This window comes from Actomonas aquatica (assembly GCF_019679435.2).
GTDB lineage: Bacteria > Verrucomicrobiota > Verrucomicrobiia > Opitutales > Opitutaceae > Actomonas > Actomonas aquatica.
In genome coordinates, this window is the sequence record NZ_CP139781.1 from 230,366 (window position 1) to 288,036 (window position 57,671).

Here is a 57,671-nt window from a genome sequence, read left to right on the forward strand (position 1 = left end):
ATTCAACCGACCGCGGCACACGTCGCCGAGATCGGTCAGCGTTACATCGACACAGTGGAGCCCACCGCGGCCGCCACACTTGCGACCCTCTGCGCCCGCGGTTGGACGCCCATCATTTTGAGCGGCGGCTTTCGTCCGGCTATCCGCCCGCTGGCCGACATGCTACAGATCGAGCGCGTCGAGGCAGTCGACCTGTATTTTGATGCCGACGGCAACTACGCCGGTTACGCCGAGAATTACCCGACGACCCGCTCCGGCGGAAAGCCCGAGATGATTCGCCAGTTGAAGGCCGAGCTCTCGCCTCAACAGATCGTCATGGTGGGCGACGGCGTGAGTGATCTCGAAACGCAGCATGACGTGGATCTGTTTGTGGGCTTTGGCCGATATGTGGCGCGCGAAAAGGTGAAGGCGGGTGCAGCGCATTTTGTCACGCAGTTCGCGGATTTAGCACCGATTTTGGGGTGAATTCGGTCTGAATCGCTTGCGCCGGACCGGTGGGCCCCTATCCGTCGGGGCAATGCCTGCACGGTCATCCCTTACCCGCCTGTTCCTCCTTGCACTTTTACTGACTGGTCTAGCTTCCGCTGCTTTCGCCGCTGGTGGTGGTGGCCATGGAGAGGAGGTCAACTTTCCGCTGCCGCTGGAGTCTTACGGCGACCATGGCAGTGGTAGCATTTTGGATACATTGAAGGGCCGCATTGCGGCGGAGCCCTTCAATCTGGTGGCGACGGTCATCTTCTTTTTGGCCATTGTGCACACCTTTCTCACCGCCAAGTTCCGTCACTGGGCGCATGAAGTGGAGCACGAACATGCGGAGAAATTGAAAGCCCGCCGTGCCAGCGAACCGGATACGGACTACGACGAAGACGGACGCCCCGATGAAGTCAGCTTCAAGGGGCAGATCCTGCACTTCCTCGGCGAAGTGGAGGCCGTGTTTGGTATCTGGGTGTTGGTCCTGGTGAGCGCGCTGGCCATCGACAAAGGCTGGGGCACGGTCGTCGACTACATCGACTACGGGGTGAATTACACCGAACCGATGTTTGTGGTCGTGATCATGGCCATGGCGTCGTCCCGCCCGGTGCTGCGCTTTGCGCGCATCTGTCTCTCCGCCATCGCATCCATCGGCAAACGTTCTATTGGCGCGTGGTGGCTTTCGATTCTCATTGTGGGACCGGTGCTCGGTTCCTTCATCACCGAGCCCGCGGCCATGACGATCGCGGCGCTGCTCCTCGCGCGTCAGTTCTACGACCTGAAGCCGTCGCCCAAGTTTGCCTACGCGACGATCGGCCTGCTCTTCGTGAACATCTCGGTGGGTGGCACCTTCACCCACTTTGCGGCTCCGCCCGTGCTGATGGTGGCCGGTCCTTGGGAGTGGAACATGCCTTACATGTTCACCCACTTTGGTTGGAAGGCCCTCATCGGCATCATCATAGCGACCGCCGTCTACTACGTGATCTTTAAGAAGGAATTTAAGATCATGGAAGAACGCGCCAAGCAGGAGCAATCGCAGTCCAGCAAGTCTCGCGATGGCGAGCCCGTGCCGGCGTGGATCACCTTCGTGCAGCTCATGTTCATGGCGTGGACTGTGTTTGTCGCTCACCATCCGGCGTTCTTCATTGGCGGCTTCCTCTTCTTCCTCGCCTTCGCCCAAGCGACCGCCCACCACCAGGCCAAGATCGACCTCAAGCCGCCGTTGTTGGTCGGCTTCTTCCTCGCGGGTCTGGTGACCCACGGTGGCCTGCAAGGCTGGTGGATTGAGCCGGTGCTTAAGAGTCTCGGTGAGGTGCCGCTCTTCACTGGCGCCACGGTGCTGACGGCCTTCAACGACAACGCCGCCATCACTTATCTTGCTACGCTCGTCCCCGGCTTCACCGAGGAATTGAAATATGCAGTGGTCGCCGGTGCCGTTACGGGCGGTGGTCTCACCGTGATCGCCAACGCGCCGAATCCGGCGGGCCAGTCCATCCTGCAGCGTTACTTCCCGAGCGGTGTCTCGCCGCTGGGTCTCTTGGCCGGTGCGCTTTTCCCGACCTTGGTGATGAGCGCCTGCTTCCTGCTTTTCGGCACCCTCTGATCGACCTGTTGGCGGGTAACACGACGCCTTCCATTCTAAAAAAATCCCGGCACCAGTAGAGGTGCCGGGATTTTTGTTTTGAGGCGGGAGCACCGCCGCAAGGGGTGCTGCTGGCTCAGGGGAAGAGGCCGCGGCCGGACTTAGCGTCAGCGACACGCTGGATACCCAGCGTTTGCGCGGCGAGGCGGCGACTGAAGCCGAAGGCGCGCTGCTGTTTGTCGACCGAGACCTTCGCCTTTTCGAGAATGCGGAACAGCTTGGTCATGACCTCATCGCGGTCCCAATAATAGTTCTGCTTGTTCTGCAGCCACTCGAAGTAGGAGACGATCACACCGCCGGCATTACAGAGCACGTCGGGGATGATTTCGATGTCGCCGCGCTTTTCGATGATGCGGTCGGCCTGGACGGTGGTGGGACCGTTAGCGGCTTCGGCGAGCATGCGGCACTGCAGCTTCGGGGCGTTCTTGGGCGTGATCACGCGGGGCAGGGCGGCAGGAATGAGCACGGTGCACTTGGTGGTGAGCAGCTCGTCGTTGGTGATCGGTTCACCTTCGTCGCAGTCCTTGAGCACGCGGGTGTATTGCACGTATTGGGCGGCCTTGCGGGTGTTGATGCCCTTGGCGTTGTAGATGCCGCCGGTGTAGTCGGAGATCGCGATGATCTTGGCGCCGTAGTCCTCAAGCGCGAAGGCCGCTTCGGAACCCACGTTGCCGAAGCCTTGGATGGCCACGGTCGCGTCCTTGATCGGGATGCGCATATCCTCGAGGTATTGTTTTACCAAATACGCCACGCCGGCGCCGGTGGCCTCGCGGCGGCCTTGGGAACCGCCGAGGGAGATCGGTTTTCCGGTCACGATGGACGGTTCGATATGGCCCACGTGATTGGAGTAAGTGTCCATCATCCAACCCATCATCTGTTCGGTCGTGCCCATGTCGGGCGCGGGCACGTCCACATCGGGACCGATGAAGGGGATGAGTTCCTGCATGTAGCGGCGCGCGAGCCGCTCCAATTCACGATCGGTAAGCTGGTCGGGGTTTACAATGACACCGCCCTTGGCACCGCCGTAGGGCAGACCGACGAGCGAACACTTCCAGCTCATCCACATGGCCAAGGCGGCGACTTCGCCGATCGTCACGTGTTGATGGAAGCGAATGCCGCCTTTGGACGGACCGGTGGAGAGGTTGTGCTGCACCCGGTAACCCTCGTAGACGGTCACCGTGCCGTCGTCGCGCCGAATGGGCAACGATACGGCAAAGGACCGGCGCGGATACTTGGTGCGGTCACGAATCTCCTCCGGGAGACTGATAGCGTCGGCGGCCTGGTCGAACTGACGGCACGCCATTTTAAATACGTCCGACTGATAGAGGGACGAGATGATGACTTTGGACATCGATTTTGAGGTTTTCATCAGTCTACGAAGCTTCCCGCGTGAATCAACCGGGATCAGAAGCAGACAAGCGCGATTGAAATTCGCCGGAAGAGTCGCCCACACTTCTTTTGATGTATGGTTTCCTCTATCGCCTGGGCACATGGTTGCTGCAAAAGGTCGGCGTCGCGGTGCTTATCGCGGTGATCGGGCTCGTGGGCGTGGGGCTATGGTTCTTTCTGCGGGACCAGGTGGACCTGGAGACGCGACGTCTGGAATACGTGGCGGAGCTTGAGGCGCGCCGGGTGGAGATCGTGAGCGCCAAAGCCGAGGCGCTGAAACTGGCGGAGGAAGTCAAAGCCTCCGCCAGGGTTCAGGAGGAGCGCATCGCGCAAGCCAATCGCATCATCGAGAGCCTGCGCGCCCTCGAGAGCTGGTGGGATCGCTGGTTTGGCGACGCGGAGCAAAAAGCCACCGACCAGGAACGCATTGAGCGGCTCACCAACCTGCGAGGTGAAGCCTCGCGCGAGCTCGATGGGCTGCGCGAGACCTTGAGCGACATCACCCTGCAGACCGAGACGTATGATTTTCAGCTCAACAGCATCGAAAAGGACCTGGAGGGCAGCGCGGCCTCCGAGAGTGCGGTCTCGCACTATGTGCGCGAGGCTTGGCAACACTCCAAGACCTATTTGGCGGTAGCTTTGTTGGTGTTTTTCTTCGGTCCGACGGTGGTGAAGCTGCTCGCCTACTACCTGCTCGCGCCGTGGTTATCGCGCGGCAAGGCCATCCGGTTTCAGGAGGAAGACGCGATCGCCGTGCCCCACGTGCGGCCGAGTGCGGTGTCCTGCGAGGTGGGGCTGTGGCCGGGCGAGGTGCTGCGGGTGAAGGAGAAGTTCCTGCAGACCAGCGACGATGACCTGCGGCGCAAAACCCGCTTCCTCTTCGACTGGTCGATCCCGTTTACCAGCTTGGCCTGCGGACTCAGCGAATTGGTGGAGCTGCGCAACGGCAAGGCGGGCGAACGCGCGGCGCTCACCCTGTCCAACAGCGACGATCCGCACGTGGAGCTTTCCGTCATTGAGGTGCCCGACGGTGCCTCGATCGTGCTGCGGCCGAGTTTTTTGGTGGGCGTTATCACGAAGGATGAGGAGCAGGTGGAGATCCGCCGCCGTTGGACGCTGTTGCGTTGGCAGGCTTGGATCACGCTGCAGTTCCGTTTCTTCGAATTTGTGGGCCCCTGCCGTTTGGTGGTGGCCGGTAGTCGCGGAGTGCGGGCGGAGGTGCTTAAACCGGATCCGCTCAAAGCCACCCGCACGGCGCGACGCACCAACCAGCGCGCCACCATCGGTTTTACGCCGACGCTCGATTATCTGCCGGTGCGGGCCGAGACTTTCTGGGGCTACTACCGCAACATGAACCCGCTCTTCGACGACCTCTTTGCCGGAGCCGGTATCTTTGTGATGCAGGAGACCGCGACGGAAGGTGAGCGCGCCAAGCCGCAACGCTTCTGGGAGGCGATCTGGAACAGCGTGCTTAAGGTGTTCGGCATCTAGGCCGCGCCGTTGGGCCGCTGGCGACCGTCCGTCGGCCATTTACCGTATTTTCATGACCATTACACCCGATCAATTGGGCATGCTGTTCGACTGGGACGGCGTTATCATCGATTCCTCCCGGCAGCACGAAGAGAGCTGGGAACGCCTCGCCGCCGAGGAAGGTAAGGCGCTGCCAGACGATCACTTCGTCAAAGGCTTCGGCAAGAAGAACGAGTTCATCATCCCCAACCTCCTGGGCTGGGCGACGGGCCCAGCTGAGGTGCACCGCCTGTCCCTGCGCAAAGAAGCGCTCTATCGCGAGATCGTGGTGGAGAAAGGACTCGAGGCGCTGCCCGGCGTGCACACCTTTCTCGACCGCCTGCGGGCCGCGGGCATCCCGACCTGTGTGGGCTCCTCCACCCACCGGCAAAACATCGACACGATCCTCGAAGTGATGGGCTTCACTGGCCTGTTCGACGACATCGTCACGGCCGAGGACGTGAGTGAGGGCAAACCGCACCCCGAGGTCTTCCTCAAAGCGGCGGGCAAAATCGATCGGCCGCCGGAGCGCTGTGTGGTCTTCGAAGACGCCTTTGCCGGCATCGACGCCGCCCGCGCCGGCGGCATCAAAGTCGTGGGCGTCGCCACCACGCACGACGCCGCGACGCTCGCGCCCCGCGTCGACCGTGTCGTGCATCAACTGGACGAGTTGTCGATTGAGAATCTTTGCGCATTGGTAACAGCTAGATGAGCCTCTTCCAACTTGCCGCCGATTATCAGCCGACTGGGGACCAGCCCCAAGCGATCGAAGCCTTGGTCAACTCGATCAATGCGGGTAACCAGGCGCAGACGCTGCTCGGCGTCACGGGCAGCGGCAAGACCTTCACGATGGCCAACGTCATTGCGCGCTGTGACCGGCCGACGCTCATCATTTCGCACAACAAGACCCTGGCGGCGCAGCTCTTCTCGGAGTTCAAAAACTTCTTCCCGAACAACGCGGTCGAATACTTCGTTTCCTACTACGACTACTACCAGCCCGAGGCCTACATCTCGTCGTCGGACACCTACATCGAGAAGGATTCGTCCATCAACGAGGAGATCGAGCGCCTGCGCATCGCCGCGACCAGTGCGCTGGTGTCGCGCCGCGATGTGATTGTGGTCGCGTCCGTCTCCTGCATCTACGGCCTCGGTTCGCCGGAGGATTTCACCACGCTGCGTGTCGAACTGCGACGCGGCGGACTCATGCCGCGACAGGAGTTGTTGGAACGACTCGTCGACAACCTTTACGAGCGGAACGACTACGACCTGAAACGCGGTCGTTTCCGCGTGCGGGGTGACGTCATCGACATCATGCCGGCCTACAGCGAACAGGGCCTGCGCGTGGAGCTGTGGGGCGACGAGGTCGAGGCGATCAGCGAGTTTGATCCGCTCACCGGAAACACCCTGCGCGAGCTGCAGCAGTTTGATCTGTATCCTGCGAATCAATACGTGACCACCAAGGGCAAGCTCGATGCCGCGGTCGGTGCAATCAAGACGGAGCTGGATCAGCGCGTGGCGCAGTTTGAAGCGGAGGGCAAATACCTCGAGGCACAGCGCATCCGCATGCGCACCAACTACGACCTCGAGATGCTGCAGGAGATGGGGTTCTGCAACGGCATCGAGAACTACTCGATGCACCTCTCAGCTCGTAAACCCGGGGAACGCCCCTTCTGCCTGATCGATTTCTTCCCCGAGGACTTCATGCTCTTCATCGACGAGAGCCATGCGACCGTGCCGCAGATCGGCGGCATGTTCAACGGCGACAAGGCGCGCAAAACGGTGCTGGTTGACCACGGGTTCCGTCTGCCGTCGGCTCTCGAAAATCGTCCGCAGTCCTTCGCGGAGTTCGAACAAATCACCGGACAAACCCTCTACGTCTCAGCCACCCCGGCCAAATACGAGATGGAGCGTTCGGCCGTGGTCGCGGAGCAGGTGATTCGACCGACGGGGCTGCTGGATCCGGAAATCGTGCTGCGGCCGACGAAGGGCCAGGTGGAAGACCTGATGGGCGAAATCCGCGCCGCCGTCGAAGCCGGTGAACGCGTGTTGGTCACGACGCTCACCAAACGCCTTTCCGAGGACCTCACCAGCTACCTGCGCGAAGCGGGTGTGCGGGTGGAATACCTGCACTCCGATATCGATGCGATCGAGCGCGTCGAGATCCTGCGCAATCTACGGCTGGGCAACTTCGATGTGCTGATCGGCATCAACCTGCTGCGCGAAGGTCTCGATCTGCCGGAAGTGGCGTTGGTGGCCATTCTCGACGCCGACAAAGAGGGTTTCCTGCGCAGCGCCACGTCGCTCATCCAGACGGCCGGCCGCGCCGCGCGTCACGAACGCGGTCGCGTGATCTTTTACGCCGACAATCAGACCGACTCCATCAAGCACACGCTCGCAGTGACGATGGACCGTCGCGAGAAGCAGATCGCCTACAACGAAGCGCACGGCATCACACCGCGCAGTGTGGTGCGCGCCGCGCAGGCGAGCTTGCACGTTTATGACGGTAGCGGTCGCGGCGTGGACGAAGAGGCGGCGGTCGCCGAGGGCAGCGACGAGGATGTGTCGGCGGTGATCGAGGAGCTCGAGGTCGAGATGACCGAAGCATCCGGTCGCTTGGAATTTGAGCGGGCGGCGCTGCTGCGCGATCAGATCGAGGCGCTCAAAACCGGCGACTACAAGAAGCTCGCCAAAGTGAGCGACCAAGCCGCCCGTGGGGGCCGCAAAAAAGGCAAAGGCAAGGGCGGCGTCTATCGTGGTGGCAAGTGGCGGAAGTAGCCGTCGGCTGCGGTGGTGTTCTTGCCATTGTCGCCGGGCAAACCTTCGCTCTGCGCCGTGACGCGTTGGTTTCGAATTTGCGGGCTGTGGTTGCTGGCGGGGCTGTTAACAGCTCACGCCCAACTGGAGGTCGCGCCGGACGATGCACAACGTCCGCCGACGGCGGAGTGGTTGGAAAACGTGCTTGGCGCGGGCGAGCAAATGACCTGGTCGCAGCTCTCTCGCGCGGCGAGTGATGCGGCTATCGTCGCCGCCGAAGCCAATCGCAGTGAGGCGATGGAGGGTTGGTTGGTGGTGGCGCGCTGGGCCCGCGTGATGGGCTCCAATCAACGCGACGTCAGCGATCGTTGGATTCTGGCCATGAACCAGGCCGGGCTCGGTCATCCCAACATGCCCAGCGAATACGACGTGCCCGACGCGATTGTGAGCGAGCGGCTCACCGAGGCGTTTGTCGTGCAGCTTTTCACCGATGTGGAGCTCTCGCGCAGCCTGTTCGATCTCGTCTCGCCCTACGACAACTTGCTGGTGGTGCTCGATCATCTGCAACGCCTGCAGCAGGTGGGGGGCGCAGACTTTACGCGTTATCGGCAACTGGCGCTGGCACTGGCCCTCGTGTTCGACACGCCGCCCCCGCCGACCTGGCCGCATGGTCAGGTGTCGTCGCGCCTGCTGCCTCGGGAACGGCCGGACATCGTCGAGGCGTTTGGCTTTTGGATCCAATCCGACCGTCGTCGGATGACGCTGCACCGGCTCGATCAACTGAGTGCGGCGGAACTGAAGTTTGTGGTCGATGCGGCGGCGCCGTTTGCGGAACTCGCCTGGGTGCAGCGTCAGCCGCGCTTTGATTTTGCCGGTCTGCCCCGGGCGTATGATGCGGTTGAATACGCGACGGCGCGCGCCGATCAGGGGATCTATCTGTGGCCTGGGTCGAGCTACGCCTTGCCGGCCATTCTGAGCGCGGGCGGCATTTGTATTGATCAGGCCTACTTCGCCAGCGAGGTGGGCAAGGCGCGCGGCGTGCCCACGCTGCTGTTTCGCGGAGCCGGGTTGGATGGTCGGCATGCGTGGTTCGGCTACCTCGATGCGCGCCGCCACTGGCAGTTTGATGTGGGGCGTTATGAGGAACAGCAGCTCGTGGCGGGGCTGGCGTTTGATCCGCAAACGTGGTCGGTCGTCAACGACCACGAACTGGCGTTTCTGGCGGAGGGTTTCCGGCGCCTGCCAGCGTATCACCAATCGCGAGCCTGGCAGTATCTGGCCGCCGAGCAGCTTGGGCGGGGCGATCCGGCTGCGGCGGTGGCAGCGGCCAAGCGCGCGACGGGTCACGAGACGCGCAACGTCGCGGCATGGGATATCCTAAGTCTGGCCGAGCGCGAAGCTGGCGTGAGTGCGCGCGAGCGGGAGGGCACCCTGCGGCGGGCGGCGTGGGCGCTGCAGCGCTATCCGGATCTGCATCTGCGCTTCATGCGCGAAGTGATCGCGTTGATGCGGGAGCACGGACAAGTCAGTGCCGCAGCGCAGGAGGAGCGTATGTTGGCGCGCAGGTTCACCGGGGAGCGCATCGATCTGGCCGTGGCGCAGGCGGCGGAGCGCATGAGTCGTTCGCTGTCGGAAGATCCGCCGGCCCTGCAGATGCGGGTGTTTGCGAGCGTGCTGCGGCAGTTTGGGCCGGGCGCGGGCATCAAGGCCTTTGATGTGTTGGTCGAGCCGCGCGTGATTGCTTTGCTCAGAGCCCGGCGGGTCGACGAAGCGAGGCAGGTGGTGGCGGTGGCGCGGCAGACCTTGGCACCGGAAGCGGGCAGTCAATTGGCCCGCGAGTTCGCCAATCTGGAGCCGATGTTGCGGTAGGTCCCGTCCGTCGCGTTACGACGGGCGCAGCATGTCCTGGGCGGTGACGGCGGCGGCGGCGCGGGTTTCGCAGCCGAGTTTGCGGAAGATGTTTTCCACGTGCTTGTGGATGGTGCGCACGCCGGCGCCGAGGATGGTGGCGATGTCGGGATTGCTCTTGCCCTGGGCGATCCACCAGAGGACCTCCGCCTCGCGGGCAGTGAGGCCGAGCTGCAGCAACGCGGAGGGGTTGGGCGAAGGGGCCTTTTCCTCGAGCACGAAGAAATGCAGGTCGTCGCGACCCGGCTCGGTGAAGCGGCGCAGGTGCAGGCCGCAGTCGGCGCGCGAGAGACTGGCGGGAAGTTTGCCCACGATGCCGTAATCGGCGCAGTGGCGGTGCAGAAGCGACTCGGCGAGGCGGGTGGTGAAGACGACCTCGTTGTCCATGTCGGTGATGACGACGGCGCGGTCGAGCGATTTGGCGAGTTGGTTCTCGGCGTCGATGCGCAGCGCGAGTTCGTCCTCGAGGTTGCGGCGCAGGGTGAGCAACTCGAGGTGGGTCTGCACGCGGGCGAGCACCTCCTGCTCGAAGAAGGGTTTTACGATGTAATCGACGGCGCCGGCGGTGAAGGCACGGACCTTCTGCTCGGGCTCGTCGACCGCCGTCATGAAGAGCACCGGAATGGTGCGCCATTTGGGGTGTCGCTTCAGGCGCGCGCAGGTCTCAAATCCGTCGAGACCGGGCATCATCACATCCAGTAAGATGAGGTCAGGCACGCTGTGCTCCAGCTGGGCGAGGGCACTCTGGCCACTCTCGGCGACCAAAACTTCATAGCCGGAGTCGCCGAGTGCCTCCAAGAGGACACCGATGTTGGCGGGGGTATCGTCGACGACGAGAACGCTGGCGGGGGCTGGCATGAGAGTGAGTCGAGAGAGAATTTGATGCCAGCCAATGGCGTCAGATCCGTCAACCCATGGCTGAGGACTAGCCCTCAGTTTCTGCGAGAACCTGTCGAATCCGGTCCATTTGGTAGGCTGCGATGAGCGGCCGCAGGGACTCGGCCAGCTGGCGGGTGGTCGGGTTGTGCGCGGGCAACTGCTCGACGAGTTGGCGGAGGCCACGAATGTCGCCGCGTTGCGCGCGTTGCCGGAGTTCGGCGAGGAGTTCGTCGGACGCGGGTTCGTCGCTGACATTCTCGGCGGGCTCCGCGATGGCCGGAATCTCGCGCTCCCATTCGAGTTTTAATGCGCGACCGAGTCGCTCGAGCAAATCGGACTCCCGGAAGGGTTTGGGAAGGAAGTCGTCGCATCCGGCGTCGAACGCGACCTGCGGGTCAAAGGCCAGGACCGACGCCGACATGAGAATGACTTTCGGACTGGTGCCGTGATCGCGACGAATGCGGCGGGTGAGTTCCAAGCCGTCGATGCCGGGCATGCGCAAATCGAGGATCAGACCATCGGGCAAGGGACCGCTCTGTAGGGATGCGAGCGCAGCCTCGCCGTCGGCGGCTTCTTCGACCGTGAAACCGAGCGGCTCCAGCAACTCGCGCAGCAGCGAGCGATTGACGGCGACATCATCGACGACGAGCAGGCGGCGAGCGGACCCCTTGTATCCGGTGATCGGAGACGCGGGGGCCGTGGCGTCTTCCTGCAGGGCCTCGACCTCCTGCAATTGCAGACGGAACTGGAAACGGCTGCCGCGACCGAGGGTGCTGTCGACGACGATGTGGCCGCCCATGAGTTCCACGAGGTGCTGACTGATCGAGAGGCCCAGACCGGTGCCGGGCTCGGGCGGACGCGAGTCGACGGCCTGGTGAAACGGTTGAAAGAGGCGTGCCTGATCGTCCGCGCTCAGGCCGACGCCCGTATCGCTCACAGTGATGTCAATCGTGCTGCTCGCGCCGGGCGCCGCGACGGCATCGAGGCGCACCTCGCCGGTGGCGGTGAATTTTACGGCATTACTCAACAGATTTTCGATGACTTGGCGGAGTTTCTGGGCGTCACCGATCACCTGGACCGGCAAGTCGTCGGCCATGGTGAGGCTGAAGCCCAGGCCCTTGTCGTGAGCGCGGGGCTCGAGGTTGGCGGCGATGTCGCGCAGGAGCGACGGCAGGTTGAAGGGCGCGGGACGCAGATCGATTTTGCCGGCCTCGATTTTGGAGAAGTCGAGCACCTCGTTGATCATGCGCAGCAGGTGTTCGCCAGAGTTGGCCACGACGCCAATGCGCTCGCGGTTGCGGGTGGTGAGTTCCTGATCCTTGAGCAGGATGTTGGCGTAGCCGATGACGCCGTTGAGAGGCGTGCGCAGCTCGTGGCTCATGTTGGCGAGGAAGGTGGACTTGGCGCGGTTGGCGGATTCGGCCTCTTCCTTGGCGACGGCGAGGGCGGCGGTGCGGTCTTCCACCAGCGCAGCGAGGCGGCGGTTTTCCCGTTCGTCGGCGGCGTGACGCCACCGCACGAAACCGGTGAGCAGGCCAAAGCCGACCAAACCGTAAGCGAGATAAGCAACGTGGCTACGATACCACGGCGGGGTGACACTGAAGGTGAATTGGTTGATCTCGCTTTGGTGGCCGGCCGAATCGGTGGCGCGAACTTGGAGCGTGAAGGGACCGCCCTCGAGATTGGTGAACGAAACCTGCGGGATGGCGCTCGGCGTCGACCAGCGATCGCTGTAACCGAGCAGCCGGGTGGAGAATTCGAGTTCGTCGCCGGCATCAAAGCGTGGACTGGCGAACTCAAACACCAACGGATCGCGCGAAAAGGGTAAGGTGAGTGCCGCCGACGATTCGTCGCGCTCGAGCAGCGGCACGGTGTGGTCGGCTTGGCGCAAGGTGCGCACAATCGGTTGCCAGCTCGCGGGCGTGCTCTGGAGCTCATCGAGCACGAAGCGCACGTGATTGTCGTAGCCGCGGGCCCAGAGCACGGGACGATCACCGGTGTCGTCGGAGTAAACCACAGCCACGCCGGCGAAGCCGATCTCGTTGAGCGCGTTGCCGGGCGCGGATTGCCATTCCGGCTCGCCAGCAGCGTTGGCCCGGAAACGGCCGAAGGGGTGCAGCGCGGTCATGGCACTCTCGCCGAAGACGGAGGCCCAGGTGGCACCGTCGGGCGTGACAATGGTGGGCGTCATCGCGTGATCGGTGGAGCCTGCAATGGGGTAGCGGTCATCCGGGAGAAACTGGCGGTTGGACGCGTCAAACTTGAGGCCGCCGGCGTCGGTGAAGAACACGGTGCCAAACGCACCTTCGGTCACGGTGCACCAGGTGGTGGCCTCGGGCACGCCGCGCTCGCGGAAGTAGTTTTCCAGCGGATACTCGTTCCAATCGGTGATGCGGTCGGCGGCCGGGATGCGCCAAAACCCGCTGCGGTAGCTCGCCACCCAGAAGTCGCCGTTGGCCTCTTCGACGCCGGTGAAGCAGGCCCCGATGTCGGTTTTTTCGGCGACGATTTTCCAGCCGGTGGCGTTGTCATGTTGTAGCACTGCGAAGCCGTCGTTGCCGGCGAGATAATAGCGACCCGGCACCAGGCGAGACGGGAAAAGCATCTTCGGGTGGCTGTGCGAGAGATCGAGCACGAGCTCGTGTTGATCGCCGGGGAGGAGCCGGTGCAGGCCAGCCGAGCTGGTGAAGTAGAGTTCACCGTCCTCGGCGGCAAAGGCGAAGCCGTTGGTGATGTCGTCGATGATGCGCTCGAAGCGGGCGGGGCGACCGGTGGTGAAATCGGGTGGACTGAGGCGGTAGAGGCCGTCGAAGGCGCCGGCGTAAACCTTGCCGTCATGGCGGAACCAGCCGTCGATCGTGCCGGGGGTGGGGCCGTTGGAGTTGTCGAACACCGTCACCGGACTGCGATAGTCGATGCGCACCAGGCCGGAGTTGAGGCCGGCCCAGAGTCCGCCGCGGTCGTCGAGTTTGAGGTTGAGCACGGCGTTGTCGGCCAGGCCGGTTTCGCGATCGAGACGGCGGATGCGTTGGCCGTCGGGAGAGGTGATGATCAGGCCACTCTGGCTGGTGGCGAGGGCGAGCGTGCCGTCGCCGAGGTTGACGAGGGCGTTGACGCGGTTGGTGCGGGCAACGTCGTCGAGTGGGCCCGGAATGCGCACGAGGGTTTGGGTGGCCTCATTGATCTCGAAGGCGCCGCGTTGGCCGATGACCCACAGGGGGGGCTGACCGTCGCGGGGGGCGGCGACGGGCGCGCGACCGCTGATGACCTCGGTGTCGTGGGCGACGACGGTGGCGGTGTCGCCCTCGATGCGGGAGAGATCGGTGTCACTGCTTTTCCAATACAGTTGGTCGCCTACCACGATGAGATCGCGCGCCTGGCCGGGCGTGACTGCGGGGTAGTAGTGCAAATCGTCGCCGCGTTTGCGGACGAGGGCGTTGGGGGTTGAGATGTAGAGGGCGTCACCCACCGCTTTCACGTCGGCGGCGCGGGCGACGTGGCGGAGCTCTTCGGGCAGCGAGGGCAGAAAGGACGTGTAGTGCAGCGCACCGGTGTCCGGGTCGGTCTCGTAGTAACCGACTTGATTGGCGCTGGCCGCCCAGATGCGCCCCTCGGGGTCGAGGGCGAGTCGGTAGGTGTAGGTGAGCGGGGCGCGGTGGTGCTGCCAGCGAATGCCGTCGTATTGGAGGATGCCTTGGACGTTGGCCAAGTAGATGAAACCGTCGGCGCCTTGGAGGATGTCGAAGACCTGCGGGTGACCGAGGTAGTCGGTGGGACGGAAATCGCGGAATGGTGGACGACCCGACTCAGGGTCGAGCAGGTTGGCGTGCAGCGGCGCGAGAGTGCCCGGGGCGAACGCAAACAGCGTGCCGAGCAGGAGGGCGGCGAGGCGGCGACGGAGGGGGCGGACCATGGACAAGGAGGGGAGTTGCAATCGGGTGGCGGGTCAATCGCGCGGCATCAGCTCAGCGATGCGCTGGCGCAGGCGATCCATTTGGAAGCGGTTGGCCAGGTCTTCGAGCTCGGCCGCGAGCGCGGAGTCGAATTTGGGGGATTCGCGGAGGTGGTGCAGAGCGGTGCGCAGGCGACGAATGTCGCCGCGGGCGGCGGCTTCACGGAGGTGTTGCCATGCTTCGCTGGCTGGCAAATCACCGTCGATGGCGGCGCTGTCGGCGAACGGCGGGGCGGAGTCGGTGTCACGTTCGCGGATCCACTGCAGGTTGAGGCGTTGGGCGAGGCGGCGCAGGAGGTCCTCTTCGTCGAAGGGTTTGGCGAGGAAGTCGTCACAGCCCGCGTCGAAAGCGACCTGAGGGTCAAAGGACATCACCGAGGCGCTGGTGAGAATGATCAGCGGGTGGCGCGAGTCGTCGGCGCGGATCTTGCGGGTGAGTTCGAGGCCGTCCATGTCGGGCATGCGCAAGTCGACAATGACGGCGTCGGCCGGTGCTTCGCGCAGGCGGGCGAGGGCGGCGGCGCCACTCATGGCGGTGTCGACGCGGAAACCGAGGGGCGTGAGCAGGTCGGCGAGCAGGCGGCGGTTGGTTTCAACGTCGTCGACGATGAGCACGCGACGGCGTGGACCTTCGTAACCGGCGAGGTTGGTATTGCTGCCAACCGGCGCGGAGAGCACCGGTGTCTCCAGGTTCTCAAGCGCGATGGCGAAGGCGAAATCACTGCCGCGACCGATCTCGCTCTCGATGGTGATTTCGCCGCCCATGAGGCCGACGAGGCGTTGGGCAATGGACAAGCCCAGGCCGGTGCCGGGTTCGGGGGGGCGACCGTCGGCCGCCTGTTGGAAAGGTTGAAAGAGCGTCGCCTGATCGCGTGAGGACAGGCCCACGCCGGTGTCGCGCACGAGGAATTGAAAGCGCGTGCGGTCGTCGGCGGCCGGGCGGCAGGACACCTCGAGGGAGACGCGACCGCGGGCGGTGAACTTGATCGCGTTGCTGAGTAGATTGTCGATGACCTGGCGCAGCTTCTGGGCGTCGCCCAGCACCTGCGGCGGCAGGCGATCGGTGGTGATGAGTTCGAAGTGCAGCCCCTTGCCATCGGCGCGCGGTTGGGCGGCGGCGGCGATGTCACGCAGGAGGGCGGACGGATCAAAGGGGCCGATGTGCAGGTTGAGAGCGCCGGCTTCGATTTTGGAGAAGTCGAGCACCTCATTGATCATGCGCAGGAGGTGCTCACCGGAGGAGGTGACGATGCGCGCCTGTTCGCGGCCGGCTTCGTCGAGGGTAGTATTGCGCTGGAGGATACGGGCGTAGCCGATCACGCCATTGAGGGGCGTGCGCAGTTCGTGGCTCATGTTGGCGAGGAAGGAGGACTTGGCGCGGTTGGCGGTCTCGGCCTGTTCCTTGGCGACCGCGAGTTCGGCGGTGCGCGAGGACACGAGGTCCTCCAGGCGTTGACGTTCGCGCTCGCCGCGGGCGAGGCGCCAGCGCACGAAGCCCATCACTGCGCCGCCGGCGGCGAGCAGGTAGAGCGCGATCATGGCGGGGGCGCGGAACCACGGGGGGCGGATGGTGAACCGGAACCGGGCCGGTTCGCCGGTGATGCCGCGGTGATCGACGGCGCGCACCTCGAACGTGAGGGGACCACCACTCAGGTTGGTAAAGGACACCTCGGCGCGGGCATCGGGCGCGGACCATTCGTCGTCGAAGCCGATGAGGCGGTGCTGAAAGCGCACCGTGCTGCCGTTGCGGTAACTCGTAGAGGAAAAGCGGATACGCAGGGCTTGGCGGGAGAAGGGACGCACGGTGCGGGTTTCGCGCGCGGCCAGCCAGGATTCGCCGCCGCGGCTCACCTCGCGGATGACCACGGTGGGAGGCGCGGAGGCTTCGATGCCGTCGTTGCGTTCCATGCGCACGATGCTGTCGGGTCCGCCAAACCAAAAGGTCTCGGCATTGGCGCGGGGGGCGGCGGAGACATCGATGGCGCCGTTGACACCAAGAATACTGGCGGCGGCGGCGGGCAGGCCGTGCCAGGCATAAGGCGCGTCCGGATCCTGCGCGGAACTGAACCAACCAAGCCGCGGCTGGTGGGGAGCGAGGGCAGTGAAGAACTGACCAAAGAGACGGCCGGTATCATCGGAGCCGATGGCGGTGGTGGAGATGATCTCCTGACCATCGATGCGGTATTCGGTCGGCTTGACGAAGCGGTCGGTGGCCGGGTCGTAGCGGTAGAGTTGATTCTGGGTGACCGTGAAGATCTCGCTGCCGACGTTCTCGACGATGGCGGATCCACCGTCCTGCGGCAGGCCATCGGCAACGCCGTAGAAGCGAGGCGTGGGCGCGGATTCGGCGGCGGGCGTGGCGAAGGTGAGGCGGACGACACCACGAGTGATGGTGCCCAACCACCAGACGCCGGGTTCGGTGGGTTTGAGCCAGACCACCGGCGTATGCAGATCCTGGTTACGGGCGAATTCGATCCACTCGCCGTTGACCTGATGGGCGAGGAAGTAGCCGAGGTCGTTGCCCACCATCAGCACGTTGCCTTGGCGGGCGATGCCGATGGCGGCGGGGCGGGTTTCGATGATGTTTTCCAGCTTGTTGTCGCGGAGCACGGCGAGGTGGCGGGAACGGCCGACGAAGAGGGTTTCGCCGTCGGAGTAGAGATTGCGCACTGTGTCGTTGTCGGTCGGCAGGCGCACCCAGCGGGCGGGTTCGTCGTCGGTGGCCGGTTCCACCCAGTAGAGCCCGTCCTCGCCGATGGCGTAGACGCGACCACGGTGGGAGATGAAGTTGGTGAGGGTCTCGGCGCCGAACCCGCTCTCCGGACCGAAGACGGTGACGTGGGGGTTGAGTTCGAGGCGGGAAGCCCCGCGATGATGGGAGAGCCAGACGCCGCCCTCGTGGTCGAGACTGGCGAAGTTGACCACGTCGCTGATGAGTCCGCGGTTTTCGCCGAGTTCGTGGAGCAGGGCACCGTGCTGATCGAGGATGAAGACGCCGCGGCCTTGGGTGGCGATGACCAAGTGACCGGTTGGAGTGCCGACGGCGGAGCGCACGACGCGACCGGCACCGCGTTGGGGCAGCGGGGTCGTCCAGGTGCTCTGGTTGCCCTGGGCGTCGAAGCGATGGACGGTGGCATCTTCCATGACCAGCACGAGTGGATAGCCGGGCAGGTGGGTGATGGCGCGCATGAGCGGATCGCGCAGTTCCGGGATGTCGGGGTAGGGTTCGGTCCAGCGGCCGTCGGAGTAACGCTCCAAACCGCGGCCGTTTTGGAAGATTTGGATCGAATCCTCGCGGCGCAGGAGCGTGGGGGCGTTGGGGCCGGGCCGATCCCAGATGCGTGTTTGGGTGGCATCGTTTTCCACCCAGCGCACGACGCGATTGGGCAGGGAGAACCAAACGGCGTCGTCCTCGACCAGGATGGTCCAGATCTGGGTGACCGGCAGCACGGTGGCGGGCAACTGTTCGATGAGGCTCTCGTAGCGCCAGGAGCCGTCGACTTGGCGGCGGATGCGGCCGAAGTCGCCCATGGGCGACACGTAGATGGTGCCGTCGGCGGCGGGCGCGACGGCGAGGATGGGGCGATCGGTGACGGGGATGCGTTCCCACGTGGTGCCGTCGTAGACGACCACGCTGCCGAAGTTGGCGAAGTAGAGCAGGCCGTCCGGACCTTGGCGCCCACCAAAGAGCAGCGGGCGGGATTCGTAGTCGCGGATGGGGAAGTTCTGAATGAGCGGCAGACCGCGTTCGTTTTGGGCGGGAAGTGTTGCGGGCGTGAACAGGCCACTCAGAACCAATACGAGAATGAGCAGACCCCGACTCAACCTGATGGCCGACGAAAGCGCGTGGGGGAGGGATGGCGATGAGGCGGGGGGCATAACCAAGGAGGAAGAGAAAATTAGCGGAGCACGGACCAAAGGCTGGCGAATTCATCGGTCCACGTGACACCTTCGAGTTCGGTGGGCGCGGCGAGGCCGGTCCAGGAGGTGATGGCGCGGTCGTCGAGGGCGGCGCGTTGGGGCGCGAGGGCGATCCACTCGCTGGAGAATGCCCACCAACGGTCGGCCTCGGGCCGATGAATCAGGTGAGCGAGGGTGAGGCCGAAGTGTTGAGCATGGGCCTCCAAAATGCGGCGCAGGTCGACGAGGCGGTTGGAGACATTGACGACCAGCACGCCGTCGGGCGCGAGGCGGCGCAGGTAGGTGGCAAAGGCTTCGCGGGTGAGCAGATGCACCGGCACGGCGTCGCTGCTGAACGCATCGAGCACGAGCACGTCGTAGCGCGGCGCGTTGGTGTCGGCGGCCTCTTGTTCGAGCAGGCGGCGACCGTCACCAAGTCGCACGTCGACCTCGGCGGCGGTGTCGGCGAGGTAGGTGAAACGGGTATGGGCCAAGTCGACCACGTTGGGATCGATTTCGAAAAAGGTCAGATGATCCTGCGCCATGCCGTAGGCGGCGAGGGTGCCGCTGCCGAGCCCGATCACGCCGATGTGGCGGCCGGGTTGTTGATTGGCGCGGGATAGCACCCGCCAGATGCCGCTGCCTTCGCTGTAGTAACTGGTCGGATACGAACGATAGTCGGGGTGGCGCAGCTGGATACCGTGGGTGGTGTTGCCATGGCCCATGAAGCGGCTGGCGGCCCGGGGATCGTCGCTGGGGTAGTCGGTCACCGTAACTTCCCCGAAAAATCCCCGACGGCTCTCGACCAAGCCGGGCGGAGGGCGCAGGGCGCTACCCACCGTGTGCCACGCGGAAAACGCCACCAAGAGGATGAGACCCACGGTGGTGCGCCGCGTCCATTGGCGAGCCCAGCCAGGAGGCAGACGAAAATCGATCGCGACCACAAGCACGGCAAGACAGGCCAAGGTGAGCGGGTGTTGTTGCGCCAGATCGAGCAGCAGGTGCAGGCGAGCGCCGAGGCCGGGTTCTTCCACGGGACGCAGGAGCGGAGCGAGGACCGACGCGGCCAGGAAGCCGGCGGCCAGAAGGCGGGCTAGACGCAGGTCGCGTTCGCGAGTGAGTTGCAGCACGAAACCCGCTAGCACCGCGGTCCAGAGAACGGGCAGATCGACGTCGAAGTTGAACCAGGCGGGCGAGGCAACGGCGACGAGCAAGGTGCCCAGCACGCCCCCGGCCGCGAAACTGAGATAGAATGCAGTGAGGTGAGTAGCGGCGGGACGGCTGCGGTAGACCTCGCCGTGACAAATCATGGTGGCCACCGCGAGGGCGGCGAGGTGGGTGATGAGCAACTGGCCGAGCGGGGCGGTGGAGGCGAAAACCCGTTGGTCGAGACTCACCAGCAAAGTCACCGGTAACAAGAACGCGAATACGCCACGGCGATACCAACGCGGGTGGTCAAAGGTGAGGATGAGGCTGCCGAGGTAGATGGTGAGCGGGCCGATCCAGAGAAAAGGCACCGCCGCGACATCGAGGGTGAGGGCGGACGTGGAGGCCGCCAGCAGGCCGGTGCCAAGGGCGCCCCAGCCGATCCAGCCCAGACGTTGTCGGAGCGAAGGCGCCGCTGGCGCATCCTCCTCCGCGGCGACGTCTGGGGTCTCACGGGCCGGTGAGGCGTGTCGCAATTTCCAGCCCGCCCAAACAATCGCGAACGCGAAACCGACGAATAACCACGACCAAGCGTAGGCTTGGTCGACCCGAGCGAGCCAAGGCTCAATGAGCACGGGGTAAAGCAGCAGCGCCAGCAACGAGCCGGCGTTGGACAACGCGTAGAGCCGGTAGGGCGAACGCTGCGGATGGCCCAGCGCGAACCAGCGTTGCAGGAGCGGGCTAGACGCGGCGAGCATGACGAAGGGCGGTCCGATGGTGGAGCTCAACATGGCCAGCACGGCCCAGACCGGAGACAGCGCGTCGGTGGCGTCGGCGACCGGGGCTACCGGCACCGGCGGCAACGCGATACAGGCGGCGACCAGCAGCGCGAGGTGGACGACCCACTGGCGCTTCGGAGGCAGGTGCTTGCTGAGCAAATGCGCGTAAAAGTAGCCCAGCAGCAGCGCGGTTTGAAAGAAGAGCAAACAGGCCGTCCAGACCGCGGGAGCGCCCCCCCACCACGGGAGAACAAAACGGCCCATCATGGGTTGGACGAGAAACAGCAGGAAGGCTCCGAGAAAGACCGCGGCGAAGAACGGAAACATGGCAAAGGTCGAGGGTATTCCCTTGCGACATGCCCGGAGGGACCGCGAGCGGAAACGGGCGGGGGACGCGGCAGATCGATGGCGGAGTTCGCGGGCTCACCCCTAAGACGTTCGGGGGCGAAAGGCGACCGGGTCAACCGGTCGTTGGTCCGCTTACGCACCTTTGCGTAGGCGGCGGAGGCGGAAGGACTTGGGTCAGGCGTTGCGCACCGCTTCGAGGAAGGCGGTGAGCGCCGGAGGATTGTCGGCCGTGTCGCGCCAGGCGAGCGTGAGATGGCTCTCAGGCGTCGGACCGGTGAGGCGGCGGAAGACCACATCCGGCGGCAGAATGCGGGCCTCGGATGAGCACATGAAGGTGATGCCGATCCCGGCGCGCACGAGACCGATGGCGTTGGCGCGGGGCCACACCTCCTCGGCGATGCGCGGGGTCACGCCGGCCGCGGTGAACGCCGCGAGCGTGCGATCGTAGAAACTGGAATTGAGGTGCCGCGGGAAGAGCACAAACGGCACGTCGACGAGGTCCTGCAGGCGCAGGGTTTTGCGTTTGGCGGCAGGGTGGTCGGCAGGCAGGACGACGCCGTTGCGCTCGCAGAGCAGTTGGCGGGTTTTGAAGCCCGGGGGCAGCATGTGGGGGTGCAGGAAACCACAGGCGATCTTGCCGGCGCGCAGGGCTTCCACCTGGGCGGAGGTGGGCGACTCGTTGAGTTCGACGCGAATCTTGGGGTGGGCTTTTTGAAACTGGCGGAGGATGCCGGGCAGGACGGTGGCCATGGCCAGACCCGTGAAGCCGACGCGCAGGGTGCCCGTCTCGCCTTCGGCGATCGCCTGCAGGTCGGAGGGCAGGCGCTGCAATTGGTAGAGTAGGGGATCGATGTGGTCGGCAAGGTGCTTACCGGCAGGGGTCAGCTCCACGCGGCGGCGGGAGCGGGTGAACAGCGGAGTGCCGAGGGCGTTTTCGAGGTGTGCGATCTGACGGGAGAGGGCGGGTTGGGCGACACCCAACGACTCGGCGGCGCGCCGAAAATGGAGCATCTGGGCGACCTCGCGAAAGTAGACGAGGTGCCGGAGCTCGAAGTCGTATTGATACTCACGAGGCATTAGTGAGGACCAAATGAGTATTTCCGAGTTATCTCAAGATTTGATATCGTGAGGCATGATTCAGCAATGGGATGCCCAGACCTACGATGCGCCGCGCCGCCGCTTGGTGCCGTGCTTCGAGGACTTTTATGGGACCGCGGCGGAGTTGGTGGCGCGGATCGCGCCGTCGCATCCGCGGTTATTGGAGTTGGGCTGTGGCACCGGGCTCCTGAGCGAGCAGGTGGTGCGCCGCGTGCAGCCGGGGCGGCTGGTGCTGTTGGATGGCTCGACCGACATGCTGGCTGTGGCCTCGCAACGGCTGGCGGCTTGGTCGCCGGAGACGGTCGCGGCCGATTTCGCGGGCGAGCTGCCGGCGGGGCCGTTTGACGTGATCATGTCATCCCTCGCCATCCATCATCTGGAGGACGACGCCAAGCAGCGGCTCTTCGCGCGCGTGTTTACGCGACTGGCACCGGGTGGGTTGTTTGTGAATGCCGAGCAGGTGCTGCATCCGACGCAGGACGGGCAGAAACTTTTTGAACAGGTCCACCTCGGTGCGGCGCAAGCACTTGGCAGCAGCGATGCTGAAATTGACGCGGCCGTGGAGCGGATGCGGGCCGATCGATGCGCCACCACCGAAGCGCAGTGCGGGTGGCTGGAGGCCGCCGGATTTCAGCACGTGGCTGTTTATTACCAATGGTTTAGATTCGCCGTCTTGGCCGGAGTTAAGCTGCCGAAACGAGACGTAAATGAACTCGATTCATGCCCGTTGATGCCTGGCGGGTATCAATAATGACCGAGCAAGTATTTCCTATTAATTCAATCACCTGATAACTTAACCACGGTTCAAGTAGTTGTGTGACCGCGGGGGTCGTGGTTCAGCAAAGAGTTTCTTTGATTTCTTAGCCCCAAACAGCGACCCTCGCGGTTTTTCTTTCCCACACTTGATCCAGACTCCGCCCACCATGGCTCTTTCCTTGTTTGAAAAAGTATGGAATGCCCACGCGGTGCGAACCTTGGCCAACGGCCAGACGCAACTGCTCATCGGCACCCATCTCATCCACGAAGTAACGTCTCCGCAGGCGTTTGGTATGCTGCGCGACCTGAACCTGCCGGTGCTGATGCCGACCCGCACCTTTGCGACGGTCGATCACATCGTGCCCACGGATCAATTGGTCGAGCCCTACGCGGATCCGCTGGCGCAGGCCATGATGGACGAGCTGCGTAAGAACTGCGCGGAGAACAACGTGACCTTCTTCGACCGGGGCACCGGCAAGCAGGGCATCGTTCACATCGTGGGTCCCGAGCAGGGTATCACCCAGCCCGGCACGACGATTGCCTGCGGTGACTCGCACACCTCGACGCACGGCGCGTTTGGCGCGATCGCTTTTGGTATCGGCACCACGCAGATTCGCGACGTGCTGGCCACGCAAACGATGGCGCTGGGTAAACTCAAGGTGCGTCGCATCGAAGTGAACGGCGAGCTGCGGCCCGGCGTGTATGCCAAGGACGTCATCCTTCACATCATTGCCCAACTCGGCGTGAACGGCGGCACGGGTTACGCCTACGAATACGCCGGCTCGGTGTTCGACAACTTCACCATGGAGCAGCGCATGACCGTCTGTAACATGTCGATCGAAGGCGGCGCCCGAGTGGGTTATGTGAACCCCGACGAAACCACCTTCGAATACCTCAAGGGTCGTCCCTACGCACCGTCCGGCGCCGACTGGGATGCGGCGGTGGAGCGCTGGAAGGGTTTCGCGTCAGATCCGGGCTGCACCTACGACGACGTCGTCATCATCGACGCGGCCGACATCGCGCCGACCGTCACCTGGGGCATCAATCCCGGTCAGGGCATCTCCATCGAGCAGAACATTCCGGATCCCGAGACCGCGGCCGATGTGGATGAGCGCGCTTCCATCGAAGAAGCGTTGCAATACATGAAGCTCGAGCCGGGCGCGCCGATCAAGGGCACCAAGATCGACGTCGCCTTCGTCGGTTCCTGCACCAACGGCCGTCTCTCCGACTTCCAGGAAGTCGCCAAGTATCTCGAGGGCCGCAAGGTCGCCGACGGCGTGAAAGCCATCGCCGTCCCCGGCTCCCAGATCGTGGCCGCCCAGTGCGAACAGCTCGGCCTCGACAAGATCTTCTCCGCCGCCGGCTTTGAATGGCGCGGCGCGGGTTGCTCGATGTGCTTGGCGATGAACCCCGACAAGCTCGTGGGTGATCAGCTCTGCGCGTCCTCCTCCAACCGCAACTTTAAGGGCCGCCAAGGTTCACCGACGGGTCGCACGATTCTCATGAGTCCGCTCATGGTCGCCGCCGCCGCCGTGACCGGTGAAGTCGCCGACGCTCGCGAAGTCTTCGAAGTGGGCGAACTGGCCGCCGTTTAAATCCGCAACTTTAGCGCCCACGGAACACACGGAATTCGCGGAAAAGAAAACCCCGCTCTTTCGTGTCGTCCGTGTATTCCGTGGGCCAACTTCTTCTTTCCTCCTCTTTCCATGGCTCTCGAAAAAATCACCTCCGTCACCGGTAAGGCCGTGCATGTGCCCGGCAACGACATCGACACGGACCGCATCATTCCCGCCCGCTTCATGAAGTGCGTCACCTTTGACGGGCTGGGCGAATACCTCTTCTACGACGTGCGCAAGGACGCCGACGGCAACGACAAGCCGCACCCGCTGAACGACCCGCGTTTCAAGGACGCCACCATCCTGCTCTCCGGTGCCAACTTCGGCTGCGGTTCCTCCCGCGAGCACGCTCCGCAGGCGATTCAGAAGTATGGTTTCCGCGGTATCGTGGCGGAGAACTTCGCCGAGATCTTCTTCGGCAACTGCACCACGCTCGGCATCCCCTGCGCGGTCGCCGCCCGCGCCGACATCGCCAAGGTCGCCGCGGCGGTCGCCGCCGATCCGGCGATCGAAGTGTCGATCGACGTTGATGCCCAGGTCGTGCGCTTCGGCGACCAAAGCATCCCGGCCAGCATCCGCGACACCGCCCGTGATGCGTTGCTCAACGGTCGTTGGGATGCCATCGCCGAGCTGCACGAAGGGGTGCCGCAGGTGAAGGAACTTGCCGCTGGTTTGCCTTACATGGCGGTCTGATCAGGAACGGCTCACGTCCCTTGACGCTTTTCGAAGGTTCAGGAATTTTTCCTGAACCTTTTTTGTATCCACCGCGTCTCTATCGGCGCTGCTTCTCATGATTTTTGCACTCCTCGACGTTCTTAAAGGGGCCGACATTCTGATCTATCCGCTCGGGCTCTGCTCCGTGGCGATGGTCTTCATCATTTGTGAACGGGCTTACGCGCTGCGGCGCGATGCCGTGATGCCGGACGACCTTGTCGAAGCGATCGTGGATGGCCGGGCCTACGCCGGGGGCCGTGATTCGGTGCTGGCGCGCATCATCGAGTTTGCCGAGCGGCATGCCGACGACAGTGACGCGGTGAAGGCCTTTGCTCGGCTCGAGCTCAACCGCATGGAGCGCGGATTGCCGTATCTCGACATCATTTACGCCGCCGCGCCGCTGCTCGGTCTGACCGGCACGGTGTGGTCGCTGCTGCGGGTGTTTTCCTCGCTGACCAGCGATACGGGTTTGCCCGATCCGGTGGCGTTTTCGAGTGGCGTGGCGCTGGCGCTTTCGGCGACCCTGCTCGGTCTCACCATCGCGATTCCGGCGTTGGTGGGTGGTGGCTGGTTGCAGCGACGCGTGGAAAACTACGCGGCGCAGCTCGACGTGATTTTGGAGCGCATCCTCGGCGCGGCGGACGACGAAGCGTCCTCGAAAAGCTGATACGATGAGCGGACTCTACCAACGCCGGCGAAAACGGCCGGAGATGAATCTGCTCCCGCTCATTGATGTGCTGGTGATGCTCATTTTCTTCGCCTTTGTGACCATGCAGTTCCGGTCGGCGGCGACGTTGAACATCACGCTGCCCAAGGTGGAGACGGCCGGTAAGAACGAATTTAAAGGCACGGTCACCATCGGCGTAAGCAACGAAGGCGACATCACCTTCAACGGGCAGGTCGTGAGCGAAGCCGAGGTCGAGGAGCTGTTGCGGCAGGTGCGCGACGTCGACCGCGACATTCCGGTGCTCATCGCCGCCGATGAAACGACGCCGCTCAAGACGGTCGCCTTTCTTATGGATGCCTGCCGCAAAGCGGGGCTGAACAAGTTCAGCCTGCAGAGCCGGTAGGTCGGCGGGGCGTAGCCCCGTCTAGTAGCGAGTAGTGAGTAGCGAGTGGGAGACCGAAACGGTTCTGAGCAGCCCTTCCGGCTGTTTTCTACTCGCTACTCGCTACCCGCTACTCGCTACTGAACCACCATGAAGATCCTCATCACCGGTGTATCAAAGGGGTTGGGTCGCGCGCTGGCGGATACCTACATGGCGGAAGGACATACGGTTATCGGCTGTGGTCGCGATCCGGAGAAGATTCTGGATCTGCGTTTTGAGGCCAAGGAGCCGAACCGCTTCGACATCGTGGATGTGTCGCAGGCCAGCAAGGTCGACGTGTGGCATGAGACCGTTTCGGCCACGCACGGCGCGTTGGACCTCATCATCAACAACGCCGGTCTGATCAACACGCCGAGTCCCTTGTGGGAGGTGAGCACGGCGGAGTTCGAGAAACTGGTGAGCGTGAACATCAACGGCGTGTTCAACGTGATCCGTGCCTTCCTGCCCGAAATGATCGCGGCGGGGAAGGGCACCATCGTGAACCTGTCATCCGGTTTGGGGCGGCGCACGAAACCGCAAGTCGCGCCCTATTGTGCGTCCAAATTTGCCGTCGAAGGCCTGACGCAGGCCCTGGCGCAGGAATTGCCGGAGCCGCTGGCGGCGGTCGCGCTCAGTCCCGGAGCGGTCGCCACCGAGATGTTGCGCACGTTTGTCGGTGATGCCGCTGATGGTCATCCGGATGCCGCCGCGTGGGTGAAGATCGCCGCGCCATTCATCCTGCAGCTCGGCCGCAAAGATAACGGCAGCTCCCTGTCCGTGCCGACGGAGTAAGGTCGGGTGGAGCTGTCGGGCTGTAGCCGGGGTCGTTGACCCCGGAGGCAGTGTGGGCGGCGGCACAAAAAAACGCCTCCCGTTGCGGGGAGGCGTTTTCGAAAGCGAAGGTGCTCGGTGGGCTCAGTAGAGCTTCACGTAGCTGTTGCGGCGGAGGCGCTCCAGCCACTGTTCCTGCGCGCGGCGGGACTCACGGGAGATGAGGATGCGCTCGATCTGCTCACGCACTTCATCGATGGGTTGGATGCCAGCGTATTTGCGCTCCTGCGCATAGAGGATGTAAACGCCCTCGGGCAGCAGGATCGGGTTGGTGGCTTGGCCGGGCTCGAGTTCGAAGAGCGGATCGCTGAACTCGGGCTTCAGGCCGGAGCGGTTGAGCCAGCCCCAGTCGCCGCCCTTGGAGCGGCGGGAGTCTTCGGACACTTCCTTGGCGATCTCTTCAAACTCATGACCGACGTCGAGGCGGGCCTGCACGCGGGCGGCGAGGGTGAGCAGATCGCTGTCGGTGCGACCGTCCTTGCGGGAGAACTGGATGAGGCGCAGGTGCACGGAGTCCTCTTGGTAGAACTCTTCTTTGTTCTCCTCGTAGAACTGCTGGACCTTCACCGGCGAGACCACGGTGGCGGACTTCCGCTTTTGGCCGCGCATGTATTGGTAGATGATGTCCTCTTCGACTTCCTTGCGGTATTCGCGCAGGGTGAGACCGCGGGCGCGGAGGTAGGCGAGGAACTTGGAGCGGTCGCCTTCAAACTCGTTGATGATGTTCTCATCGACGGCGTTATCGACGTAGGCCACGGGAATGCGGCGTTTCTCGTCGGAGTAAAAATCCTTCACGATGAGGACGCGGTCGACGAGGGCCTGAATGGTGTCGTCCTGGAGGGCTTCGAGGCGGCGGTTGAACTCGGCCTCGTTGCGGGACGTGGATTGCAGCTCGGGGATCATCGGCGAGATTTCGCGCCGGATGTCATCGACGGTGATGATCTCACCTTCCGCGACCGCTGCGATGCCGTTGGCAAAGCGCAGGTTCAGCCCATCGTCGGGGGCGGAGGGGGTGGATTGAGCGACGAGAGAGAGAGGGTTTCCGAGGGCCAGAGCACCGATGAGGGCGAGAAGGCCGACTCGAGTCCGGGTGGCAGGGGGATGCGTCATATAGTCGGCAGATTGTCGAGAAACGTGGATATTTCGCGTAAACGTAGAAGGGCCTTGGGGGCGGTCAACCTTGGAAACCGGCTGCCATGCATGACCCAGTCATCGCGGCGACCGCTGGCCCGCAGGCACTTCAATTTGGTTGAATCGGTTTCGACCGACACGATGCCTTTGTGTTCCGCCCGGATACGTATCTCGGTGACCAGCAACAACGCTCGCACGTCGTCGCCGTATTTGCCGAAGCGATCCTTGAGGTCGTCGGCGAGCTGTTTGAGCTCCTTGAGCGAACCCGCCATGGCGAGGCGGCGGTAAAAATCGATGCGCAGGCGCGTCTCGGCGATGTAGCCGACGGGCAGGCGGGCCTGGATGGACTCGACCGCGACCGCGCCGCTGGCGGCGTGCTCGGCATCGCGCAGCGTGGTGTAACCGTCTTGATGACGGCCACTTTTGTCCGCGCCCGCCGAGCCGTCGCCGACGAAAACGAAGTCGAGTTTCACGGAGGCGCGGATGGCGGTGGCCTGCTTTTCGCCCTTCAGGCGCGCGACCGATTGGCGCAGCAGCTGGCAATACAGCTCGAAGCCGACGCCGACGATGTGACCGCTCTGTTCCGAGCCGAGCAGGTTGCCGGCGCCGCGCAGCTCGAGGTCGCGCATGGCGATGCGGAAACCGGCGCCGAGTTGGTTGTGGGTGCGCATGGCGTTGAGGCGCTCGCGCGCGATCTCGACCAGGCGGGTGTGGCGGTGCAGGAGCAGGTAGGCGTAGGCCTGGTGCTTAAAACGCCCCACGCGGCCGCGCAGCTGGTAGAGTTGGGAAAGCCCGAAGCGGTCGGCGCCCTCAATGATGATCGTATTGCAGTTGGGGATATCGAGGCCGCTCTCGATGATGGTGGTGCAAACGAGCATCTGGTAGTCGCCGGCGACGAAGTCGGTCATGCGGCGTTCGAGCGTCTTTTCGTCCATCTGGCCGTGGCCCACGCCGATCCTGATTTCCGGCATGAGCTCGGAGAGGTGGGCGGCCACGATCTCGATGGTCTGGACGCGATTGTGCAGGTAAAAGACTTGGCCACCGCGGGCGACCTCGCGGCGCACGGCGTCGACCACGATTTTGTCGTCGTAGGTTTTGACGATGGTCTGGATCGGGTGGCGGTTGGTCGGCGCAGTCTCGATCACGCTCATGTCGCGCGCGCCAGTGAGCGCCATGTAGAGCGTGCGCGGAATGGGCGTGGCGCTCATCGACAACACGTCGATGGAGGCGCGCATGGCCTTGAAGCGTTCCTTGTGCTTCACGCCAAAACGCTGCTCCTCGTCGATGATGACGAGGCCGAGGTTTTTGAACTGCACGTCCTTTTGCAGCAGGCGGTGGGTGCCGATGAGGATGTCGACCTGACCGGCGGCGGTGGCGGCGAGAATGGATGTCTGCTCTTTGCGCGTGCGGAAGCGGCTCACCATTTCGATGGCGATCGGGTAACCGGCCATGCGCTCACGAAAGGTGTTCAAGTGCTGCTGTGCCAACACGGTGGTCGGAATGAGCAAGGCGACCTGTTTGCCGCCTTGCACGGCCTTGAAGGCGGCGCGGATGGCGACCTCGGTTTTGCCGAAACCCACGTCACCGCAAATGAGGCGATCCATCGGGCGATCACGTTCGAGGTCGGCTTTGGCTTCGTTGATGGCCTTGAGCTGGTCGGCGGTCTCGGTGAAGCGGAACGAGCCCTCAAACTCGCGTTGCCAATCGGTGTCGGGCGGATGGGCAAACCCGGGCTCGGCGTCGCGCGCGGCTTGGATGCGCAGCAGCTCGGCGGCGAGGTCGATGGTGGAGCGTTCGGCAGCTTTGCGCGCCTTTTCCCAACGCTGGGTGCCGATGCGGCCGAGCTGGGGTTTGGATTTGCTGAGACCGACGTAGCGGCTGATGAGATGCGACTCCTGCAGCGGCACGTGCAGGGTGACATGGTCGTCGAACTCGAGCGAAATGACTTCGCGGGTGCCGTCGCGGGTCTCGATCTTGGTGAGGCCGCGGTAGTGGGCGATGCCGTGCTGAAGGTGGACCACGAAGTCGCCCTCCACGAGATCGGCGAAGTCGAGGAGCTGGTCGACCTGAGCGCGTTGCACGAGGGCGCGTTTGCTCGGGGTGGGGCGGCGCGGGCGTTGGCGACCGAAGATTTCGGTCTCGGAGACCACGACCAGACCCTTGGTCTTTTTGCTGAAGCCGCGCCAATCGAGGCGGGTCTCGTCGCGGAAGGTGATGCGGAAGCCCTCGTTGAGGTCGCCGCGGGCAAAGTGCGGTTTGAGCGCGGCGATGCCGGGCTCCTCCTGCAGGATCTCCTGGGTGCGTTGCTCCTCACCGGACTTGGCGGTGACGAAATGAATCGAGTAGCCGGCGCGCTGCCATTCGAGCAGGCGTTGCATGAACTCCAGTCGCGCCTCGGCTTCCGCGTGGAGGCGCTCCTGCGCGACCAGACCGTCGCTCGGGTAACGCCGGTGATGGACGAGGCTTTCGCTGTCCCAGGTGCATTCGGTGGCCTCGCCCGGCTCGAACCAAAAGGAGGCGACATCGAGGTCCTGCAACGCGACGAGGCGAGTCGTGCGTTTGAGCACGGCATCGACGACCGGGTTTACGCGTTGTGGATCGGCTTGGGCGAGTTGGCTGAAGGCGACCTCGAGGTCGGGCGGTTCGAGGAACACGACCTGCGCGGAAGGCGACAGATAATCGCTCAAGCCGGTGCGCGCGGGATCAAACTGCAGACGCGGCGAGGCGCTCAACGTGATCGACGGCACGGTGACGCCGGAGCGTTGGGTGACTGGATCGAAAGCGCGAATCTCCTCCAATTCGTCGCCAAAAAAATCGAGGCGGTAGGGCTCGTTGGCGGTGATAGGATAGACGTCGATCAAACCACCGCGCACGGCGTAGTGACCGGGGGATTCGCAGACCGGCTCGGAGTCGTAGTCGAGCTCGTGGAGCTTCTCGAGCAGGGCCTGAAAGCCCATCGTGTCGCCGGGTTTGAGCTCGAGTTCGTTGGCGGCGAATTGCTCGAGCGCGGGCACGGATTGCACGAGGGCGGCGGGAAAGGTGCAGACGACCAACGGCGTGTGTTTGGTCGAGGTCAGTTTGCTGGTGCCGCGGGTGGCGCGCAGCTTCGACAACACGGTGGTGCGGTCGGCGGAGGCGGCGAAGGCCTCGCGCATGTCGCCGTCGGTGGGCATGGCCTCCGGCAGGACGAGCACCTCAGGTTGGCGCGGGTGTTGGCTGGCGGTGGTGAATAAGGAGAGATCCTCGGCGAGTTGCTCGGCCAGCTTCAGGGTTGGGGCGACGACCAGCCAGACCGGCGTATCCGATTGTTGGATCTCCTGGGCCAGCACCACGCCGCGCGCCGGGGGGCAAATCCCGGTGTGTTGGAAGCGTGAAGTCGACGGCGGTGGCATGAGCAGGGAACCACCAGAGCGAAGGACGGGCGTTGGCGCAAGCGCGCCTCAGGAATCGCCGAGGGCGCGAATCGTCGCCGAGGTGAGCGCTTCGCGGGCGGCCTGTTCCTCGGCGCTCTTCTTGGAGCTGCCGCGGCCGGTGCCGAGACATTCACCCTGGAGGAACACCTGGGCTTCGTATTCGCGGGCGTGGTCCTCGCCGGACACATGATCGACGCGGTAGCGGAGGGCGCTGTTGCCGTGCACGGGTTGCACGCGTTCCTGCAGGCGACCCTTGGGGTTCTCGTGCTCGATGACGCTGCCTAGGCGATTGGCGAGGTCGCCGTAGAGGCGCAGCACCACGGTGCGGGCGGCGGCGTAGTCGGAATCGGAATACACCGCGCCGACCAAGGCTTCGAAGGCGTCTTCGAGGGCGGCGGGACGATCGCGGCCGCCCATCTGTTCCTCGCTGGCGGCGAGCAGCAAGGCCGGGGCGAGGTCGATTTCGCGGGCGAGACGGGCGAGGTAGTGGCCCTTGGTGAGGGCGGCGCGACGTTTGCTCAGGTCGCCTTCGCGCTCGGTCGGATAGAGGCGGTAGAGTTCCTCGGTGAGGATGAGTTGCAGCACGGCGTCGCCGAGGAATTCGAGGCGTTGGTTGCTCTCGGTTTCCTCGGGGTGGTCCTGCAACCAAGACGAGTGGGTGAGGGCCAGGCGCAGGAGCTGCGGATCCCGAAACGGGTAGCCGATCTTTTGTTGCAGGGTTTCAGCGGGCGACGACATGGCGAGAGCGCTGCATGGGACACCGAAGTGCGGACGGCGTAAAGGCCAAGAAACGCGCCACCGTGGTGAGCGTTCGCTCGCTCAGGACGAGGCGCTGGAATAGCGGCGCAGGCCGCGGCGGAAGACGGTGACGCTGAGTCCGAGCCAGGCGACGGTTGCGCCCCCCAGCCAGAGCGCGTAAACCGGATCGAAGCCGTCGATGAGCGCGCGGGCGGGGGCGTTGCTGAGCACGACGGCGGGCAGCACCCAAACGAAGATGACGTTGGCGACGCCACGGAAGGCTTCGCGGGGGAGCCGGGCAAATTCCATGAAGGTGAAGTAGGTGCCCTCGAGACCCTGGCTACCGATGGCCCAGAAACTGATCGAGGCGAAGAGCAGCAGCATGGCGTAACTGATGGCGAGGCCGCAGAACACAAAGCTGGCGTAGGTGGCGACCTGCAGAAAGGACGGTTCGATCCCGAGTTGTTTGACCGCGTAGAGCACGACGGCGAGGGCAACAAAGACGTTGATCAGGCCATCGAGGTCGAGTTTGCGGGTGGAGACTATGAAGAGCAGGTTGCCGGGCTGGGCCAGGAAGAAGTCGAAGTTGCCGGTGCGGATGTTGCGGCCGAGTTCGAAGAGGTTGCTCCAGAAGAAGCCCATGAGCATGCGCTGAATGAGCATGGTGGTGCCGACGAGCAGGATCATCTCGTATTTGCTCCAGCCGGCGACGGCGTCGGTATGCTCGTAGATGACCGCGATGGCGGCGATGTTGACGGCCATCCAAAACAGCTCGACCAGCGACCACATGATGAAGTCGCCGCGAAACATCATCGAGCGGATGACGGAGTAGCGCGCGGAGGCCAGCCAGAGTCGAAAGTAGTGCAGCATCGCGGAGAAATCCTAAATCCTAAATCCTAATACCTAAATCCTAACTCCGAAAACTAGCCGCCGACGGCGGTGTGGCGGCGGAGGCCGCGGCGCCAGAGGAACTGACCGAAGGCGAGCAGGAGGACGACCCAGATGGCCTGGATGGCGAGACCTTCCATGGCGGTGGCTTGATCGAGGCGGCCGGTGAAAATCGCGGCCGGGAAATACATCTGGTAGTAGTAAGGTAGGAATTGAGAGATGCGGAAGATGGTCGCCGGCAACAGGTCGAGGGGGAAGATCTGTCCGCCGAGCACCGTCTCGATCGCGAGCGAGAGGATGACGAAGGATTGGATTTCGAGGAACCAGAAGGTCAGCAGGCCAAACACGTAAGCGATGCTGAACTGAATGAGCGCGGCCATGAAGGCGGCCGGGATGCCGAGGTAGAGCCGCCAGGCTTCGTCGGGGAAGGTGAGGTGCTCCTGGAGGAGCGGCAGGCACAGCACCACCGGCACGAGGGCGAGCAGACCGGAGATCAACCGCGCCGAGAGAAACAAGGTGAAACGGTAGGCGAAGTAGTTGATCGGCTTGAGCAGGAACTGGTTGATGAGCCCGTTGCGGATTTCCTCGCTGATCTGGTAGTCCTCGTTGAAGGCGCCGATGAAAAACTGCAGCACCAGCAGCGTGACGAAGTAAGTAAGCGTCTGGTCGAGACTGAAGCCGCCGATGGTGTCCTCGCCGCGAAAGGCCGCGCCCCAGAGGATGAACACAAACGCCAGGTGAACCAGCGAGAACACCGCGCGCAGGGCGAAGTTCCAGCGGTAAACGATGCTGTTCTGCAGGCCCACGTTGAAGACGTGGCGGTATTTGGCGACCAGCAGGCGCATGATGGGTGGCTGGGTGCTAGGAGCTGGGGGCTGGGGGCTGGTGGCTGGGTGCTGGTCGCTGGGGCAGGCGGTTCAGCGTTTGGTGAGGTCGAAGCGAGCAATAACCTCGGCGGCGAGTTCGCGGTAGGCGATGGCGCCGGCGGAGTTATTGTCGTAGGCGAAAATCGGCTGACCGAAGGACGGGGCCTCACTGAGGCGGACGGAACGCGGTATCAGAGTCTTGAATACCTTGTCCGGCAGGTGGGTGCGGACTTCCTCGACGACCTGTTTGGCGAGGTTGGTGCGGCCGTCATACATGGTCATGATGACGCCACCGAGGTTGAGTCCGGAATTGAGGCCGGCATCGCGGATGCGGTCGACGTTGCGCAGAATCTGGCCGAGACCCTCGAGGGCCATGTATTCGGATTGGAGCGCGATGAGGAGTTGGTCGGCGGCGGCGAGGCTGTTCATCGAGAGCATGCCCATGGAGGGCGGGCAATCGATGATGATGGCGCGGTAACCGTTGGAGGCTTTGAGCGGGCCGAGCACCTCTTTGAGACGGGCGAGGTAGTTGTCGGATTGGGCAATCTCCACCTCCGCAGCGGCGAGGTCTTCCTCGGACGGGATGAGGGCGAGGTGTTCGTAGGCGGTCGGGGTGATCATCTCGAACACGCTGCCCTCGCCGTTGAGCGGACCGTAGAGGGAGCGGCCCTCCTGCTTCTCCACGCCGATGGCGCTGGTGGCGTTGGCCTGCGGATCGAGGTCGATGAGCAGGGTGTGGATTTTGCGCTCAGCGAGACCGGCCGCGAGGTTGACGGCGGTGGTGGTCTTGCCGACGCCGCCTTTTTGGTTGGCGATGGTGAAAATGGTGGTGGGCATCGAGGCGGGCAGTGAAACCACCTCCGCGCCGAAATACACGAAAATCTTGTGGGGGGGGCGTCGTGGCGAGTGGCGGCGGCGGCGGTGAGGCAGAGGGGCGGCGGTGCGGGTAGGTCGGGGGCCGAGAGGCAGGGTGAGGGCCGTGGGGCAGGTTTAGCGCGAGCCAGCTCGCGGTCTACATTGCGGGACGGGCGGTTGGTGCCAGTCGGGTCGCGGAACGCCCTCCTTCGCTGAAGCTTCGGCGGGCAATTTTGAATCGGATTCCGATTCAAAATTGGAGGCGCGGGGCGGAATCGAACCGCCGAATAGAGCTTTTGCAGAGCTCGGCCTTACCACTTGGCTACCGCGCCGTAGTCAGGGAGAGGCGGACGTTGCAAACAAACCGGAGACCGTGCAAGTCCCGAAAACACTTTCCCGGATTTGGCGTTTCGTTCGCCTTGGTGACCGGCGCCTCAAGCGGAGCTGGTGGAGGGGGTGAAGGACGGCGACGTGTCCGACGTGGGCAGCGGGGGACGGGAATCACCGCGCTGGTAGGTGAGCGCAAAGCTGAAGCGGAAGGTCGAGCCTTCGCCCGGAGTGCTGTCGACCGAGATCGCTCCGCCCATCAGCTCGCAGAGTCGCTTGGAAATCACCAGGCCGAGTCCGGTGCCCCCGCGGCGGCGAGTGCTGGAGGAATCGAGCTGACTGAAGGGCTTGAAGAGGTCCTTCACGCGGCCGGCGGGAATGCCGATGCCGGTGTCGGTGACGGCAAAGAAGAGGCGCAGGTGGCGGAGGTCGGAGTGGGGCACATTTTCCCCGCGGGCACAGGTGACGGCGACCGTGATGGCGCCGCGTTCGGTGAATTTGAAGGCATTGCCGACGACGTTCATGAGCACCTGCCGCAGACGGGCTTGGTCGCCGTTTACGATGACCGGCACGGAGGGGTCGGTTTTGAGAGTGAACGCGATGCCCGCATCGCGCGCGGAGGGGCTGAAGTGGTTCTCGATCTCCTGCATGCAGTCGCGCAGCGCGAAGGGGGTCTGCTTGACTTCGATTTGACCGGCCTCGAGGCGCGAGACGTCAAGAATGTCGGCGATGAGCGTCTCGAGCGTCACGCCGGCGCTGTGAACATTGGTGACGTATTCGAGTTGGTCGGCGCTGAGTGGGCTTTCGCGCAGCAGTTTTGAAAAACCGATGACCGCGTTGATGGGAGTGCGGATCTCGTGGCTGACGACGGCGAGGAATTCACTCTTGGCGCGGTCGGCGGATTCGGCCGCTTCCTTGGCCTGCACGAGGGCGGCTTCGGCGGCTTTGCGGGCGCCGATGTCGTGACCGACGGCCTGGAACTCTAGCACCTGGCCATCGCGGGATTTGATGGCGCGGTGGGTCCAGAGGTAACTGGATTCGCCTTCGGCGCCCTCAAGGTCCACTTCGAACGAGGCCTTGTCGGGGAGGTTGCCCTGGAAATCCCGTTTGGGGTAGCCGAGATCGATCAGCGGAAAACGGTGGCCACGCAGGGCGCTGCGGGGTTTGCCGTAAAATTGGGCGTAGGCGGCGTTGACGAAGGTAAGGGTGCCGTCGGCGCGATAGCGGCAGATCAGGTCGACCTGATCCTCCACGATCCCGCGGTAGCTGGCCTCAACTTTTTGGAGGCTTTGGGCCATGCGTTCGATTTGTCGGGCGAGGCCGATGATCTCGTCCTGTTCCTGAGGAAAGTCGTCGTCGAAATCGACTGAGGCGGAGTCGTCAGCGCTGGTTTTGGCGGCGGCCTGAGCCTGTTCGCCGGCGGTGCGTTTGATTTCCCGCAACCGCTCCATGAGGGTGCGATCCCAGACGTAACCAGCGAGCACCAGCAGAATGCTGCCGATGATGGCGAGACCGAGCACCCAGTAGGTGGTGCCAAGTTTTTCGCGTAGCCCTTCGTCGAAAGCGAGGGCGACCAAGGTAGCCGCCAAGCTAAACGCCAACGCGAGGATCATCGCCGTTTTGCGTCTAAGAAGTGCACCCATGGGGCGGAACCTTGGTGGGTGCAGGCGGGGGAGTCTAACCCAAACCTTCCCCGGCGGGTAGGAGGTGAACCTATTTCACATCCCGTTTACCGCTCGGGGGTTTGGAAAACGCATCAAAGGGCGATCGGGGGGAATCACCCGAAGCGGGTTCAGCCGTGACGTCCTTTGAAGGTGAGTTCGGCGATAGCGGATTTGTCCTGCGCGCCGAGACCGATGGCGGTGAGGCGTTCGTATTGCAGTTTGGTCGCGGCGGCGAGGGGCAGGTTCAGGCCTTGTTCGCAGCCCAGCACCCAAGCGATGGTGCTGTCCTTGGCGGCGTGAGAAGCGGAGAAATAGCACTCGTGATCGCGGTTCTGCATGTCTTCGCCGTCGGTCTTGAGGACCTGGGAATTGGCGCCGGTTTGGGCGAAGACTTCCCGCAACATGTCGAGATCAAGACCGAGGGCCTGACCGAGGCCGAGACCTTCGGCGAGCGCGGCGGTGTTGATGTTCATGACCATGTTGACGAGGGCTTTTACCTGCGCGGCGCTGCCGGCCGGGCCGATGTAACGCAGGTCCTTGCTGAGCTCGTCGAGCAAGGGCTTCAGCTCATCGAAGACGGCGCGGTCACCGGCGCACATCAAATAGAGGGTGCCTTGGCGGGCCTGGGGAATGGAGGACGCCATGCAGGCTTCGATGGATTTGGCGCCGGCGCCGTGAGCGCGCTTTTCCACTTCGGCGTGGGTGGCGGGCGTGATGGTGGCGCAGTTGATGAAGGTCTTGCCGGCGGCACCGGTGAGCAGCGAATCACCCTCGTCGCCGAAGATGGCGAGCTGGGCGGCGTCGTCGGTGACGACGGTGATGATGACGTCGGCGGCGGCGGTGACATCGGCCAAGGTGGTGGCGTGGGTGGCGCTGAGCTCGCTGGCGAGCTCGGCAGCGAGGCTGCTGGCAGTGTCATAGACTGCGGCGATGCTGTAGCCCTGATCCTTAAGACGACGCGCCATGTTGGCGCCCATGCGGCCGACGCCGACAAATCCGATTTTCTGAGACATAGTGGTGGGTTAAAGGGGAAGGTGTTTGGAACGAGAAAGTGGCGTGGAGGGCCGGGCGCTCAGTGGGCGAAGACCGGGTTGTGCTTCTTTTCCTGCGCGAGGGTCGTGATGGGACCGTGGCCGGGGGCGAGCACGGTGTCGCGTGGCAGGGTGAAGATCTTTTCGCGGTCGTTGCGCAGCTGCTCGGCGAAGTGGGTCGGGCTGCCGCCGACGGAGGAGGCGAAGAGCGAGTCGCCCACGATGGCGAGCGGCCAGCTGAGGCCGGTCACAAAGAAGGTGGTCTGGCCCGGCGCGTGACCGGAGGTGAGCACGGTTTTGATGTCGAGGCTGCCGATGTGGAAGTGCACGCCTTCCTTGAAGGTCTGGGCGCGGGGATGATCGACGGGGGCGTCGGTGTGCGACCAGATCTCGGCGTTGGGCGCAAAGTCGGCGAGGCGGGCGAGGTCGGCGATGTGGTCGTCGTGAGTGTGGGTGATGAAGATGTATTTGAGGCGCAGTTTGTCGCACTCGATCACATCAATCATGCTGTCGACCGAAGCTCCGGTATCGAAGGCGGCGGCTTCCTTGGTGCGGGAGTCCCAGATGAGGAAGCTGTTCACCGTCATGTCTTCGAACGGGGTGTTGAAGGCGGTGAAGCCGCGGGGGAAGACCGGGATTTCCGGATACCATTCGCGGCGGGCGTGGGCTTCGAGGGCGTTGGGATTGAGGCGCAGATGACGGGCGACACGGCGCACGACGGCAATGATCGGCTCACCGGCTTTGACCTTGGCCAAGTCTTCGGCGCTGACCTCGGCGCGGCGGATGAGTTCTTCGTCGGAGACTCCGAGCCCACGTTGGGTCTTGTTGATGACGTCGTCGAAATTGTCTTCGAGAGGGATTAGCGGCATGGAGCGGCACGGTGCGTCCGGATTTGGCGGGGCGCAAGTGCGCGCTGCGGTTCGGCCGGACGAAGGCAAAACGTTGCCAGGCCCTGGCCGATCCGGCAGAGGAGCGCGATGGCTGAGCCTGATTTTTCGATCACCTATGCGGGCCCGCGGGCGGAGTGGGCGAGTTTGACCGGGAGTCCGTTGTGGGCGCGCTCCATTGAGGACGTGGTGGCGGCGTGGTGCGCGCGAGGGTGGCAGCATACCTTTGGCGAGCGGGTGCCGACGCCATATGGGCTCGGACCGGAGGTGCATGGCTTCACCTTGCCGGAGGGCCGCATGGTGCTGTGGGTGCCATCGTATGGCGATATCCAGGGACAGGAGCCGGTGGGGCATGAAACGGTGGAGCGGGTGTTTTGGATCCTCTGGCAGGCGGGCGTGCGCGCGATGTTGGTGGGTGGCAATCACGGGGTGTGTGACCCGCGCGGAGAGGGCGGCGTGCAGCCGGGGGACGTGGTGTTGCCGTGGAGTTTTCGCACCCACCGGCATCACCGCGGGCTGCGGGGCACCGAGTGGGCCAACCCCTGGCCGCAGGCGAATCTGTTTCTGGATGATCCGTTTTGCCCGGAGTTGGCGGTGGGCTTGCGGGACTTGTTTCAACCGTGGGTGGAGCGGGGCGCGGCGCGGCGGGTGTGGACGGCGGCGGAGCTGCGGGCTGCGCTGGTGCAGGTGGAGACGATCACTTTTGAGACGGAGTTTGATATCCTGCAGCATCTGGCGACCAACGAGACCGTGACGCGTTTGCAGCCGGATCGACCGCCGGTGGTGACCTTACACGGGGATGCAATCAATCCGGTGCTGGCGCGTTTCCTCGGCATCCACGTGGGATACTACAGCCTGGTGTGCAACTACGCGGCGGGCTTGTGTCCGCCGGAGCGTATTCACGATACCATGACGACTTACTATCGGGAGGTGTATCCCGAAATGGTGCTGGCGGTGGAGGCCGAGGCGTTGGAAACGCTGGAGCTCCCGGCGGCGGAAACGTGCCGCTGCGAAACCTCGTTGCAGCGCAACCCGGACGAATTTTCCCGGGCGATGAGTGGCTGGCAGGAGTGGTCGCAGCGCGGCGACTAGTCGGTAGCGCCGGCGGCGACGAAGTGGATGCCGCCGGCGGATTTCAGGTGGGCGGCGCCGGGGGCGACCACGTGGTAGCCGGGAGTGGTGATGTCACCGAGGCCGATGAGTTTGCGGGCCACGGCGGCATCGGCGGGAGAGAGGCGAGCGGCGGTGAGGAACTCGCAATTGATGGAAACGGTGGGCGTGCCGGCGGTGACCATGAGACCGGGTTGATTACGGCGGGCCCAGTCCTCGATGCAGGCGACCAGCATCACGTAGGAGTAGCGGGCGGGTTGCTCGTTCCAATAAGCGAGCTCTTCTTCGTAGACGTCGCGATTGATCACGTAGCGGTAGGCCTGCTGGAGAACTTGGGCGTTGGCATCGGGATGAGTGTCGAGCCAAGCGAGGTGGGCGGTGACCTGAGCGGCGTAGGTGAGCGCGGTCGCGGCGGGGGCGTCGACTTCGGCCCCGCCGAAAGCGTCGGCGCGGGCCTGCGCGGCGACGGCGGTTTGCAACCCGGCGTTGCCCTGCAACTGCTCGCGGGCCGTGGCGAACGCGGCCGCCATGTCGGCCGCGCCGGCATCTGACGTGGGGGCTCGTCCCAGCACGAGGAGGTAGGCGGCACGGGTGGTGTCGGACGGGGCGGGGGCGGCGGCCAGGCCGGTGGCGAGTAGCAGGGCGAAGAAAACGCAGGTGGGGCGAAGACGGGGCGTCATGGTGGGTAGCAGGCAACAGCGACGCGGGGCGGTCAACGGGTTCCCGGCGGCAAGCGTGTTGGCCGTTGAACGGCAAGCATCCGATGGGGTCGAACTTGTCGTGTAGGTCGCGAAGGTGGTGTGATCTATTTGGTCACTCGATTGGCCGCCCCCGACCCCGTTTCTCCCATGCGTCTTCCCCGTCTTTCTGACCGCCTTTCCTTCGTGCTTGGTGCCCTGCTGTTATGGCCTGCGCTGATCCTCGCCCAACCGTCGGGCGGGCCCTACGGGCCGATCCAACAACGCTACGAGGTGCCGACGCGTGGCACGGTGTATTATGTCGCGCCGGACGGGGTGGCGGATGCGACCGGCGACTCGCTCGCGACGCCGACCACCCTGGAGTCGGCCATCGCGCAGGTGGTCACGGGCGATACGATTGTGTTGCGCGGCGGCGTTTACCGCACGGGAAGCCTGCGGCTCAGCCAAGGCATCACGATGCAGCCCTATCTGGACGAACGACCGGTGATCAAAGGCACGCAGGTCGCAACCGAATGGGAGGCGGACGGCGAGGACCTGTGGCGCACGACGTGGACGCGACTCTTCCCGGCGGAGCCGGCGGACTGGTGGCGGAGGGAGTGGGGCGTGCGTCATACGCCGCTGCACAAGTTTAACAACGACATGGTGTTTGTGGATGGCCACTTGCTCGGCTCCGCCGGTTCACGCGAGGAGGTGACGGCGGAGACCTACTTTATCGACTACGAGAATGCGGCGATCTTCCTCGGCGTGGATCCGACCGACAAAGTGGTGGAAATCACCGCGCACAACAGCGCGCTCACCCGGACGACGCGCACGGTGCACGGCAAAGCCAACGACGGCAAAGGGCCGACGCTGCGCGGGCTCACCTTCACTCAATACGCGCGGCTCGCGTTGCTGGTGGAAGGCACGGAGCCGGGGGCCTACATGTCGCCCGACAAGTTCGGCAAAGAGATCGTGGGCACGACCTTTGAGCACCTCACGATTTCGCACTGCTCGCGCGTGGCGGGGTATTTCCGCGGCGATGGGCTGACGATGCGGCACTGCCTCGTGTCGGACACCGGCACGGAAGGCATCTACGTGATCAACTCGGCCGACGTGTTACTCGAGCGCAACATCGTGACGCGCACGAACAGCCCGGAAAATCTGGGCGGGTATTTTGCGTCGTCGGTGAAGATTTTTAACCAGTCCTACAACTGCGTCGTCCGCGACAACCTCATCATCGACAACCCCAATGCCAGCGGCGTGTGGTATGACGTCGGCAACGTGGACGGCATCTTCATCAACAACTGGGTGGAGAATACGCCGAACGGTTTCTTCTTCGAAATCTCCAAGGGCGCGATCTGTGCGAACAACGTGTTTGTTGATTCGAGCATCCGCGTGCTCAACAGCTCGGATGTGGCGGTGTATCAGAATACCCTCTACAACAGTGAGGCGGCGTTTCAGCGCTCGGCTCGCAGTCATGCGGCCAACGATCACTTTGGCTGGCACGCCAGCGCGGGGCCGGATGTCGATGAGCGTGACGGCCATGTGTTAGTGAACAACCTGGTGGTAGCCGACGATTCCAAGGACGGCCCGCTGGCGAACTTCTGGCAGCACGAGGCAGTGAATGGCCGGCTGACGACGCCGCAGGTGACGGCGATGGACGGCAATGTGTTGGTGCGGCGCGCGGGCGTGATGCCGGCGCAGGCCTTGATCCACTGGGCACCGGCTCCGGAGGCGGACGGTTTTGCCAAGGAATATGCCAGCATCGCCGAGCTGCACGCCGACGTGCCGTTGTTTGGTGCGAACGGGCTGAGTTGGGTGGACTATGGCGGGCCGCTGTTTCGCGGCGCGGAGTTGGGGAACTTTGAGCTGTTGCCGGAGTTTCCCGGGCGCGCCGCCGGGGTGGCTTTGCCGGAGGAAATCGCGGAGCTGCTGGGGCGGATTGGCGACGAGCGTCGTTACCCGGGCGCGATCGCGCCGTTGGATTGAGGTGAGGCGCAGGTTCCCTGAACGCAACAACGCGGACCACCCGAAGGTCGGTCCGCGTTGCGCAGATTGAGAAGAGGGCGGTCGATGCGACCGCGGCTCGTCGCTTATTTGATGTCGAGCAGCTCGACTTCGAAGATGAGGGTCGAGCCGGGAGGAATGGTGCCCTTGTCGACGTTGCCGTAGGCGAGGTCGGCCGGAATGTAGAGCTTCCACTTGGAGCCCTGGGGCATGAGTTGGAGGGCTTCGATCCAGCCCTTGATCACGCCGGTGACGGGGAAGGAGATCGGCTCGCCGCGTTGCACGGAGCTATCGAAGACGGTGCCGTCGATGAGCGTGCCGTGGTAGTGAACCTGGACGGATTGGGCGGGGGTCGGCTTGGGGCCGGTGCCGGCGACGATGACCTCGTATTGCAGGCCGGAGGCGGTGGTGGTGACTTCCGGGCGGGCGCCGTTTTGGGCGAGGAAGGCGGCACCGGCTTCGAGATTAACCTGGGCCTTGGCGTTGGCGGCTTCCTGAGCCTCGGCACGCTTGGCTTGGAAGGCCATCATGAGATCGGCTTGGCTGACCTTAGGCTGGTTGCCGGCGAGGGCATCGGCGATGCCCTCGGCGAGGGCGTCGAGGTCGATGGAAAGGGACGGGTCCTGGGCGAGTTGGCTGCCCATTTGCATGCCGATGCCGTAGGAGACCTTCTGGTCGATGGAATCAAAGGAGGCGGCGGCGGTGGAGGCCGGGGTGGATTCGGGCGCCGGAGTGGCGTCGGATTCGGACATAGCGGGTTTGGTTTCGGTGGGTTGCGGTTCTGGTTCTGATTTCTGGCAAGCGACCAAACCCAGCAACAGGGACGAGGAGAGGACAGCAATGGCAGGAGAAAAACGGAAACGGGTATTCATAGAGAGAGCGTGCGAGTGAGAGGAAGGAACCGGACCCTGACAAGGCTGCGCTCGGATGGTTTCGGACAAGGGTGTTTCTAGGGAAAACTACGGAGTTTTTGGGAAACGAAGGTTCAATTTCGGTCCGTTCAGGCCGATATCGAAAAGTGAAGTCGGACGGGTGAACTACGTCCGGTTGATGCGTTATGGCCAATATCCTCTTAGTAGATCCCGGAGAAACTCCCTGCAGTGCGATGCGAGGTATCCTCGATCGCGGTAATCATCGTCTGGCGACGGTGGATACCGAGCCCGCCGCGTGGACGTTTATCCGCGAGCAGGTGAAGGTGGACCTCGTGATTCTGGAGCTGTCACTCAAGGACGGCTCTGGTATCGGGCTGTTGCGCCGTCTGCGGGCCGACAGCCAGTTGAAGGGCATTCCGGTCGTGATTTACACGGCCCGCGCGAATCGCAACGACGTGAAGATGTGCCTCGAGTCCAAGGTGCAGAATTTTTTGATGAAACCCTACGACGAAGACGTGGTGTTTCAGGAGGTCGGTAAGGCTCTGGCGGCCAAGTGGCGCGACGCGCTCTTCGAGGAGGAACGTTCCTTTTGTCAGTTGATGGGGTATCGGCAGCACGACCTGCACGGCATGTTGCGGGATCTGCGCAAGAGCGTGGATGGCGTGTTGCCGACCGTGCGGCAGTGGGCGGATCAGGCGGCCAATGCGCATGGCGACGAACCGTCGGAGCTGCCGGATGAGGTGGCCGCCGTGCGCGAGGCGGCGGAGGCCGCGGGCGCCTGGGGCGTGGTGAGCGCGCTCAGCAACGTGGAAGCCGTGGCCAAAGCCCACCAGGAAGGCCGACTGCCGGCCGCGTTTGAATCCCTGGAATTGGCCGGGCGCATGATCGAACATCGGCTGGATCCGGACATCGCCTGCGTGGGCTTCATGAACGACCAGGAGGTGAGCGAGCAGGAGCACGAAAAGCTGCTGGCAGTCTGGCGGGAAGCGCCGGCGCAGGGTCGTTGCCCGATGATGACTTGGGATGAGCTCAAACCGCGGGTGGAAGCGATGACGGGATTCCCGGTGATCGACTCGGCGGCGGCGGCGTTTCGTATGACGGCGACGGGACAACCCTCCTGTATTCATCCGCTGATGGATTTGGTGGCGCGCGATCCGGGGCTTTCGACCCAGGTATTGATCGCGGTGAACAAGGCACATCCGGCACCGGATGCTCGCTCGCGCATCGAGGATGCCCGGTCGGCGGTCAGTCAATTGGGGGAGATGAAGCTGGCGGCACTGAGTCGCGGCATGATCACGGTCTCGCAGCGAACGCTGGAGATTCCGCCGCAGTTCAATTGGTCGCGGTATTGGACCTTTGTGCGGTCGGTGGCGCGGGTGTCGCAGTTGATCTGTCAGCAGATGGAGTTGTTCAGCCTCGAACCGGTGGCGCGCACGGCGGGTGAGTTACACGACATCGGCAAACTGATTTTGGCGCATTTGGAGCCGATCGGTTTCCAGGTGATCGTGGACGAAGCGCGGCGCCAGCGCCGTCCGTTGGTCGAGCTGGAGAAGCAGTATTTCGACTGCACGACCGCGCAATTGGGGGCGCACTTCGGGCAGCACTTTGGGCTGTCGGAACGTTTCACGCAGGTCATGCGGCATCTGGCCAATCCAGTCGAAGCCGGTGAGGATGCGCGGCTGGCGGCGGTCGTTGCGCTGGCCCGGAATTTTTGTGAGCATGCCGGCGTCGGTTGTTCCGGCAGTCCGGTGAATCGCGAGGAGACCTTCTGGGCGGATCGCACGCCGGCGTGGGAAGTGTTGCAGGACTGCGTGTTTCCCAGCTTCAAGCTGCGGGAGTTTGAGCGCACGATGCTGGCGCGGGCCCGGGGCCTGCGCGAAGAGCTGGCCGGGCGCAGCGACACTGCGCCGATCTTGCAGGCGGTTTAGAGGGCCAAACAAAACAGCCGCCGGAGGACCGGCGGCTGTTGTTGTGAGGAAACGATGGGTCTCGCTGAGCTTAGAGCGCGTCAATGACGGCGTTGAGCGTGGCGCTGGGGCGCATGGCGGCGGCGGCCTTGGCGTCGTCGGGCTGGTAGTAGCCACCGATGTCGGCCGGGCTGCCTTGGGCGCCGATGAGCTCTTCAACGATCTTGGCTTCGTCGGCCGCGAGCTTTTCCGCGACCGGCGTGAAGAGGGCCTTGAGTTCGGCGTCGTCGTCTTGGGCGGCCAGGGCCTCGGCCCAGTAGAGAGCGAGGTAGAAGTGGCTGCCGCGGTTGTCGATGCCACCGACGCGGCGCGTGGGCGACTTGTCGTTGACGAGGAACTTGCCGGTGGCGGCGTCGAGGGTGGTGGCGAGCACCTTGGCCTTCGGGTTGTCGAAGCTGCCGGCGAGATGTTCGAGCGAGACGGCGAGGGCGAGGAACTCACCGAGGCTGTCCCAGCGCAGGTAGTTCTCGGCGACGAACTGTTGCACGTGCTTGGGCGCGGAACCGCCGGCGCCAGTTTCGAAGAGGCCGCCGCCGTTCATGAGGGGAACGATGGAGAGCATCTTGGCGCTGGTGCCGAGCTCGAGGATGGGGAAAAGGTCGGTGAGGTAGTCGCGCAGCACGTTGCCGGTGACGGAGATGGTGTCCTGACCGGCCTTGATGCGCTCGAGGCTGAAGGTGCAGGCGGCGGCCGGGGCCATGATGCGGATGTCGAGGCCGGCGGTGTCATGCTCCTGCAAATACGTCTTCACCTTGGTGATGAGCTGGGCGTCGTGGGCGCGGGCTTCATCGAGCCAGAAGACGGCGGGCGAGCCGGTGGCGCGGGCGCGGTTGACGGCGAGCTTCACCCAATCGCGGATGGGGGCGTCCTTGGCCTGGCAGGCGCGCCAGATGTCGCCGGCGCCGACGCGGTGTTCGAGGAGGACGTTGCCGTCGGCATCGGTCACGCGGACGGTGCCGCTGGCCGGGATCTCGAAGGTCTTGTCGTGGGAACCGTATTCCTCGGCCTTCTGGGCCATGAGGCCGACGTTGGGCACGGAGCCCATGGTCTTCGGATCGAGGGCGCCGTTTTCGCGGCAGAAGTCGATGGTGGCCTGGTAGACGCCGGCGTAGGAGCTGTCAGGAATGACGGCGAGGGCGTCGCGGGTCTTGCCGGCGGCGTCCCACATCTTACCACCAGCGCGGATCATGGCGGGCATGGAGGCGTCGATGATGATGTCGGAGGGCACGTGTAGACCGGTGATACCCTTGTCGGAGTTGACCATGGCGAGGTCGGGACCGGCGGCGTAGGCGGCTTGGAGATCGGCTTCGATCTCGGCCTTTTGGTCTTCCGGCAGGGTCTGGATTTTGGCGACGAGGTCACCGAGGCCGTTGTTGAAGTCGACGCCGAGCTCGTTGATGACCGCTTCGTGCTTGGCGATGAGATCGGCGAAGAAGACCTTCACGCCGTGGCCGAAGATGATCGGGTCGGAGACCTTCATCATGGTGGCCTTCATGTGGAGGGAGAAGAGCACGCCTTCGTCCTGGGCGCGGAGGACTTGGTCCTTGAGGAAGGAGACGAGGGCTTCCTTGCTCATGTGGGTGCCGTCGAGGATCTCGCCGGCCTGGAGTTTGAGACCGTCCTTGAGCACGGACACGTTGCCGTCGTCGGCGATGAAGCTGATCTTGGCGGTGGTGGCGGCGGGCAGGGTGACGGACTTCTCGTTGGAGAAGAAGTCATCGGCGCCCATGGTGGCGACGTTGGTCTTGGAATCGGCAGCCCAGGCACCCATGGAGTGCGGGTTGGCGCGGGCGTAGTCCTTGACGGCTTTCGGCGCGCGGCGGTCGGAGTTGCCCTCGCGGAGGACCGGGTTGACGGCGGAGCCCTTCACCTTGTCGTAGCGGGCCTTGATCGACTTCTCCTCGTCGGTGGCGGGATTGGCCGGGTAGTCGGGCAGCTGGTAACCCTTGGCTTGGAGCTCGGCGATGGCGGCCTTGAGCTGGGGAATGGAGGCGCTGATGTTGGGCAGCTTGATGATGTTGGCCTCGGGCGTCTTGGCGAGGTCGCCGAGTTCGGCGAGGTGGTCACCGATGCGCTGGTCCTCGGTCAGCGACTCGGGGAACTGGGAGAGGATGCGGCCGGCGAGAGAGATGTCGCGGGTCTCCACGTTGATGGCAGCGTGTTTGGTGAACGCCTGCACGATGGGGAGGAGCGAGTAGGTCGCGAGCGCGGGGGCTTCGTCGGTCTTGGTGTAGATGATGGTGGGTGACGCGGACATGATGGGTATTGGTAAAATCGAAAAGAGTTCGCTAGGCAAAGCAACCGGCGAGGCCCGGTCGAGTGGGAAGTGCCGGTGATGGGAACCGGTGATTCAATTAATAGAACAGCGCGCGGCCGTTTTTGGTGTCCAAGCGCGGGCGGAATCCGCCATAAGGGGCGTCCCAAAAACTCCCCACCATGAGCATCTACATTGGCATCGATTCCGGAACTCAATCCACCAAAGCCGTCGCCCTCGATCTCGATACGGGCAAAGTCGTCGCCGAAGCGCGCGCGCCGCATCGCCTGATCGCGGGTTTGCCAGTGGGGCACATGGAGCAGCATCCGCAGGAGTGGGTGGCGGCGCTCGACACGACGATCGGCGCGGTCGCCTCGCAGATCGATCGCACGCGGGTGAAGGGCATCGGCATCTCGGGTCAGCAGCATGGCTTCGTGCCGCTCGACAAGGACGGCGAAGTGATCCGTCCGGCCAAGCTCTGGTGCGACACCTCGACCACCGAAGAGTGCGCGATCCTGACCAAGCAACTGGGCGGCACCAAGGCGGTGATCCGCAAGGCCGGTCTGGCGATTCTGCCGGGCTTCACCGCGCCGAAGATTTTGTGGCTCAAGCGCAATGAGCCGAAGAACTACGCGAAGCTGCGCCACGTGTTGCTGCCGCACGACTACCTCAACTTTTATCTGACCGGCGAATACTTCATGGAGTATGGCGACGCGTCCGGCACGGCGCTGATGGACGTGCGCAAACGCAAGTGGTCCAAGGCCGTGATCAACGCGATCGACCCGAAGCTGATGGATTACCTGCCGCCGCTGAGCGAGTCGGATGCGATTGTCGGCACGCTGCTGCCCGAGGTCGCGGCGAAGTATGGCTTTAGCGAAGACGTGATCGTCTCGGCCGGTGGTGGTGACAACATGATGGGCGCGATCGGCACCGGCAACGTGAAGGCCGGCGTGGTGACGGCGAGCTTTGGCACCAGCGGCACGATCTACGCACACGCCGAGGCGCCGGTGGTGGATCCGCAGGGTGAGATTGCGGCGTTCTGCGGCTCGACCGGTGGCTGGATGCCGCTGCTGTGCACCATGAATGTGACGACCGTGACCGAGCAGGTGCGCGGGCTGTTCAACTACGATCACACCGAGTTGGCCGACGCGGTCGCGGCGGCTCCGGCAGGCGCGGGTGGTTTGGTGATGCTGCCGTATTTGGAAGGTGAGCGCACCCCGAACGTGCCGGCGGGATCGGGCGTGTTTCTCGGCATGAATCAGCACACGCTGAAGCCGAGCCACATGGCGCGGGCCGCCATGGAAGGTGTGACGATGGGCATGAACTACGGCCTGCGTCGTCTGGCCGATCTCGGCGTGACGCCGCGCGAAATCCGCGTGACCGGTGGTGGCGCGAAGTCGGCGGTGTGGCGTCAGATCATGGCCGATGTGTTTGGTGTGCCGGTGGTCGCCATGGTCGAGGATGAAGGCGCTGCGTTGGGTGGGGCGATCCAGGCCGCGTGGGCGATGGCCCGGCAGACCCGCCCGACTGCGAAGATTTCCAGCATCGCCGAAAAGGTGGTGGCCAAGGACGAATCGACGCGGGTGAAGCCCGACAAGAAGCGTCATGCGCGTTATGCCAAATTGCAGGACGTGCAGGATCGCCTGAGTCTGGCGTTGCGGGACCTGTTCCCGATTCAGCGCGAGTTGGCGAATAGCTGAGGCGAGGCGGCGCTGCGCGCCGCGCAGTTTGAGGCGGAAGTTTAAGGTTAAGGGTCGGCTGAAGCCGACCCTACTTTAAACTTCAGCTTTTGACTTCAACTGCTTCCGGCGGCGGCGCAGGGCGTAGAGCCCGCCGAGACCGCTCATGAGCAAGAAGCCATAGGTGCTGGGCTCGGGGACGGTGATCTCGTTGGCGCCGTAGTCGTAGGTGAGCCAGATGGTGTCGGCCGCCGTGAAACCATCGAAGGTGATCTGCGCGGTCGTGCCGTTGCGTTCGTCGAGGGTCGCGCCGGTGAAGTTGGTCGCGGTCCAGAGGTCGTAGAAGCTACTCCAACTGGTGGCGTAGATGGTGCCGCCGAGGTCGATCTCGAGCGTGCCGATGTTGAGGGTGGCGATGTCGGTGCCGGCGAAATCGATCACGCTGTCACCCGTGACGCGGAGGGTGCCGACGTCGAAGGTGGTGCCATCGTTGACGAGGTTGAGCGTGGTATTGTCGGCGAGGAGGAGGGTGCCGCCGAAGTCGAAGTTATCGACGATGTTGAGGGTGTTGCCGGCGGTGAGTTCGATCGTGCCGGTGGAGGCGGAGCCGTCCGCCGCGCCGATGGTGCCGCCGTTGAGGGTGAGGATGCCGTCGACGTTGAGGGTGCCGGTGAAGGCGCCACTGTTGCCGATCTGGTCGATGGTGAGGTCGCCGCCGGAGGCGATAGTGAGGGTGCCGCTGCCGTTGAGGTCGTCGATGACCTCGGTGTAGGAGCCGACGTTGAAGGTGCCGGACGCGCCGAGGTTCACATCCATGGTATTGGTGAGGATGTTGGAGGCGCCGAGGGCGTAGGTGCCACCGTTCACGTTGGTGGTGGCGTAGGTGTTGATGCCGGTGACGGTGAGGGTGCCGGCGCCGGTTTTGTTGAGCGTATTGAAGGTGTTGTTACCGTTGAAGGTGGTGTCGCCGATGGACTCGACGTCGAGGGTGGTGCCGGAGCCGGTGATGTTGCCATCGATGGTGAGGTCGGCGCCGGTCGCGGTGACGATGCGGGCATTGGCGGTCATGAGCACGCTGCCGCCCCAGGTGTTGGAGGTGCCGGCGAGGGCGCGGAGGGCACCGGAGCCGTCGTTGTTTTGGCCGGAGCCGGCGATCTGGAGGGACTCGGCGCCGATGGTGACGCCGTCGAGTTGGAGTTGGCCGCCGGAAAGGACCTGGGTGCCGCCGGCGGTGGCACCGAGACCGGAGTTGTTGTCGACGCGCACGATGCCGTCGGAGATGAGGGCGGTGCCGGTGAAAGAGTTGGCGCCGGAGAGTTCGAGGGTGCCGTCGCCGGTTTTGTTGAAGCCGCCGTTGGAGAGCACGGCGTTGATGTCGAGGGTGGCACCGGAGTCGACGACGATGGACTTGGCGCTGTCATTGTTCATGCCGAGGCGGCCCTCGATGGTGGCGGTGGTGCCACCGGAGGCGGTGAGGGTGCCGATGATGTCGAGGCGGTCGCCGGAGCCGGTGCCGTTCATGGCCACGATGGTGCCGCCGTTCATGGTGACGTCGTTGACGATCTCCTTGTAGCCCTGGAGGTCCCAGTAACCATCGGAGTTGATGGTAATGTTGGAGGAGTCGGAGATGAGGTTGTTGAAGAGGTAACCGTTGCCGCTCTCGGTGTGGCCCTGCTGGAAGACGGCGGAGCCGGCGGCGCCGATACCGTCACCCACCGTGACGTCGCCGAGAACGCCGGTGTCTTCGTTGTTGTAGGTGTTGAGGATGGTGGTGCCGTCCTGCAGGTAAAAGTCGGTGTCGGGCGAGATGATGGCGGGGTAGGCCTCGGAGTGATTGAGAGAGAGGGTGCCGGAGCCGGTTTTGTAGACATCGCCAGCGTCGGTGAAGTCGGCCTCGAAGATGATGTCGCCGCCGTCGGCGTTGAAGGTGACGTCGTAGCCGTTGAGGTCGAAGAGCGGCGAGGTGCCTTGGGTGCCGACGGTGAGGGAATCGGCGGTGGCGGAGAAGGTCGTGTCGCCGGTGAGGGAGAAGACCGAATCGAGGATGTTGTCGCCGGAGGAGCTGACCACGGCGCCTTGGCCGGAGGTGCCGGTGCCGGCGAGAGTGATGCCGGTCTCGGAGTCGATATCGATGCCGCCGGTGAGCTCGAGGGTGGCGCCGGACTGGATGGTGGTGGTGCCGCCGCCGGAGCCGAGGGCGTTGTCGGAGGCGGCGATGAGGGTGGTGCCGGAGCTCACGGTGAGGTCGCCGGAGAAGCTGTTGTTGCCGGAGAGGGTGAGGGAGTCGCTACCCGTGAGGGTGAAGTCGCCCGTGCCGGAGATGGCGCCGGCGAAGGTGGTGCCGGCGGTGCCGGTGGTGAAGCTGCCGCTGCCGAAGCTGATGGAGGAGGAGCTGCTGGCGCTGGCGATCGAACCGACGGTCTCGTTGTTGTTGTTAAGATTGAGCACGCCGCCGGCCGCGAGGGTGATGGCGCTGGAGTCGGCGATCTGGTTGGCGCTGTCGAGGCGAAGGGTGTCGGTGCCGGAGCCGTCGCCGATGGTGATGTCGCCGTTGAGGGCGTTGCCGCCGGCCATGTCGAGGGCGAGGGTGCCGCCGGCGACCGTGGTGGTGCCGGTGAAGGAGTTGCTGCCGGAGCCGTCGAGCGTGACGGTGCCGCTGCCGGATTTGGTGAGGTTGCCGGACCCGGCGATGGTGCCGGAGAAGGTGGAGCTGCCGGAGTTGACGCCGAGGGTGAGGTGGCCCGAGCCGAGGTCGATCTGGCCGGAGCCTGCGATGATGTTGAGGGATTCGGTGTTGCCGTTGAGGTCGAGCAGGCCGTCGGAGTTGATGGTGATGGTCGAGGCGTAGTCGACGATCTGGTTGCCAGACTGGTAGGTCACGGAGGCGGAGCCGGCTGCACCGGAGCCGTCGCCGATGTTGATGGAGCCCTGGCCGAGAGCGCTGGTGCCGTCGGTTTTGTTGAGAATGACTCCACCGTCGTTGAGGTTAAAACCGCCGGAGAAGGAATTGCCGCCGGAGCCCGAGAGGGTGAGGGTGCCGGATCCGTTTTTGGTGAGGGCGCTGCTGCCGGTGATCTGGCCGGAGGCGGTGATGTCGCCGGCGCCCTCAAGGGTGAGGGCGTTGGAGAGGGCGAGCTGATTGGTGAGGGTGAGGCTGCCGGCTTCGGAAGCGATGGTCGTGTTGCCGGTGAAGCTGAGGGAGGCGGTGAGGGTATTGTCACCAGAGATATTGCGGATCGCGCCGGTGCCGCCGTCGCCGGTGCCGGAGAGGGAAAAGTTGGACTCGTCGAGGTTGATGTCGCCCTGGAGGGCGAGGGTGGCGCCGTTGGCGATGACATTGCCGTAGGTGGCCGCGCCGAGGGCGTCGTCGCTGGCGGCGATGAGCGTGCCGCCGTCGATGTAGGTCAGGCCGCTATAGGTGTTGTCGCCGGAGAGGGTAAGGTCGCCGGTGCCAGCTTTGCGGAACGCGGCGTAGTTGTCAGTAATCGTGCCGGAAAACTCGGTATCGCTGGAGGTGTCGGTGATGAACGTGCTGCTGCGGAGGGAAAGGTTGCCGTCGCCGGAGAGCGCGCCGACGGTTTCGGTAAAGCTGCCCCAGTCGAACTGGAACGTCGCGCCGGAGTCGATGGAAAGGTCGGTGCTGTCGGAGAGCACGTTGGAGGCGTTGATCTGGAAGGTGCCCGCGTTGACGACGGTGTCCCCCGTGTAGGTGTGAGAACCGCCGGTGATATAGACGGTGCCTGCGCCCTCTTTGATCAGGCCGCCGGTGCCGGTGATGACGCCGTTGGCGCCGGTGAAGGTGATCGACCCGCTGGAATTTTGCGGATCAAGGGTGAGGGTGTTGCTCTGCAGATCGACGCCGTAGGTGAAGGTCAAAGCGCCACCAGCCTGGGTGGTGCGCCAGGTCTGGTCGCTGCCGATGCGGAGGTCGGCGTTGAAGGTGTGTGTCGTCCACGAACGCTCGTTCAGGATACCGAGAGCGTCGGGTTCGTTGACGGCGTCGATGGTCACGAGACGATTGGCGTCGGCGAAGGTGATGGCATTGGAGCCGGCGGTGAACACGATGGAGCCGACCGTGCGGTTGGCATTCATCGTAACCGAGGTTTGAGAGCCCGCGCCGCTGAAAACGGCTGCCTCGGTATTGTTATCGGGACGGCCTCCGGACCAGTTGGAATTGCGGCCGAAATTTTGGTTACCATTGGATGTCCACGTCCGAATCGTCAGCTGGGCGGAGGCGGTAACAGCCAGCGCCAGCAGCCCGACAAAGCAGGCAACGAAGCGGCGCAAAAACTGACCCTTGGTGAGCATTGTATAGGAGTTTGTCCCTAGTTGTTACTTGAGTGCAATGACTACTGGGTAAGTAATCCTGCCCATTCGGACCTATTATAGGTGAACGAAATTCAGGCGAAATTTGTGGTGAGGCAAGATGATTGCGTTAGTTGCGGGCTAGAGGCGAGTCGAACGCGGTGCTTGGCTCCTGCGGCGGAATGTGAGATCGCTGCTCCTTCATATGGCTAGTGCAGGCATCGTTTATCTCGTGGGAGCAGGACCGGGTGACCTCGGTTTGGTGACGTTTCGGGCGCGTGAGTTGATCGCGAGCGCGGATGTTTTGGTTTACGACTATCTGGTCCACCCGGACCTCGTATCGTGGTGTGCGTCCGAATGTGAGGTGGTTTATGTCGGCAAAAAGGCCGGCTTCCACTCGGTGCCGCAGGCCGAGATCGAGGCGCTCTTGGTCGATCGCGCCAAAGCGGGCAAACGCGTGGTGCGCCTCAAGGGCGGCGACCCCTACGTCTTCGGGCGAGGCGGCGAGGAGGCCCGCGCACTGGCGGCGGATGGGATTCGTTTTGAGGTGGTGCCGGGCGTGACGGCCGCGTTGGCCGCGGGCGCATACGCGGGTATTCCGCTGACGCATCGCAATACCAGCTCGTCCCTCGTGCTCGTGACCGGCCATGAGGATCCGAACAAACATGAGCTGCAGGTCGACTGGCCGGCGCTGGGCGCGTTGCGCAACACGACGCTGGCGATCTACATGGGCATGAGTCGTCTCGCCGACATCATGGCAGGCCTGCAAAAAGGCGGGCTCGCGGCCGACACCCCGGCAGCGGTCGTGCAATGGGCCTCGCTCGGTCGCCAACGCAGTGTTACCGCGACGGTCGGGACGTTGGTGGAAGCGGTGGCGGAGGCCGGCCTGAAGGCACCGTCGATCATCTTCGTCGGCGACGTGGTGCTGCACCAGGAGACCGTCGATTGGTTTGAGCACCTTTCGCTCTTCGGTCGTCGCATCGCGATCACCCGCACGCGCGGCGGCAACAGTGGCTTGCGCGAGAAGTTGGAGCACCTCGGCGCCGAAGTCGTGGAGTTGCCGCTGATCAACGTGGTGCCGGATGTGCACCGGGAGAGTCTGATCGAGATCGTGTCGGAGCTCGGCTCCTACGACTGGATCGTTTTCACCAGCGCGAACGGCGTGAATATTTTCTTCGAGCAGTTTGCCAAAGCCTATGACGACGTGCGGGCGTTGGGGCTGCTGCGATTCGCCTGTGTGGGTGAAGCGACGGCGCGGGCGGTGCGCAGTCGTTGGTTGAAGGTGGAGTGTCAGCCCGAGATCGCGACGGCCGATGCGCTGGCGGATGCGCTCATTGCGACTGACAGCCTCGACAGCGCCAAAGTCATCGTGGTGACCGGCAATCGAAATCGCGAAACGCTGGTCAAGCGGCTCGAAGAGGAAGGCCGGGCGATAGTTGATGTGTTGCCGCTTTATCGCACCGAGAAGCTCGACCTGTCGGAGAATCCGGCGGCGCACGATTTCCGGGAAAAGGGCGCCGATGCCATCCTCTTCGCCAGCTCCTCGGCGGTGGAAGCGTTCACCGCGCAAGCCAAGGCCCTCGCGTTGGAAGACGGCGCGAAGCGTCCTCTGGCCGGGTCGATCGGACCGCAAACATCCGACACCATGAAACAGCTGGGCATGCCGATCGCGTTTGAGGCCAAAAAACCTGGACTCGACGATTTGGTCGCCGCCCTCGTGGCGCGGCTGGCGAAAGACTGAACTCCTCCCGTGGCGGTGCGGTGGTCGCAGCGGGTGCTTGCGGCGCCACCGAACCCGATGCACGTTGCGTCCCCCTCGATTATCATGAAGGTTCCGTTTCTCGACCTCTCCCGTGTCCACGCCGCGCTGCGGGTGGAAATTCTCTCTTCCTTTGCCGCGACCTACGACGCGGGCCGGTTTTGTCTCGGGGCCGATGTGGTCGCGTTTGAGGAAGCGTTTAGCGCGTCCGCCGGAGCTCCCGCCGTCGGCGTGGCCAACGGCACGGCCGCGCTGCATCTGGCGGCGCGGGCGCTCGATCTCGGGCCCGGGGACGATGTGATCGTGCCGGCCTTTACCTTCATTGCCAGCGCCTGGACGGCGAGCTACGTCGGCGCGCGTCCGGTGTTTTGCGACATCGATCCGAAGACCTTCAATGCGACGGCGGAGACGATCGAAGCCGCGCTTACGCCGCAGACCAAGGCGATCGTGGTGGTGCACCTCTTCGGTCAGGCGGCCGACATGGATCCGATTCTGGCCTTGGCGGAGAAGCACGGCCTGCCGGTGATCGAAGACTGTGCGCAGGCGCATCTCGCCACTTACAAGGGCAAGCCGGTGGGCACGATGGGGGCGGTGGGCACCTTCAGTTTTTACCCGACCAAAAACCTCGGTGGCGTGGGCGAGGGCGGGGCGGTCATTTCGCAGCACGAAGCCCTGCTCGACAAGGTGCGGCTCCTGCGCGTGCACGGTTCCAACGTGCGTTACCAACATGACGCGGTCGGCTACAACTACCGCCTGGAAGGGCTGCAGGCCGGTGCCCTGAAGGTGAAGCTGGCTCACCTGCCGAAGTGGACCGCGCGGCGGCGGGAGATTGCGGCCCGCTATCGTGCGGGTATCACACTGGCGGATACGGTGCTGCCGCAAGTGGCGCCGTGGGGCGATTCGGTCTATCACCAGTTCACTATTTTGCAGCCGAACCGTGATGGTTTGCGGGAGCACCTCATGGCGGCCGGGGTGGGCACCGACCTGATCTACCCGCGTGCCCTGCACCAGCAGCCCTGCTATGCCGAGATCGGTCCGGCGGAAGGTGCGCTGCCGGTCGCGGAAGAGACCGCCCGCACCTGTCTGAGCCTGCCGATCTTCGCGGAACTCAAGGACGAGGAAGTCGATTACGTCATCGAGAGCATCAACGCCTTTGCGGGATGATTGATGGGGTGAGGCTCAAGGTCTGTGGTCTGACCACGCTGGTGGACGCGGAATACGCGGACCGGGCGGGGGCCGATTGCTTGGGTTTTATCCTGTATCCCAAGTCCCCGCGTTACGTTTCTTTGCGGCAGTTTTGCGATATGGCTCCGCGGCTCCCGGAGGGGCGGAAGCGCGTGGCGGTGATGGTCGAGCCGGAGGCGTCTGCTTTGGCCGATGTCTTGGCGGCGGGCTTTGATCGGGTGCAGATTCACTTTCGGCTGGAGGTCGGAGCGGAGCAGGTGGCGGCGTGGTCGACGCAGGTTGGCCGGGAACGTCTCTGGTTCGCGCCGAAGCTGCCGCCGGAAGTGGATGTGCCCGGGTGGATCCTGAGCGCTGCCGATACGATCCTGATGGACACCTTCCACCGGGGTGGCTTCGGCGGCTCCGGTCAGGTCGGCGATTGGTCGAAGTTTCAGCGCCATCAGGCGGCGCATCCGCAGCACACGTGGGTGTTGGCCGGGGGGCTGAATCCGGCGAACATTGGCGAAGCGATCTGTTCGGCGGGAGCGCGCTTTGTGGATGCCAACAGCGGCATCGAAACCGCGCCGGGCATCAAGGACCACGCGAAGCTGCGCGCCTTCATTTTGGCGATTCATCGGGCGCGTGAAGCGGCGCTGAAGGCGACCTAACGAGCCCGGCGAGCCAGAGGTTCGTTGCTCGGTTATTGAGTCTATTTTCCGGCTCCCTACGGAGGAGGAGCGGTTTGGTGGGCGCGGACGCATGATGACTCGTTTCCGGGTTGCCTGCGGCGCGGAGCACGACACGATCCGGGCGCACTGGCCCGTGCCTGCGGAGCTGGTGTTCCCTAACCCTGACCAGATTCCATTCAACCCTAGACCCCTTGCCGCTAGTCGAGTCCAAGGGCGTGACTCCTGCCGATGTCGGGAGCCGCGTGTCGAACGACCCGCCGCGCAAAGCAGCTCCTTCCCATGAGTAATCCCTCCGCGTCTGTCCCTGCTGCCGAAGACGCCGCCGCGAAACTGAAGATGTCCGAGAAAGTCGGATACGCCTTTGGTGACTTCGCGTCGTGCCTCTACTTCGGCATCTTCATGAACTTCCTGACCTACTATTACACGGATGTGATGGTGATCGGGGCACTGGCTGCCAGCGCGATGATCGCGTCGGTGCGGACGTGGGACTGGATCAACGACGCCATCATGGGCGTGATCGCGGATCGCACGAAGTCGAAGATGGGCCGTTTCCGGCCGTGGCTGATTTGGATGATCCCGCCCTACATGATCATCGGTGTGCTCACCTT

Annotated in this window: 39 protein-coding genes and 1 tRNA gene (2 of these 40 running past the window's edge); 20 read left to right on the plus strand and 20 right to left on the minus strand. The window is 64.0% G+C overall.

What is annotated here, in order from left to right; translation table 11 throughout:
* Window positions 1-465, plus strand: the 3' portion of a protein-coding gene (locus tag K1X11_RS00915) for an HAD-IB family phosphatase (protein WP_221029015.1). The gene continues 192 nt to the left of window position 1, outside the view; 465 of the gene's 657 nt are visible here — the last part of the coding sequence; the start codon falls outside the window, past its left edge; it ends in the stop codon at window positions 463-465.
* A 52-nt stretch (window positions 466-517) separates the two neighbouring features.
* Window positions 518-2,074: a putative Na+/H+ antiporter gene (locus K1X11_RS00920; protein ID WP_221029014.1), complete on the plus strand. Its 1,557-nt coding sequence runs from the start codon at window positions 518-520 to the stop codon at window positions 2,072-2,074.
* Between the two features lie 115 nt (window positions 2,075-2,189).
* Here K1X11_RS00920 and K1X11_RS00925 read toward each other — a convergent pair whose 3' ends face one another.
* Window positions 2,190-3,482, minus strand: a complete 1,293-nt coding sequence (locus K1X11_RS00925) for a Glu/Leu/Phe/Val family dehydrogenase (protein WP_324726051.1) — start codon at window positions 3,480-3,482, stop codon at window positions 2,190-2,192.
* A 92-nt stretch (window positions 3,483-3,574) separates the two neighbouring features.
* Here K1X11_RS00925 and K1X11_RS00930 point away from each other — a divergent pair, with 92 nt between their 5' ends.
* The 4 genes from K1X11_RS00930 to K1X11_RS00945 are packed head-to-tail and all read left to right on the plus strand — an operon-like array spanning window position 3,575 to window position 9,634.
* Window positions 3,575-4,993 carry a hypothetical protein gene (locus tag K1X11_RS00930; RefSeq protein ID WP_221029012.1) on the plus strand — a complete coding sequence of 473 codons (1,419 nt, stop codon included), beginning with the start codon at window positions 3,575-3,577 and terminating at the stop codon, window positions 4,991-4,993.
* A gap of 52 nt (window positions 4,994-5,045) precedes the next feature.
* On the plus strand, window positions 5,046-5,723 hold the full coding sequence (locus K1X11_RS00935) for an HAD family hydrolase (RefSeq protein WP_221029011.1): 678 nt from the start codon (window positions 5,046-5,048) through the stop codon (window positions 5,721-5,723).
* On the plus strand, window positions 5,720-7,786 hold the full coding sequence (gene uvrB, locus K1X11_RS00940; protein ID WP_221029010.1) for an excinuclease ABC subunit UvrB: 2,067 nt from the start codon (window positions 5,720-5,722) through the stop codon (window positions 7,784-7,786). Before K1X11_RS00935 ends, uvrB begins: the two co-directional genes overlap by 4 nt.
* A 57-nt stretch (window positions 7,787-7,843) precedes the next feature.
* The gene (locus tag K1X11_RS00945) at window positions 7,844-9,634 is read left to right on the plus strand and encodes a hypothetical protein (RefSeq protein ID WP_221029009.1); all 1,791 of its coding nucleotides are present in this window, start codon (window positions 7,844-7,846) and stop codon (window positions 9,632-9,634) included.
* A 15-nt stretch (window positions 9,635-9,649) separates the two neighbouring features.
* Here the strand turns inward: K1X11_RS00945 and K1X11_RS00950 are convergent, their stop codons facing one another.
* From K1X11_RS00950 to K1X11_RS00970, 5 genes are all read right to left on the minus strand, one after another.
* Window positions 9,650-10,531 (minus strand): response regulator transcription factor, encoded by an 882-nt coding sequence (locus K1X11_RS00950; protein ID WP_221029008.1) that lies wholly within the window; start codon window positions 10,529-10,531, stop codon window positions 9,650-9,652.
* Between the two features lie 67 nt (window positions 10,532-10,598).
* Complete coding sequence (locus tag K1X11_RS00955; protein WP_221029007.1) at window positions 10,599-14,465, minus strand: hybrid sensor histidine kinase/response regulator; 3,867 nt, start codon at window positions 14,463-14,465, stop codon at window positions 10,599-10,601.
* Window positions 14,466-14,498: 33 nt separating this feature from the next.
* The gene (locus tag K1X11_RS00960) at window positions 14,499-18,383 is read right to left on the minus strand and encodes a response regulator (protein WP_221029006.1); all 3,885 of its coding nucleotides are present in this window, start codon (window positions 18,381-18,383) and stop codon (window positions 14,499-14,501) included.
* A gap of 20 nt (window positions 18,384-18,403) precedes the next feature.
* Window positions 18,404-20,656, minus strand: coding sequence for a fused MFS/spermidine synthase (locus tag K1X11_RS00965; RefSeq protein WP_221029005.1), 2,253 nt, complete (start codon window positions 20,654-20,656; stop codon window positions 18,404-18,406).
* A gap of 195 nt (window positions 20,657-20,851) precedes the next feature.
* Entirely contained in the window at window positions 20,852-21,754 is a 903-nt protein-coding gene (locus K1X11_RS00970; protein WP_221029004.1) for a LysR family transcriptional regulator, read from the minus strand.
* 55 nt (window positions 21,755-21,809) lie between these two features.
* Between K1X11_RS00970 and K1X11_RS00975 the strand changes: the two genes are divergently transcribed.
* From K1X11_RS00975 to K1X11_RS01000, 6 genes are all read left to right on the plus strand, one after another.
* Window positions 21,810-22,526: a class I SAM-dependent methyltransferase gene (locus tag K1X11_RS00975; protein ID WP_221029003.1), complete on the plus strand. Its 717-nt coding sequence runs from the start codon at window positions 21,810-21,812 to the stop codon at window positions 22,524-22,526.
* Window positions 22,527-22,698: 172 nt separating this feature from the next.
* Window positions 22,699-24,126 carry a 3-isopropylmalate dehydratase large subunit gene (leuC, locus tag K1X11_RS00980; protein WP_221029002.1) on the plus strand — a complete coding sequence of 476 codons (1,428 nt, stop codon included), beginning with the start codon at window positions 22,699-22,701 and terminating at the stop codon, window positions 24,124-24,126.
* A gap of 111 nt (window positions 24,127-24,237) precedes the next feature.
* Entirely contained in the window at window positions 24,238-24,840 is a 603-nt protein-coding gene (leuD, locus tag K1X11_RS00985) for a 3-isopropylmalate dehydratase small subunit (protein ID WP_221029001.1), read from the plus strand.
* A gap of 97 nt (window positions 24,841-24,937) precedes the next feature.
* Window positions 24,938-25,528, plus strand: a complete 591-nt coding sequence (locus K1X11_RS00990; RefSeq protein ID WP_221029000.1) for a MotA/TolQ/ExbB proton channel family protein — start codon at window positions 24,938-24,940, stop codon at window positions 25,526-25,528.
* Window positions 25,529-25,532: 4 nt separating this feature from the next.
* A complete protein-coding gene (locus K1X11_RS00995; RefSeq protein WP_221028999.1) occupies window positions 25,533-25,931 on the plus strand; it encodes an ExbD/TolR family protein in 399 nt (132 codons plus the stop codon).
* A 129-nt stretch (window positions 25,932-26,060) separates the two neighbouring features.
* A complete protein-coding gene (locus K1X11_RS01000) occupies window positions 26,061-26,741 on the plus strand; it encodes an SDR family oxidoreductase (RefSeq protein ID WP_221028998.1) in 681 nt (226 codons plus the stop codon).
* 123 nt (window positions 26,742-26,864) lie between these two features.
* Here K1X11_RS01000 and K1X11_RS01005 read toward each other — a convergent pair whose 3' ends face one another.
* The 10 genes from K1X11_RS01005 to K1X11_RS01050 all read right to left on the minus strand — a co-directional run bounded on the left by K1X11_RS01005 (window position 26,865) and on the right by K1X11_RS01050 (window position 38,562).
* Window positions 26,865-27,890, minus strand: coding sequence for a peptidylprolyl isomerase (locus K1X11_RS01005; protein WP_221028997.1), 1,026 nt, complete (start codon window positions 27,888-27,890; stop codon window positions 26,865-26,867).
* Complete coding sequence (gene mfd / locus K1X11_RS01010; RefSeq protein WP_221028996.1) at window positions 27,887-31,303, minus strand: transcription-repair coupling factor; 3,417 nt, start codon at window positions 31,301-31,303, stop codon at window positions 27,887-27,889. The genes K1X11_RS01005 and mfd overlap by 4 nt, the downstream gene beginning before the upstream one ends.
* Before the next feature lie 48 nt (window positions 31,304-31,351).
* Window positions 31,352-32,062, minus strand: a complete 711-nt coding sequence (rnc, locus tag K1X11_RS01015) for a ribonuclease III (RefSeq protein ID WP_221028995.1) — start codon at window positions 32,060-32,062, stop codon at window positions 31,352-31,354.
* A gap of 81 nt (window positions 32,063-32,143) precedes the next feature.
* Entirely contained in the window at window positions 32,144-32,932 is a 789-nt protein-coding gene (locus tag K1X11_RS01020) for an ABC transporter permease (RefSeq protein WP_221028994.1), read from the minus strand.
* A 53-nt stretch (window positions 32,933-32,985) separates the two neighbouring features.
* Window positions 32,986-33,795 (minus strand): ABC transporter permease, encoded by an 810-nt coding sequence (locus K1X11_RS01025; RefSeq protein ID WP_221028993.1) that lies wholly within the window; start codon window positions 33,793-33,795, stop codon window positions 32,986-32,988.
* Window positions 33,796-33,867: 72 nt separating this feature from the next.
* A complete protein-coding gene (locus K1X11_RS01030; RefSeq protein ID WP_221028992.1) occupies window positions 33,868-34,653 on the minus strand; it encodes a ParA family protein in 786 nt (261 codons plus the stop codon).
* A 275-nt stretch (window positions 34,654-34,928) separates the two neighbouring features.
* Window positions 34,929-35,003, minus strand: a tRNA-Cys gene (locus K1X11_RS01035).
* Window positions 35,004-35,105: 102 nt separating this feature from the next.
* Window positions 35,106-36,641, minus strand: coding sequence for a PAS domain-containing hybrid sensor histidine kinase/response regulator (locus tag K1X11_RS01040; protein ID WP_221028991.1), 1,536 nt, complete (start codon window positions 36,639-36,641; stop codon window positions 35,106-35,108).
* Window positions 36,642-36,790: 149 nt separating this feature from the next.
* Window positions 36,791-37,675, minus strand: coding sequence for an NAD(P)-dependent oxidoreductase (locus K1X11_RS01045; protein ID WP_221028990.1), 885 nt, complete (start codon window positions 37,673-37,675; stop codon window positions 36,791-36,793).
* Between the two features lie 59 nt (window positions 37,676-37,734).
* On the minus strand, window positions 37,735-38,562 hold the full coding sequence (locus K1X11_RS01050; protein ID WP_221028989.1) for an MBL fold metallo-hydrolase: 828 nt from the start codon (window positions 38,560-38,562) through the stop codon (window positions 37,735-37,737).
* Window positions 38,563-38,670: 108 nt separating this feature from the next.
* On the opposite strand from K1X11_RS01050, the gene K1X11_RS01055 reads away from it, so the two are divergent.
* On the plus strand, window positions 38,671-39,672 hold the full coding sequence (locus tag K1X11_RS01055; protein WP_221028988.1) for a hypothetical protein: 1,002 nt from the start codon (window positions 38,671-38,673) through the stop codon (window positions 39,670-39,672).
* Here the strand turns inward: K1X11_RS01055 and K1X11_RS01060 are convergent.
* Window positions 39,669-40,370: a hypothetical protein gene (locus K1X11_RS01060; protein WP_221028987.1), complete on the minus strand. Its 702-nt coding sequence runs from the start codon at window positions 40,368-40,370 to the stop codon at window positions 39,669-39,671. The genes K1X11_RS01055 and K1X11_RS01060 overlap by 4 nt on opposite strands.
* Before the next feature lie 168 nt (window positions 40,371-40,538).
* On the opposite strand from K1X11_RS01060, the gene K1X11_RS01065 reads away from it, so the two are divergent.
* Window positions 40,539-42,356: a right-handed parallel beta-helix repeat-containing protein gene (locus K1X11_RS01065; protein WP_221028986.1), complete on the plus strand. Its 1,818-nt coding sequence runs from the start codon at window positions 40,539-40,541 to the stop codon at window positions 42,354-42,356.
* Window positions 42,357-42,460: 104 nt separating this feature from the next.
* Here K1X11_RS01065 and bamJ read toward each other — a convergent pair whose 3' ends face one another.
* On the minus strand, window positions 42,461-43,126 hold the full coding sequence (gene bamJ, locus K1X11_RS01070) for a BamJ family beta-barrel-assembly machinery protein (protein WP_221028985.1): 666 nt from the start codon (window positions 43,124-43,126) through the stop codon (window positions 42,461-42,463).
* Between the two features lie 305 nt (window positions 43,127-43,431).
* Between bamJ and K1X11_RS01075 the strand changes: the two genes are divergently transcribed.
* Window positions 43,432-45,174: an HDOD domain-containing protein gene (locus K1X11_RS01075; protein ID WP_225919208.1), complete on the plus strand. Its 1,743-nt coding sequence runs from the start codon at window positions 43,432-43,434 to the stop codon at window positions 45,172-45,174.
* 70 nt (window positions 45,175-45,244) lie between these two features.
* Here K1X11_RS01075 and K1X11_RS01080 read toward each other — a convergent pair whose 3' ends face one another.
* The gene (locus K1X11_RS01080) at window positions 45,245-47,470 is read right to left on the minus strand and encodes an NADP-dependent isocitrate dehydrogenase (protein ID WP_225919207.1); all 2,226 of its coding nucleotides are present in this window, start codon (window positions 47,468-47,470) and stop codon (window positions 45,245-45,247) included.
* A 179-nt stretch (window positions 47,471-47,649) separates the two neighbouring features.
* Here K1X11_RS01080 and xylB point away from each other — a divergent pair, with 179 nt between their 5' ends.
* The gene (gene xylB / locus K1X11_RS01085; protein ID WP_221028983.1) at window positions 47,650-49,167 is read left to right on the plus strand and encodes a xylulokinase; all 1,518 of its coding nucleotides are present in this window, start codon (window positions 47,650-47,652) and stop codon (window positions 49,165-49,167) included.
* Window positions 49,168-49,242: 75 nt separating this feature from the next.
* Here the strand turns inward: xylB and K1X11_RS01090 are convergent, their stop codons facing one another.
* Entirely contained in the window at window positions 49,243-53,238 is a 3,996-nt protein-coding gene (locus K1X11_RS01090; RefSeq protein ID WP_221028982.1) for an autotransporter-associated beta strand repeat-containing protein, read from the minus strand.
* A 418-nt stretch (window positions 53,239-53,656) separates the two neighbouring features.
* Between K1X11_RS01090 and cobA the strand changes: the two genes are divergently transcribed.
* From cobA to K1X11_RS01110, 4 genes are all read left to right on the plus strand, one after another.
* Window positions 53,657-55,192, plus strand: a complete 1,536-nt coding sequence (gene cobA / locus K1X11_RS01095; RefSeq protein WP_221028981.1) for a uroporphyrinogen-III C-methyltransferase — start codon at window positions 53,657-53,659, stop codon at window positions 55,190-55,192.
* Between the two features lie 84 nt (window positions 55,193-55,276).
* Window positions 55,277-56,374 carry a DegT/DnrJ/EryC1/StrS family aminotransferase gene (locus tag K1X11_RS01100; RefSeq protein WP_221028980.1) on the plus strand — a complete coding sequence of 366 codons (1,098 nt, stop codon included), beginning with the start codon at window positions 55,277-55,279 and terminating at the stop codon, window positions 56,372-56,374.
* The gene (locus tag K1X11_RS01105; RefSeq protein WP_221028979.1) at window positions 56,371-57,042 is read left to right on the plus strand and encodes a phosphoribosylanthranilate isomerase; all 672 of its coding nucleotides are present in this window, start codon (window positions 56,371-56,373) and stop codon (window positions 57,040-57,042) included. Before K1X11_RS01100 ends, K1X11_RS01105 begins: the two co-directional genes overlap by 4 nt.
* A 300-nt stretch (window positions 57,043-57,342) precedes the next feature.
* Window positions 57,343-57,671 carry the start of an MFS transporter gene (locus K1X11_RS01110; protein WP_221028978.1) on the plus strand. 1,069 nt of this gene lie beyond the right edge of the window, so only the first 329 of its 1,398 coding nucleotides appear in the window; the start codon lies at window positions 57,343-57,345; its stop codon lies off the right edge, out of view.

Coding starts and splice junctions, on each gene's coding strand:
- K1X11_RS01030 (WP_221028992.1), bottom strand. CDS start 34,653: ATGCCCACCACCATTTTCACCATCGCCAACCAAAAAGGCGGCGTCGGC.
- K1X11_RS01045 (WP_221028990.1), bottom strand. CDS start 37,675: ATGTCTCAGAAAATCGGATTTGTCGGCGTCGGCCGCATGGGCGCCAAC.
- K1X11_RS00990 (WP_221029000.1), top strand. CDS start 24,938: ATGATTTTTGCACTCCTCGACGTTCTTAAAGGGGCCGACATTCTGATC.
- K1X11_RS01040 (WP_221028991.1), bottom strand. CDS start 36,641: ATGGGTGCACTTCTTAGACGCAAAACGGCGATGATCCTCGCGTTGGCG.
- K1X11_RS01105 (WP_221028979.1), top strand. CDS start 56,371: ATGATTGATGGGGTGAGGCTCAAGGTCTGTGGTCTGACCACGCTGGTG.
- K1X11_RS01000 (WP_221028998.1), top strand. CDS start 26,061: ATGAAGATCCTCATCACCGGTGTATCAAAGGGGTTGGGTCGCGCGCTG.
- leuD (WP_221029001.1), top strand. CDS start 24,238: ATGGCTCTCGAAAAAATCACCTCCGTCACCGGTAAGGCCGTGCATGTG.
- K1X11_RS01020 (WP_221028994.1), bottom strand. CDS start 32,932: ATGCTGCACTACTTTCGACTCTGGCTGGCCTCCGCGCGCTACTCCGTC.
- leuC (WP_221029002.1), top strand. CDS start 22,699: ATGGCTCTTTCCTTGTTTGAAAAAGTATGGAATGCCCACGCGGTGCGA.
- K1X11_RS00995 (WP_221028999.1), top strand. CDS start 25,533: ATGAGCGGACTCTACCAACGCCGGCGAAAACGGCCGGAGATGAATCTG.
- K1X11_RS00965 (WP_221029005.1), bottom strand. CDS start 20,656: ATGTTTCCGTTCTTCGCCGCGGTCTTTCTCGGAGCCTTCCTGCTGTTT.
- K1X11_RS00975 (WP_221029003.1), top strand. CDS start 21,810: ATGATTCAGCAATGGGATGCCCAGACCTACGATGCGCCGCGCCGCCGC.
- xylB (WP_221028983.1), top strand. CDS start 47,650: ATGAGCATCTACATTGGCATCGATTCCGGAACTCAATCCACCAAAGCC.
- uvrB (WP_221029010.1), top strand. CDS start 5,720: ATGAGCCTCTTCCAACTTGCCGCCGATTATCAGCCGACTGGGGACCAG.
- K1X11_RS00955 (WP_221029007.1), bottom strand. CDS start 14,465: ATGGTCCGCCCCCTCCGTCGCCGCCTCGCCGCCCTCCTGCTCGGCACG.
- K1X11_RS00925 (WP_324726051.1), bottom strand. CDS start 3,482: ATGAAAACCTCAAAATCGATGTCCAAAGTCATCATCTCGTCCCTCTAT.
- K1X11_RS01090 (WP_221028982.1), bottom strand. CDS start 53,238: ATGAATGCCAACCGCACGGTCGGCTCCATCGTGTTCACCGCCGGCTCC.
- K1X11_RS00960 (WP_221029006.1), bottom strand. CDS start 18,383: ATGCCCCCCGCCTCATCGCCATCCCTCCCCCACGCGCTTTCGTCGGCC.
- K1X11_RS01100 (WP_221028980.1), top strand. CDS start 55,277: ATGAAGGTTCCGTTTCTCGACCTCTCCCGTGTCCACGCCGCGCTGCGG.
- K1X11_RS00950 (WP_221029008.1), bottom strand. CDS start 10,531: ATGCCAGCCCCCGCCAGCGTTCTCGTCGTCGACGATACCCCCGCCAAC.
- K1X11_RS01065 (WP_221028986.1), top strand. CDS start 40,539: ATGCGTCTTCCCCGTCTTTCTGACCGCCTTTCCTTCGTGCTTGGTGCC.
- K1X11_RS00970 (WP_221029004.1), bottom strand. CDS start 21,754: ATGCCTCGTGAGTATCAATACGACTTCGAGCTCCGGCACCTCGTCTAC.
- K1X11_RS01055 (WP_221028988.1), top strand. CDS start 38,671: ATGGCTGAGCCTGATTTTTCGATCACCTATGCGGGCCCGCGGGCGGAG.
- K1X11_RS01075 (WP_225919208.1), top strand. CDS start 43,432: ATGGCCAATATCCTCTTAGTAGATCCCGGAGAAACTCCCTGCAGTGCG.
- rnc (WP_221028995.1), bottom strand. CDS start 32,062: ATGTCGTCGCCCGCTGAAACCCTGCAACAAAAGATCGGCTACCCGTTT.
- bamJ (WP_221028985.1), bottom strand. CDS start 43,126: ATGTCCGAATCCGACGCCACTCCGGCGCCCGAATCCACCCCGGCCTCC.
- K1X11_RS01025 (WP_221028993.1), bottom strand. CDS start 33,795: ATGCGCCTGCTGGTCGCCAAATACCGCCACGTCTTCAACGTGGGCCTG.
- K1X11_RS01005 (WP_221028997.1), bottom strand. CDS start 27,890: ATGACGCATCCCCCTGCCACCCGGACTCGAGTCGGCCTTCTCGCCCTC.
- K1X11_RS00935 (WP_221029011.1), top strand. CDS start 5,046: ATGACCATTACACCCGATCAATTGGGCATGCTGTTCGACTGGGACGGC.
- mfd (WP_221028996.1), bottom strand. CDS start 31,303: ATGCCACCGCCGTCGACTTCACGCTTCCAACACACCGGGATTTGCCCC.
- K1X11_RS01050 (WP_221028989.1), bottom strand. CDS start 38,562: ATGCCGCTAATCCCTCTCGAAGACAATTTCGACGACGTCATCAACAAG.
- K1X11_RS00920 (WP_221029014.1), top strand. CDS start 518: ATGCCTGCACGGTCATCCCTTACCCGCCTGTTCCTCCTTGCACTTTTA.
- cobA (WP_221028981.1), top strand. CDS start 53,657: ATGGCTAGTGCAGGCATCGTTTATCTCGTGGGAGCAGGACCGGGTGAC.
- K1X11_RS01080 (WP_225919207.1), bottom strand. CDS start 47,470: ATGTCCGCGTCACCCACCATCATCTACACCAAGACCGACGAAGCCCCC.
- K1X11_RS00930 (WP_221029012.1), top strand. CDS start 3,575: ATGTATGGTTTCCTCTATCGCCTGGGCACATGGTTGCTGCAAAAGGTC.
- K1X11_RS01060 (WP_221028987.1), bottom strand. CDS start 40,370: ATGACGCCCCGTCTTCGCCCCACCTGCGTTTTCTTCGCCCTGCTACTC.